General features: G+C 37.2%; 53 protein-coding genes, 2 tRNA genes and 1 pseudogene (1 of these 56 running past the window's edge). 20 read left to right on the top strand and 36 right to left on the bottom strand.

Annotation, left to right across the window (positions count from 1 at the left end):
* The 7 genes from BMX11_RS15470 to BMX11_RS15440 form a co-directional block, all read right to left on the bottom strand.
* Positions 1 to 431, bottom strand: partial view of a FecR family protein gene (locus BMX11_RS15470; RefSeq protein ID WP_090885851.1) — the 5' portion only. 694 nt of this gene lie to the left of the window's left edge; the window shows 431 of its 1,125 coding nt (coding positions 1-431); its start codon is at positions 429 to 431; its stop codon lies beyond the left edge, outside the window.
* A 92-nt stretch (positions 432 to 523) separates the two neighbouring features.
* Positions 524 to 1,093 (bottom strand): RNA polymerase sigma-70 factor, encoded by a 570-nt coding sequence (locus BMX11_RS15465; protein ID WP_090885849.1) that lies wholly within the window; start codon positions 1,091 to 1,093, stop codon positions 524 to 526.
* Positions 1,094 to 1,732: 639 nt separating this feature from the next.
* Positions 1,733 to 1,816 (bottom strand) — tRNA-Leu (locus BMX11_RS15460).
* 46 nt (positions 1,817 to 1,862) lie between these two features.
* The gene (locus BMX11_RS15455; RefSeq protein WP_090885847.1) at positions 1,863 to 2,627 is read right to left on the bottom strand and encodes an MBL fold metallo-hydrolase; all 765 of its coding nucleotides are present in this window, start codon (positions 2,625 to 2,627) and stop codon (positions 1,863 to 1,865) included.
* Between the two features lie 43 nt (positions 2,628 to 2,670).
* Positions 2,671 to 2,943, bottom strand: coding sequence for a hypothetical protein (locus BMX11_RS15450; RefSeq protein WP_090885845.1), 273 nt, complete (start codon positions 2,941 to 2,943; stop codon positions 2,671 to 2,673).
* Positions 2,944 to 3,141: 198 nt separating this feature from the next.
* Positions 3,142 to 3,792, bottom strand: a complete 651-nt coding sequence (locus BMX11_RS15445) for an outer membrane lipoprotein periplasmic chaperone LolA1 (protein ID WP_090885843.1) — start codon at positions 3,790 to 3,792, stop codon at positions 3,142 to 3,144.
* A gap of 62 nt (positions 3,793 to 3,854) precedes the next feature.
* Positions 3,855 to 6,437: an FtsK/SpoIIIE family DNA translocase gene (locus tag BMX11_RS15440; RefSeq protein WP_090885841.1), complete on the bottom strand. Its 2,583-nt coding sequence runs from the start codon at positions 6,435 to 6,437 to the stop codon at positions 3,855 to 3,857.
* Between the two features lie 281 nt (positions 6,438 to 6,718).
* On the opposite strand from BMX11_RS15440, the gene BMX11_RS15435 reads away from it, so the two are divergent.
* Positions 6,719 to 7,375 carry an ankyrin repeat domain-containing protein gene (locus BMX11_RS15435; protein ID WP_090885839.1) on the top strand — a complete coding sequence of 219 codons (657 nt, stop codon included), beginning with the start codon at positions 6,719 to 6,721 and terminating at the stop codon, positions 7,373 to 7,375.
* Positions 7,376 to 7,523: 148 nt separating this feature from the next.
* Here the strand turns inward: BMX11_RS15435 and BMX11_RS15430 are convergent, their stop codons facing one another.
* The 3 genes from BMX11_RS15430 to pyrF form a co-directional block, all read right to left on the bottom strand.
* Positions 7,524 to 7,742 carry a PspC domain-containing protein gene (locus BMX11_RS15430; protein WP_090885837.1) on the bottom strand — a complete coding sequence of 73 codons (219 nt, stop codon included), beginning with the start codon at positions 7,740 to 7,742 and terminating at the stop codon, positions 7,524 to 7,526.
* Between the two features lie 162 nt (positions 7,743 to 7,904).
* Positions 7,905 to 9,194, bottom strand: coding sequence for a DUF2851 family protein (locus tag BMX11_RS15425; RefSeq protein ID WP_245738681.1), 1,290 nt, complete (start codon positions 9,192 to 9,194; stop codon positions 7,905 to 7,907).
* Positions 9,195 to 9,398: 204 nt separating this feature from the next.
* The gene (pyrF, locus tag BMX11_RS15420) at positions 9,399 to 10,229 is read right to left on the bottom strand and encodes an orotidine-5'-phosphate decarboxylase (protein ID WP_090885835.1); all 831 of its coding nucleotides are present in this window, start codon (positions 10,227 to 10,229) and stop codon (positions 9,399 to 9,401) included.
* A gap of 421 nt (positions 10,230 to 10,650) precedes the next feature.
* Here pyrF and rho point away from each other — a divergent pair, with 421 nt between their 5' ends.
* Positions 10,651 to 12,348, top strand: coding sequence for a transcription termination factor Rho (gene rho / locus BMX11_RS15415; RefSeq protein ID WP_090885833.1), 1,698 nt, complete (start codon positions 10,651 to 10,653; stop codon positions 12,346 to 12,348).
* A 91-nt stretch (positions 12,349 to 12,439) separates the two neighbouring features.
* The gene (pssA, locus tag BMX11_RS15410) at positions 12,440 to 13,129 is read left to right on the top strand and encodes a CDP-diacylglycerol--serine O-phosphatidyltransferase (protein ID WP_090885831.1); all 690 of its coding nucleotides are present in this window, start codon (positions 12,440 to 12,442) and stop codon (positions 13,127 to 13,129) included.
* Here the strand turns inward: pssA and BMX11_RS15405 are convergent.
* Both BMX11_RS15405 and folK read right to left on the bottom strand, forming a co-directional pair.
* The gene (locus tag BMX11_RS15405; RefSeq protein WP_090885829.1) at positions 13,124 to 13,486 is read right to left on the bottom strand and encodes an Hpt domain-containing protein; all 363 of its coding nucleotides are present in this window, start codon (positions 13,484 to 13,486) and stop codon (positions 13,124 to 13,126) included. The two genes, pssA and BMX11_RS15405, sit on opposite strands and share 6 nt — an antisense overlap.
* A 16-nt stretch (positions 13,487 to 13,502) precedes the next feature.
* Complete coding sequence (folK, locus tag BMX11_RS15400) at positions 13,503 to 13,997, bottom strand: 2-amino-4-hydroxy-6-hydroxymethyldihydropteridine diphosphokinase (protein WP_090885827.1); 495 nt, start codon at positions 13,995 to 13,997, stop codon at positions 13,503 to 13,505.
* Positions 13,998 to 14,048: 51 nt separating this feature from the next.
* On the opposite strand from folK, the gene sppA reads away from it, so the two are divergent.
* Entirely contained in the window at positions 14,049 to 15,815 is a 1,767-nt protein-coding gene (gene sppA, locus BMX11_RS15395) for a signal peptide peptidase SppA (RefSeq protein ID WP_090885825.1), read from the top strand.
* 240 nt (positions 15,816 to 16,055) lie between these two features.
* On the opposite strand, the gene BMX11_RS15390 is transcribed toward sppA, so the two are convergent.
* On the bottom strand, positions 16,056 to 16,685 hold the full coding sequence (locus tag BMX11_RS15390) for a hypothetical protein (protein ID WP_090885823.1): 630 nt from the start codon (positions 16,683 to 16,685) through the stop codon (positions 16,056 to 16,058).
* 89 nt (positions 16,686 to 16,774) lie between these two features.
* On the opposite strand from BMX11_RS15390, the gene BMX11_RS15385 reads away from it, so the two are divergent.
* From BMX11_RS15385 to murA, 6 genes are all read left to right on the top strand, one after another.
* A complete protein-coding gene (locus tag BMX11_RS15385) occupies positions 16,775 to 18,451 on the top strand; it encodes a DNA polymerase/3'-5' exonuclease PolX (protein WP_090885821.1) in 1,677 nt (558 codons plus the stop codon).
* A 45-nt stretch (positions 18,452 to 18,496) separates the two neighbouring features.
* On the top strand, positions 18,497 to 19,099 hold the full coding sequence (locus BMX11_RS15380) for a DUF4254 domain-containing protein (RefSeq protein WP_090885819.1): 603 nt from the start codon (positions 18,497 to 18,499) through the stop codon (positions 19,097 to 19,099).
* 110 nt (positions 19,100 to 19,209) lie between these two features.
* Positions 19,210 to 20,241 carry a glycosyltransferase family 9 protein gene (locus tag BMX11_RS15375; protein WP_090885817.1) on the top strand — a complete coding sequence of 344 codons (1,032 nt, stop codon included), beginning with the start codon at positions 19,210 to 19,212 and terminating at the stop codon, positions 20,239 to 20,241.
* On the top strand, positions 20,234 to 20,731 hold the full coding sequence (locus BMX11_RS15370; RefSeq protein ID WP_090885815.1) for a SixA phosphatase family protein: 498 nt from the start codon (positions 20,234 to 20,236) through the stop codon (positions 20,729 to 20,731). The genes BMX11_RS15375 and BMX11_RS15370 overlap by 8 nt, the downstream gene beginning before the upstream one ends.
* A gap of 293 nt (positions 20,732 to 21,024) precedes the next feature.
* Positions 21,025 to 21,711, top strand: a complete 687-nt coding sequence (locus BMX11_RS15365) for a DUF4290 domain-containing protein (protein ID WP_090885813.1) — start codon at positions 21,025 to 21,027, stop codon at positions 21,709 to 21,711.
* Positions 21,712 to 21,825: 114 nt separating this feature from the next.
* Positions 21,826 to 23,151: a UDP-N-acetylglucosamine 1-carboxyvinyltransferase gene (murA, locus tag BMX11_RS15360; protein WP_090885811.1), complete on the top strand. Its 1,326-nt coding sequence runs from the start codon at positions 21,826 to 21,828 to the stop codon at positions 23,149 to 23,151.
* Positions 23,152 to 23,467: 316 nt separating this feature from the next.
* On the opposite strand, the gene BMX11_RS15355 is transcribed toward murA, so the two are convergent.
* The 7 genes from BMX11_RS15355 to BMX11_RS15325 form a co-directional block, all read right to left on the bottom strand.
* The gene (locus BMX11_RS15355) at positions 23,468 to 24,829 is read right to left on the bottom strand and encodes a pyridoxal-phosphate dependent enzyme (RefSeq protein ID WP_090885809.1); all 1,362 of its coding nucleotides are present in this window, start codon (positions 24,827 to 24,829) and stop codon (positions 23,468 to 23,470) included.
* A 156-nt stretch (positions 24,830 to 24,985) separates the two neighbouring features.
* The gene (dprA, locus tag BMX11_RS15350; protein WP_090885807.1) at positions 24,986 to 26,080 is read right to left on the bottom strand and encodes a DNA-processing protein DprA; all 1,095 of its coding nucleotides are present in this window, start codon (positions 26,078 to 26,080) and stop codon (positions 24,986 to 24,988) included.
* 58 nt (positions 26,081 to 26,138) lie between these two features.
* Entirely contained in the window at positions 26,139 to 26,405 is a 267-nt protein-coding gene (locus BMX11_RS15345; RefSeq protein ID WP_090885805.1) for a hypothetical protein, read from the bottom strand.
* A 138-nt stretch (positions 26,406 to 26,543) separates the two neighbouring features.
* Positions 26,544 to 28,091 carry a S41 family peptidase gene (locus tag BMX11_RS15340; protein ID WP_090885803.1) on the bottom strand — a complete coding sequence of 516 codons (1,548 nt, stop codon included), beginning with the start codon at positions 28,089 to 28,091 and terminating at the stop codon, positions 26,544 to 26,546.
* A gap of 3 nt (positions 28,092 to 28,094) precedes the next feature.
* The gene (locus tag BMX11_RS15335; RefSeq protein WP_090885801.1) at positions 28,095 to 28,703 is read right to left on the bottom strand and encodes an HAD family hydrolase; all 609 of its coding nucleotides are present in this window, start codon (positions 28,701 to 28,703) and stop codon (positions 28,095 to 28,097) included.
* 1 nt (position 28,704) lies between these two features.
* Positions 28,705 to 29,184, bottom strand: coding sequence for an ATP-grasp domain-containing protein (locus tag BMX11_RS15330; RefSeq protein WP_090885799.1), 480 nt, complete (start codon positions 29,182 to 29,184; stop codon positions 28,705 to 28,707).
* Between the two features lie 90 nt (positions 29,185 to 29,274).
* Positions 29,275 to 29,925, bottom strand: coding sequence for an ABC transporter ATP-binding protein (locus tag BMX11_RS15325; protein ID WP_090885797.1), 651 nt, complete (start codon positions 29,923 to 29,925; stop codon positions 29,275 to 29,277).
* A gap of 1,064 nt (positions 29,926 to 30,989) precedes the next feature.
* On the opposite strand from BMX11_RS15325, the gene BMX11_RS15320 reads away from it, so the two are divergent.
* From BMX11_RS15320 to sucC, 7 genes are all read left to right on the top strand, one after another.
* Positions 30,990 to 31,625: a hypothetical protein gene (locus BMX11_RS15320; protein WP_090885931.1), complete on the top strand. Its 636-nt coding sequence runs from the start codon at positions 30,990 to 30,992 to the stop codon at positions 31,623 to 31,625.
* Between the two features lies 1 nt (position 31,626).
* Complete coding sequence (locus tag BMX11_RS15315; RefSeq protein WP_090885795.1) at positions 31,627 to 31,923, top strand: winged helix-turn-helix domain-containing protein; 297 nt, start codon at positions 31,627 to 31,629, stop codon at positions 31,921 to 31,923.
* Between the two features lie 44 nt (positions 31,924 to 31,967).
* Positions 31,968 to 32,270 carry a hypothetical protein gene (locus tag BMX11_RS15310; RefSeq protein ID WP_090885793.1) on the top strand — a complete coding sequence of 101 codons (303 nt, stop codon included), beginning with the start codon at positions 31,968 to 31,970 and terminating at the stop codon, positions 32,268 to 32,270.
* 11 nt (positions 32,271 to 32,281) lie between these two features.
* Positions 32,282 to 33,847 (top strand): DUF4153 domain-containing protein, encoded by a 1,566-nt coding sequence (locus BMX11_RS15305; RefSeq protein ID WP_090885791.1) that lies wholly within the window; start codon positions 32,282 to 32,284, stop codon positions 33,845 to 33,847.
* Between the two features lie 121 nt (positions 33,848 to 33,968).
* On the top strand, positions 33,969 to 34,745 hold the full coding sequence (locus tag BMX11_RS15300; RefSeq protein WP_175474577.1) for a ferritin-like domain-containing protein: 777 nt from the start codon (positions 33,969 to 33,971) through the stop codon (positions 34,743 to 34,745).
* Between the two features lie 129 nt (positions 34,746 to 34,874).
* Positions 34,875 to 35,183: a hypothetical protein gene (locus BMX11_RS15295; protein ID WP_090885789.1), complete on the top strand. Its 309-nt coding sequence runs from the start codon at positions 34,875 to 34,877 to the stop codon at positions 35,181 to 35,183.
* 186 nt (positions 35,184 to 35,369) lie between these two features.
* Positions 35,370 to 36,569 carry an ADP-forming succinate--CoA ligase subunit beta gene (gene sucC / locus BMX11_RS15290; RefSeq protein WP_090885787.1) on the top strand — a complete coding sequence of 400 codons (1,200 nt, stop codon included), beginning with the start codon at positions 35,370 to 35,372 and terminating at the stop codon, positions 36,567 to 36,569.
* A 431-nt stretch (positions 36,570 to 37,000) separates the two neighbouring features.
* On the opposite strand, the gene BMX11_RS15285 is transcribed toward sucC, so the two are convergent.
* Both BMX11_RS15285 and BMX11_RS15280 read right to left on the bottom strand, forming a co-directional pair.
* Positions 37,001 to 37,207: a helix-turn-helix domain-containing protein gene (locus BMX11_RS15285; RefSeq protein WP_090885785.1), complete on the bottom strand. Its 207-nt coding sequence runs from the start codon at positions 37,205 to 37,207 to the stop codon at positions 37,001 to 37,003.
* A 248-nt stretch (positions 37,208 to 37,455) separates the two neighbouring features.
* The gene (locus tag BMX11_RS15280; RefSeq protein ID WP_090885783.1) at positions 37,456 to 38,043 is read right to left on the bottom strand and encodes a hypothetical protein; all 588 of its coding nucleotides are present in this window, start codon (positions 38,041 to 38,043) and stop codon (positions 37,456 to 37,458) included.
* A 389-nt stretch (positions 38,044 to 38,432) separates the two neighbouring features.
* Here BMX11_RS15280 and BMX11_RS15275 point away from each other — a divergent pair, with 389 nt between their 5' ends.
* On the top strand, positions 38,433 to 39,293 hold the full coding sequence (locus BMX11_RS15275; RefSeq protein ID WP_010601359.1) for a sigma-70 family RNA polymerase sigma factor: 861 nt from the start codon (positions 38,433 to 38,435) through the stop codon (positions 39,291 to 39,293).
* 403 nt (positions 39,294 to 39,696) lie between these two features.
* Positions 39,697 to 40,356 (top strand): ATP-binding cassette domain-containing protein, encoded by a 660-nt coding sequence (locus BMX11_RS15265; protein WP_090885779.1) that lies wholly within the window; start codon positions 39,697 to 39,699, stop codon positions 40,354 to 40,356.
* A gap of 193 nt (positions 40,357 to 40,549) precedes the next feature.
* On the opposite strand, the gene BMX11_RS15260 is transcribed toward BMX11_RS15265, so the two are convergent.
* From BMX11_RS15260 to BMX11_RS15230, 7 genes are all read right to left on the bottom strand, one after another.
* On the bottom strand, positions 40,550 to 41,413 hold the full coding sequence (locus BMX11_RS15260; RefSeq protein WP_175474576.1) for an AMP nucleosidase: 864 nt from the start codon (positions 41,411 to 41,413) through the stop codon (positions 40,550 to 40,552).
* Positions 41,414 to 41,506: 93 nt separating this feature from the next.
* Positions 41,507 to 42,745, bottom strand: coding sequence for an ATP-dependent Clp protease ATP-binding subunit ClpX (clpX, locus tag BMX11_RS15255; protein WP_090885777.1), 1,239 nt, complete (start codon positions 42,743 to 42,745; stop codon positions 41,507 to 41,509).
* Positions 42,729 to 43,436, bottom strand: a complete 708-nt coding sequence (gene clpP / locus BMX11_RS15250; protein ID WP_090885775.1) for an ATP-dependent Clp endopeptidase proteolytic subunit ClpP — start codon at positions 43,434 to 43,436, stop codon at positions 42,729 to 42,731. Before clpP ends, clpX begins: the two co-directional genes overlap by 17 nt.
* Before the next feature lie 339 nt (positions 43,437 to 43,775).
* The gene (tig, locus tag BMX11_RS15245) at positions 43,776 to 45,125 is read right to left on the bottom strand and encodes a trigger factor (RefSeq protein WP_090885773.1); all 1,350 of its coding nucleotides are present in this window, start codon (positions 45,123 to 45,125) and stop codon (positions 43,776 to 43,778) included.
* 137 nt (positions 45,126 to 45,262) lie between these two features.
* A tRNA-Leu gene (locus tag BMX11_RS15240) sits at positions 45,263 to 45,344 on the bottom strand.
* A gap of 203 nt (positions 45,345 to 45,547) precedes the next feature.
* Complete coding sequence (locus BMX11_RS15235) at positions 45,548 to 45,850, bottom strand: lipoprotein (protein WP_090885771.1); 303 nt, start codon at positions 45,848 to 45,850, stop codon at positions 45,548 to 45,550.
* A gap of 56 nt (positions 45,851 to 45,906) precedes the next feature.
* Positions 45,907 to 46,704, bottom strand: a complete 798-nt coding sequence (locus BMX11_RS15230) for a helical backbone metal receptor (protein WP_090885769.1) — start codon at positions 46,702 to 46,704, stop codon at positions 45,907 to 45,909.
* A gap of 339 nt (positions 46,705 to 47,043) precedes the next feature.
* Here BMX11_RS15230 and BMX11_RS15225 point away from each other — a divergent pair, with 339 nt between their 5' ends.
* Positions 47,044 to 49,248: a bifunctional alpha,alpha-trehalose-phosphate synthase (UDP-forming)/trehalose-phosphatase gene (locus BMX11_RS15225; RefSeq protein ID WP_090885767.1), complete on the top strand. Its 2,205-nt coding sequence runs from the start codon at positions 47,044 to 47,046 to the stop codon at positions 49,246 to 49,248.
* Between the two features lie 42 nt (positions 49,249 to 49,290).
* On the opposite strand, the gene BMX11_RS15220 is transcribed toward BMX11_RS15225, so the two are convergent.
* The 7 genes and pseudogenes from BMX11_RS15220 to BMX11_RS15185 all read right to left on the bottom strand — a co-directional run.
* Positions 49,291 to 51,075 carry a glycoside hydrolase family 15 protein gene (locus BMX11_RS15220; protein WP_175474575.1) on the bottom strand — a complete coding sequence of 595 codons (1,785 nt, stop codon included), beginning with the start codon at positions 51,073 to 51,075 and terminating at the stop codon, positions 49,291 to 49,293.
* A 337-nt stretch (positions 51,076 to 51,412) separates the two neighbouring features.
* On the bottom strand, positions 51,413 to 52,681 hold the full coding sequence (locus BMX11_RS15215) for a glucose-1-phosphate adenylyltransferase (RefSeq protein WP_090885763.1): 1,269 nt from the start codon (positions 52,679 to 52,681) through the stop codon (positions 51,413 to 51,415).
* Positions 52,682 to 52,689: 8 nt separating this feature from the next.
* On the bottom strand, positions 52,690 to 54,102 hold the full coding sequence (locus BMX11_RS15210) for a glycogen synthase (protein WP_090885761.1): 1,413 nt from the start codon (positions 54,100 to 54,102) through the stop codon (positions 52,690 to 52,692).
* A gap of 375 nt (positions 54,103 to 54,477) precedes the next feature.
* Positions 54,478 to 55,272 carry a uroporphyrinogen-III C-methyltransferase gene (gene cobA, locus BMX11_RS15200; protein WP_090885757.1) on the bottom strand — a complete coding sequence of 265 codons (795 nt, stop codon included), beginning with the start codon at positions 55,270 to 55,272 and terminating at the stop codon, positions 54,478 to 54,480.
* Positions 55,273 to 55,668: 396 nt separating this feature from the next.
* Entirely contained in the window at positions 55,669 to 56,136 is a 468-nt protein-coding gene (locus BMX11_RS15195) for a hypothetical protein (RefSeq protein WP_090885754.1), read from the bottom strand.
* An 81-nt stretch (positions 56,137 to 56,217) separates the two neighbouring features.
* Complete coding sequence (locus tag BMX11_RS15190; protein WP_090885752.1) at positions 56,218 to 57,228, bottom strand: bestrophin family protein; 1,011 nt, start codon at positions 57,226 to 57,228, stop codon at positions 56,218 to 56,220.
* Positions 57,229 to 57,389: 161 nt separating this feature from the next.
* A pseudogene (locus BMX11_RS15185) lies at positions 57,390 to 57,671 on the bottom strand (hypothetical protein); the annotation flags it as partial.

Raw genomic sequence — 57,671 nt, 5'->3', positions numbered from 1 at the left:
TTGTTAATTTCAACTCCAGTCAGTTTTGCCAGATTTCCATTAGCGGCTGAGGTAAGATCAATTTTTTTCCCATCAGCCAATGTTAACGTAGCCTTATTCCCACCTGCTTCAACGTCACTTAGCTTCGCATCATATTTATGATCTGCACGTTTATTCTCATCCAGATAAAAGAAAAGCCCGGCCGATATGACTAAAAAGATTGATGCCGCTACGCTTATATTTCTCCATAAACGACGGGTGGTTGCATTGTCAACATAAACAAGCAACGATGCAAGGCTTTTGTTTTTATCTTCCAGTAGTTCTTCATGAGAAAAACCATGTTCAGATTCTGTAAAACTAAGGTACCACGTTTCCACCAAAGCCTTTTGTTCATCAGTTGCTTTGCCCGAGTGGTATACTTCGAGTAGTTTTTCTGCATTCATGTTTGCCATAATCAATGGTGATATACCCTAATTAAGCTATAGACACTCGAGAAGAATCAAAGTAGTAGGTAAATCGAAAAAAAATTCAGGGATACCAAAAATTAAATAAAAAATGCATGAAAATGCGGACCAAGCTTTGAACGAAGGATCTTCAGAGAATTATAGATCTGTTTTTTTACTGTAAGCGGACTGATAGATAGCTCATCAGCAATCTCCTGATGGCTTTTATGAAGGTTTCGGCTCATTTCAAAAACTAATCTCATTTGCGGGGGCAATGCTGAAATTTCCCTTTCAATGATTAAAGTCAATTCCTTTTCCCTTACTAAATTATCTGCTATTGGTTGTTGATTTTGCTCCAAAAAGTTTTGCAGGCTATCCATATAATCAGATCTGATTTTTTTGCTTCGATAAACATTTATAATTCTGTTCCGAACAGATGTATATAAATAACCGGATAAGTGCCCTGAAAATTCCTGCATGCGGTTGTTCCAAAGGTATAAAAAGAGTTCCTGCAGTAGATCATTAACATCATCCCTATCTGACAAACGTCTGGATGCATGGGCATAGAGAATGGGATAATACCTGTGATGGATTTCAGTAAATGCTGCCGAGTCGCCCGAGCGCATAGCCATTAATAGCCCCTGGTCAGTATATCCACTATAATCCTTCATATTGATACCGCAATTTAAGGATAAATATTTGATTAGCTAAATACATGGAATTATGACACCCAATTCTTGACAAACAAAACTTTTAATAGCCCTGCTACGGTTTCCAAAAAAATGGTTTTCGATGGTTGGTGACCCCGGCAATAAATATCTTAGGGCCTGGGAACCAATAGCCTTTGTTATTGAGATTCTATACTTGTCAGTTCAATGCCTTCTATCTCAAATAAAAAGAAGTATGAATTATGAACATTTTCACAAGTCTTATTACCTTAATAAACTTTGACAAAGATCGTTCCTAGAATTTTGGGTTACTGTTACAAACTAACTTGGTCTTAATCAATACTATTGGATAACCTATATTGAGTTAAGAATGGGATTTCAAAAATTTCAATATATCGTACAACTATATAAAAAGGGAAAACCTAGATTGTGATATTTAATTTGAGCGAGATCAAAAAGAAGAATTTAGCGTAATTTTTCAGGGTTAGCTATATTGGAGATGATCGATAACCTAATAAGGAATCATTTTAATAATGTACTAAATCTTTCACCGAGAACAGTAAAAGTGTATGTAAAACTGTATGTAAAAAAATAAAAAAACCTGTAATCAATTGAATTACAGGCTATTAAGTCAAATACAAGTACCTGGAAGCAGATTCGAACTGCCACGCCGTTGCCAGCGCCACCCCCTCAAGATGGTGCGTCTACCAATTTCGCCACCCAGGTATGTTGCTGCAAATATAGTGTAATTTTGGATTTTCAAAAACCTATTTTAAACTTCTATAGTAAGTCCGTCAAAAGCCAGATGAATATGTTCAGGTAACTCACTCTCTACCAGGTCATGAAGCCCTAAATTATGGCTGACATGTGTTAAATAAGTTGTTTCTGCCCCAACTTTGTCTGCAAAATCCTTCGCCTCGCCTAAGGTAAAATGAGAAATGTGCGGCTCATGCTGTAAGGCGTTAATTACCAAAATCTTAGTGCCTTTAATTAATTCGAAAGATGCCTCTGAAACCGTCTTGGCATCAGTAATATAAGTAAAATCACCAATGCGGTATCCGGTAATCGGTAAGGCATGATGCATCACCTCAAACGGCGTGATGGTGGTTTCACCTAATTTAAAATCTACCCCATTATTAACGGTATGCAAGTTTACCTGTGGCAAGCCATGATAACGTGTATCGGCGAAAATATAATAGAATTCTCGTTTTAAAGCCGCTTGCACCCTTTCTGTGGCATATACATCAATAACCTTATGCAATAGGTAATTAAACGGGCGGATATCATCTAAACCCGCAATGTGATCCTTGTGCTCATGTGTAAATATCACAGCATCTAAATCTTTTACCCCAGCCCGAAGTAATTGATATCGAAAATCAGGTCCACTATCCACAACAAAGGTCTTATCGCCAGTTTCAACCAGAATAGAAGTTCTCAAACGATTATCTTTTGGATTAGAAGAGGTACAAACTACGCAACCACAAGCAATAACAGGAACACCTTGAGAGGTACCAGTACCTAAAAAAGTTACCTTCATCTAATTATTTCCTTTCCGTAAAGATATAAATGGTAGTGCCTCATTAAAATAATTCAGTCTGCTTTAAAGATTGATAAAATTGTCTCTGTTTATCGTCAAACAGGTTTTCATCAGCATTAGTTTGTTTAACCAGCGCTATTAATGCTGCGATTTTTCCCTCTAAATTAGAGAATTTATTCACAACAATAACTTTATTATGCTCCAATAAGCAAGATCCGGTTTTAAAGTTCCCTTTCTCATATCGAACCTTAAATCCCATAACCAAGAGTAATTGCTCTAGCTTTTCTAATGTATGATTGGTAATTGGTAAAGACATTAAAACAAACTTAGAGAAATCTAGTCAGCATTCATAAATACGTTTCAAATATTTACAAACACCAAAGATTTAATAGTGCCAAGAGCGATAAATTAAACTCATTGTCTTTGCAATGTTCTCGGCAATACATCCTTCCAAGAAAAAAGGTTCAGCTGTTTCCAACCGAACCTTTAAATCTCTTCGCAAAGCGAATAAAAATTATCTTAAATCTACCACTTCAACACCAGGATATTTCTTGGCATCAAAAGCAAAAGTAGTTTCCGGAACATTTACATTCGGAGAGAAAGTTCTTACATTGTAAGTGTATTTATTACCGTTTTTATCAAATAAAACCACATTTGCAATTTGCTTTGCAGCTTTATCAATGCTTAATCTAACTTTAAAAATAGCTTTTTTAGTATCAACCGGAGTTAAATCAATCATTTGATAAGTTTTTCCACCTACCTTTTCATCTCCAGTGTAAACATATTTAAACCCTTTTTCATAAACTGTAAATATTTTAGCTGGATTAATTGCATCCCCACTATTATCTACATTACTCACCTGAACCTCTTTATCCTTTTTTAAATAAGTCCATTGGCTCTTTCCATCACTAAAAAGTTCCTGATTAGTCATGGCTACTTTATATTTATTGGAGTTAGCTTTAACATATAAAGTACCTTGCTGTGTTTCTTTAACTTTAGCTCTGGGATTTTCAAGCGTAAAAGTAAAGTCGGTTTTAACAATGTTATAAGATTTATACTTTTTACTTACCTCTGCTAAAATTGCCTTGGCCTTCGCATCTGTCTGAGCATAAGTTGAAGTTGTAAAAGCAACTACAACCATTAATGCTGAAATTATTTTCTTCATCTTTTCTTTTTTTATTATTCCTTTTTGAAACGTTAGAGTAGATTTTGTACAATTAGTTTAATCTAATCTTTGTCATTCATACCATTCAAGAACTGTTCCAAAGAGTACTCGTCTGGATATAAAACTTCACGAGCCTTACTTCCTTCAAACGGACCAACAATACCCGCAGCTTCCAATTGGTCAATAATACGTCCGGCTCTATTGTAACCCAGTTTCAATTTACGCTGAATTAATGAAGTAGAGCCCTGCTGATGCATTACAATTAGTCGTGCAGCCTCTTCAAAGAACTTATCTCTTTCATTGGGATCGAAGTCCATTTTAGTTCCTTCACCATTCTCATCTACATATTCTGGTAATTGATAGGCTTCAGAATAACCTCGTTGATTACCGATGTAATCAGAAATCCGATCTACCTCAGGTGTATCAACAAAAGCACACTGTAGCCTGATTAAGTCGCTTCCGGTAGCCAAAAGCATATCTCCACGACCAATCAACTGATCGGCACCTCCGCTATCTAAAATCGTTCTCGAATCTATTTTAGACAAAACCCTGAAAGCTAACCTAGCAGGGAAGTTGGCTTTAATGGTACCGGTAATAATATTTACAGACGGACGCTGAGTAGCCAATACCAGGTGAATACCAATCGCCCTGGCTAATTGGGCCAAACGGGCAATCGGAGTTTCTACTTCCTTACCCGCAGTCATCATCAAATCGGCAAACTCATCCACCACCAATACAATAAATGGTAAAAACCTGTGCCCATTATTCGGGTTAAGTTTCCGCTTGATAAATTTATCGTTGTACTCTCTTAAATTTCTTACCTGTGCATCCTTTAACAAATCATAACGCTGGTCCATCTCAATACACAGCGAGTTTAAGGTGTTAATTACTTTTTTCGTATCGGTAATAATCGCATCTGCCTCGCCTGGTAGTTTGGCCAGGAAATGCCTTTCAATCTTGTTGAACAAGGTTAACTCTACCTTTTTAGGATCGACTAATACAAATTTCAGCTCCGCTGGATGTTTGCTGTATAGAAGAGAAACCAGAATCGCATTAATACCTACCGATTTACCTTGTCCCGTAGCTCCTGCTACTAATAAGTGTGGCATTTTAGCCAAATCGGCGATATAAACCTCATTGCTAATGGTTTTACCGAGTGCAATAGGTAAATCCATGGTCGTTTGGCTCCATTTCTCGGTTCCCAATACACTTCTCATGGCCACCATTTCTGGATGCTGGTTTGGAACCTCAATACCAATGGTTCCCTTTCCTGGCATAGGTGCAATGATACGGATACCAAGCGCAGCTAATGAAAGTGCAATATCATCCTCAAGATTCTTAATTTTTGAAATCCTAACTCCTGGTGCAGGGATAATCTCATACAGCGTTACCGTCGGACCAATTGTAGCCTTAATCTTATCAATTTCAATATTATAATGATTAAGTGTTTCTACAATTTTATTCTTATTGGCTTCCAGTTCTTCTGCATTAACAGAAATTTTGCTCGAACCGTAATTCTCCAATAAATCCAAATGTGGCTTTTTATAACCCGATAAATCCAAAGTTGGATCATATTTCCCAAATTGTTCTATTAAATCATCAGATTTGATTTCCTCTTCTGATTTGGCAACAGTAAAGGCAGGCTCAACTTTTTCTTCTTCAGCAACTTGTTCTACCACTAGCGGAGGCGTAGCCACAGGTGTTACCGGTGCAACAGGTGTTATGGGTAAATTCGTAGCCAATGGCGATAAAACAACTGGAGCCACAACTTCTTCCTCCTCCTCCTTTTCTTCAAACCTATTCGGTCTGAGTGTAACATTCTGAGCCCTGCGTTCATTATTAACATTAGGCTTGTTTGGCAAACTAAACTCTACAGGCTCAGATCTGTTTTCCCTAACAACTTCAATATTCTCGGGAATATCAGGTTCAATATGTTCTTCACGTTTTCTTTCAGGAAGCTTAAAATCAATATTGTAAGCTATAATTAGAATGGTTAATCCGGCAAACGCAATTAAGCCTGCCACCCCAGCAGAACCAATCTGAGCATTCAACAAACGATTACTCCAGTACCCAAATTCTCCTTCAATGTAATGCGGAGATTCACTCCAAAAGGCATGTACAAAACCAAGCGTTAACGAAATGAATAATAAAAAGAAGAAGCTATAAGCTAAGGTTTTAGAAATAGAAAGAATTTTAACCTTGAATAATAAGCGATAACCAATAATGAAAAAGGCTAATACAAATAAAAATGAGGCAATCCCAAACCATTCATAAATAAATTGATGAGACAATAAGGCTCCAAACTTCCCTAACCAGTTTTGAACAACTGGAATCGTAACACCAGAGTTCTTTAATTCTTCGGCAGTTTTAAATAGATTGCTCCATCCACCATTGGCATCAATTACATAACTTTGATCATCCTGCCAGGTAAATAAATAGGAAGTAAAAGCAATTAAAAAATATAGAGAAAGAATAACAAAAAACAGCCCTATTATCTTTACTGCACGTCCATCTTGTAAATCAAAACGCGGTAAATATTCCCTCTTTTCCTGCTGCTGGCGATTCGATGCTGACCTGCCTGAGGCATTGTCGGCATTTTTATCCCTGAATGTATTGGCTTTAAATTGATTACCCTTTATCGGCATTTTCTATCATCGTATTTTATAAGACAAATATAAAATATATATTCTATCTCTTGTGTTTTTATCCTGAGGCCTTAAAATAAATAAAATATTCTACATGCATTAAACCTTCTGTTAAAAAGCCCGTCTATATATTATCAACACATCAGTTGAAGCGTTTTGTTTAAATGAAACGGATTTTGTTTTAGGTTTAGTCCCGTTTGGCCTGGAGAGGTAAAACGGGATTTTTTATTATATGGTATTTTTTATTAATTTAAAACGATTTTTAGAATTAAACATTCCATATGGATATTGCGCAGCTAGAAGAACAAATTGAATCAGGAAATTTACAGGGGGTGAAGGAAATATTAATCCAGCATCCTCAACTGGCCGAAAAAAATACCTCTCATGGTATTTCAGCCCTGCTACTGGCCTGTTATTACAAGAAACAAGACATTGCCAATGTGATTGCAGAATTTGTTTCTGATTTAACGCTCTTTGAGGCCTGTGCTGTTGGTAAATTTGATACCGCAACCTTATTAATTTTTCAAAATCCTGAACGTGTTAATGATTATTCTGACGATGGTTTTACCCCATTAGGACTAGCCTGTTATTTTGGTCATGAAGAACTCGCCCGTTTTCTGGTACTTAAAGGTGCCGATGTTAACCTCGCCTCAAAAAATGGGTTTAATGTTTTCCCTATCCACTCAGCAGTTGCCGCGAATAATTACAATATAACCAAAATGTTGTTAGATAGCGGCGCCTATCCCAATGTATGCCAAAAAGCCGGTCTCGCACCACTCCATACCGCTGCGCAGCTGGGAAATATTGAGTTGATTATTTTACTTTTAGAGCATGGTGCCGAAGTCTCCTTACGGATGGAAGGTGGTAAACTGCCGGCTGATTTAGCCGCAGAAAAAGGTTTTCTTGAAATTGCAGAGATTTTAAGAGACGACGATTAGCAGGGAGGCTCAAAGTCAAACAAAACTTCTTTAAACAATCAGGTCGATAATTTCATATAAATGTATTATGACTCATGCTCAATTCTCACATCTCACATCTCACATCTCATATCTCATATCTAAGACCTAATTTCTCATATGTCAATCTTTACTCCCACACCCTAAGTCTCATCCGCTTCATATAATTCCGGATATCCAATACTACCGCAGCCAGGAAATAAAAAAGTATCGGGAAACCAACGGCCAAAAAGGAAGAATAGATAAAAAACAACCTCACCTTGGAAGTACTCATATTCAGCTTATTGGCCAGATAAGTAGAAACGCCAAAACTTTGTTGTTCAAAATAGGTTACAATTCGCTGGAACATTTTTATGCCTTATTATTTATTAAAAACATCAGACCTTTTATCTTAACTCTTTAAGAACGAAAAAGGTTTTAATATTAGTATCAACTTCGAGTATCGGTATTCAACACTTTCCACTTTATACTTTTAACTTTCAACTTTGTACGCTATAATTTGAACTTAAATTTATTTTTCGTTCTTCAGTATTTTAATCCCGATACCACAAGATAAGCATTTTTTCTGATCACAGTATTGTTTTTTAAGTTGCAAAATTCCTTGCGATGTAAAAGCGTGTGCCATTTTAATCCCTGCGGCCACAAATCTTTCAGTAACCGCATTGTTTTCGGCTGGCAAATGCTCCAATAACTGAATTGCCCGGTTAATATAAAACTGACTGGCAGTGTGTTTCCCATACGCAAATAAGAATAAGGCGACGGTATTTAAAAGAATGTTATCTATAGAAACCTTTCCAATTTGAACACTAACATCCTCAACCTCTTTCTTAAAATGATAATGATGCTTCCAATAATCGTTTACAGGTAGATTTTCAAATAAACGCCTTAATTCCGAAACATCCTTTACATCCATAACCTTTGAAAAAAGGTGGTTCGACTGTACAATCAATGCTGCGAATTGCGCTAACCTCAGGGTAGGAAAATTTTGAGGCCGCATGCGCATAAACTTCCAGAGGCTAACCTCTATAGGTTTAATGTTGTATTTCTGCTTTAAATATTCAAACTCTTTCTTCAGCTTTGCCGGATACTCTTCTTTAAACCCATCATTTAAAAAACCAGCGGCACCAAAAACCAAAGCTTCTATTTGTTCCGGGTGATCCTTATGCCTGGCAAAGTAATGCTGTGGAATAGCCTTTGCTAATAATTCAAACGGTGATCCATTTACCTTAAAACCAAAGTTCCGCGCCAAAAAGTGATAAAAAGTCTCATCCCAGTTCCCTTTCAGTTGAGCGAGGCGCTCAAATACCTGAGTGGTTTTTAATTCAAACCTTTCTATTACAACCCTCGCGAGAAAAGAATCAACAATCAGTGGATCAACATCTTTAACCTGAATCTTACATGGAAAATCATTCAAATTTAAGATCAAACCATAATATTTATCCAGAAGTGTTTGTGGTATTCTATTTTTTAAAACTAATACCGGAAGAATAGAACCATCATTTCGAACAACATCCTCATCGTGTTCTAACACCACGTGAAGTATTACATTATCATAACTACCATCATTTTGATGATGATGTTTTATCCAATCAGAAGACTTGAGATGGATTTCTACCTGACCCGCCCAAATGGTACTACCGATTTGTATTTTGGCATTGCTAAAGTCAGGCCCTGCATCTTTATTGAGCAAACCAGTGCTGATCACCTTGATTTTTTCACCCATGGTAGTAGCCAATCCACTATAATTAAAGGATCTAAACTGCCACACGTAGTGAAGAAAATCTTCAGGGATATCCATCATGGAAGATAATGAAATATTACCTGGAGCGATTAATTTAAACGTTTAGTTTTAGCCATAGCATCAGATTATTGGAATGTGTGGGCTTAACGCTTACAGGTCAAATATAATCCACCCAAAAGTTCATAAGCATTCATCACCATAAATCTATTGGCGACAATGAACTACTACAAAATCATCAGAAAATGGGAATGCTTAATCAGGGATTTATATCAATCCTGCTTCTCCTAAAATCTGCTCCATTTCCTGTTGCAGTTTAAGGGCTTCAGCTCTTGCTTTTTCTGCAAAATCTTCTCCCTGGCTGGCATAAATGATTCCTCTGGAAGAATTAATCAACAAACCACAGGTTGAGTTTAATCCATACTTACATACTTCTTTTAGGTCTCCCCCTTGAGCACCTACCCCAGGCACCAATAAAAAGTGATCTGGTGCCAGTTTACGCACATCAGCAAATGCGGCACCACGAGTTGCACCTACCACATACATCATCTGCTCAGCTGTGGCCCAGGTTTGAGAAGTTTGAAGCACTTTCTCAAAAAGCCTGTCCTGCCCAACTTCTTGAAGTTGAAAGTCTGCATGACCCGAATTAGAGGTGAGCGCTAAAAGAATCACCCATTTATCTTTAAAAGTTAAAAAAGGTGTTACCGAATCGCTCCCCATGTATGGAGCAACGGTAACCGAATCAAAACTCATTTCTGAAGATGCCGCATTGAAAAACGTTTCCGCATACATTGCAGAGGTATTGCCAATATCTCCCCTTTTTGCATCCGCTATAGAAAAAATATCCTGTGGTATATATTTCCAGGTTTCGATTAAAGTTTCCCAGCCTTTTTTTCCGTAACACTCATAAAATGCAGTATTGGGTTTATAAGCAACACATAAATCTTTGGTAGCATCTATTATTTGTTTATTGAATTCCAAAATGGGATTTTCATACTTTAACAGGTGCTGAGGAATTTTATCCAGAGAAGAATCGAGACCAACACAAAGAAATGAACGTTTTTTTTGTATCTCCTCAAAAAGTTGTTGCTTAGTCATATTGTGGCTTATTTGCTGCAAATATGAAGATTTTTAAACTTTTTGCACCACAATAATAGCTCAATAACAAATATTTTTTTAAACATTTTAATTTTTCTCTTGCAGATTACGTTTCAAATACATACAATTGCAACATAATTTCTCAACCGTTTATCTGAATATCCCAGAAAATTTTACCAAGACTTGTTTTTGTAATCATTTTTAAAGAGCCAATACTGCTTTTTTATTCAGCATTTAAACACTTTATGAAACCATTTTGAGTTTATTAAAGTTAAAACTCATAAAAGTTTTATAGCCTAAAGAATTTATACACAACAAAACCGCCGGGCTTAGGCAAAACACATTTATAAGCTTGTGCAGCTTTATAACCGAAAAAGCGTTATAAGCAAATAAAAAATTTCTTGAAACATATATATTTAGAATGTTTAGCAAAACAGAATTAAATGATAAACTCACATCAGAACTGCGTGAGCTTGCAAAATCTTACGGCATAGAAGGTGCCGATTCCCTAAAAAAAATTGACTTAGTTGAAGTGCTTTTACATCAGCAAGAAATAATCAGTGCTGCTAAATCTGATTTAGATGCTCCTGAAGAGAAAAAAACTAAGGCACCTGCTTCAGCTAAAGCAAAATCTGCAAAGGCAGCTAAAGCTCCTGTGGCAGCACCAGTGGTTGAGGCAGTTGCAGCTGTGGCTGAACCTGAAAAGCCCGCTAAAAAAAGAGCAAGAATCCAAAAAGACGATGTGGCACCTGTTTCTAAGCCAAAAACAGAATCCGTAACGCTTTTCGACGAGCCTGTGGCTGAATTTCAGCCAGAAAGAACTGTTGAAGTAGAAAGTGTAAAACCAATTTCTGCGCTTATTGAAGAAAATGCAGAAGTGGTTCCAGCTCCAAAACCAAAACACGAGCAAAAAGAGAAACCTCAGCGTGACGATAACCGTTCGCAAAAACAACCTAATGCCGGTAGCCATCATAAAAATGAAAACAGCTACTCTAATTTAGATTTTGATAACGTAATTACCAATGAGGGGGTATTGGAAATCATGCCTGACGGATATGGTTTCTTACGCTCAGCAGATTATAACTACCTGACTTCTCCTGATGATATTTATGTATCACAATCACAAATTAAACTTTTTGGTTTAAAAACTGGTGATACGGTTAAAGGAAGTATCCGCCCTCCAAAAGAAGGTGAAAAATATTTCCCTCTGGTAAGGGTAGAAACCATTAACGGCCGTATTCCTGCAGAGGTTCGTGATCGTGTACCTTTCGACTACCTTACTCCTCTCTTCCCTACCGAAAGATTAAATTTATTTACAGATACTGGTAATTACAGCACCCGTATTATGGATTTATTTACCCCTATCGGTAAAGGTCAGCGTGGTTTAATTGTAGCACAACCTAAAACAGGTAAAACGAATTTACTTAAAGAAGTTGCAAATGCTATCGCTAAAAACCACCCAGAAGTTTATTTAATTATTCTCTTAATAGATGAACGTCCGGAAGAGGTTACTGATATGGCACGTAGCGTTAGGGCTGAGGTTATTGCCTCTACTTTCGATGAGCCTGCAGAGCGTCATGTAAAAATTGCCAATATCGTGCTGGAAAAATCTAAACGTTTGGTAGAAAGCGGGCACGATGTAGTCATTCTTTTAGATTCTATTACCCGTTTAGCCAGAGCTTATAATACAACTGCTCCGGCATCAGGAAAAATCTTATCGGGTGGTGTTGATGCGAATGCACTACACAAACCAAAACGTTTCTTCGGAGCGGCACGTAATATTGAAAACGGTGGTTCATTAACTATTTTGGCAACTGCATTAACAGATACAGGTTCTAAAATGGATGAGGTAATCTTCGAAGAATTCAAAGGTACAGGTAACATGGAGCTTCAGTTGGATCGTAAATTATCTAACAAACGTATTTTCCCTGCTATCGATATCACAGCATCAAGTACACGTAGAGATGATCTATTGCACGACAGAGATACCTTGCAAAGGGTTTGGATCTTACGTAACCACTTGGCTGACATGAACAGCCAGGAGGCGATGGAATTTGTTCAGGCTCAAATTAAAGGAACTAAGAGCAACGAAGAATTCCTGATTTCGATGAACAGCTAGTAAAGGCGAATGACATAAAGGTGTAAGGATTAAGTTTTCCATCCAGGTTACTTAAATCTTACACCTTAATTATTTACCTTTATCCTATCTCATGAAAAAGTACATTCCCAATGCGATTACCTGCGCTAACCTCTTTTCTGGTTGTATAGGGATCGTTTTTGCATTTAAAGGCGATCTTGAAACCGCCGCTTACTTCGTAATCCTATCCGGTATATTCGACTTTTTTGATGGCATGGTTGCCCGATTTCTAAATGTGAAATCAGCAATCGGAAAGGATCTAGACTCCCTTGCCGATATGGTAAGTTTTGGTTTTTTACCGGGCGTAGTGATGTTTCAACTATTGAAACTAAGCGATTATACCTCGGATTACCTTCCTTACTTCGGATTCTTAATTACCATATTTTCTGCATTGCGATTAGCCAAATTTAACAATGATGAGCGGCAAACTGAAGACTTCATTGGCCTGAATACCCCAATGAATACGCTGTTCATCTGCTCATTGTCTTTTATAGGGCGCGACTATCCTGGTGTAATAGGATCTTCTTTCCTACTTTTAGGCATTACAGCGCTAACTGCTTTCCTTTTGGTCAGTGAAATTAAAATATTCTCTTTAAAATTTGGCGAATTAAGCTGGACCCGAAACAAGATTAAATTCATCTTCCTGATGATCTCAGCCTTGCTTATTGCGTTTTTAAATTTCGCAGCTATTCCATTTGTGCTGGTACTTTACATTGGCATGTCCTTCTTACATTTTAGAAGTAGCTCATCCAAACTGTTATAAATTAATTCTGGCTTCTGCTATTTGCAGATAGAGCTGATTTAAAGTTGATTTTAATTTTTGCACATCGGTGATGATTTGAGCTGGTGCCATTTTTTGTCTTGCGCTCCGTTCAATGTCATGAACCAGATCTCTGATGTCATTGCGCCCAAAATATCCAAATGTTGGCTTAATTTTATGCGCACAGTCGGCTACCCGTTCCCAGTCTTGATTAGTTAAGGCTAAATCCAACTCTTCGAGGTACAAGGGGGTTTGTGTAGAAAATGTATCAAAAAATTCAATTATAAACGTTCGGTTGTTACCAAGCATTTCAATAAGGTATGATAAATCGATGGGATGATTATCATAAATATTCTCCATATAACAAATCTAATCATTACAACCGCTTTACAGGCAATTTATCAGAAGTATTTTCTGCCAATGTTGAAATATTTTTATTCCACACAGGATGAACCACATCGCCTGCAATTTCTGCTAAAGGGGTTAACACAAAATTCCTGTCCTGCATATGTGGATGAGGAACCTGAAGTTTCCCTTCAATATTAATTACCTGATCTCCAAAGAGAATCAGATCAATATCAATTAGTCTTTCACCCCATTTCTCTTTTCTAATTCTACCCAACTCTGCCTCTATTGCCAGCGCAGCCGCTAAAACATCCATTGGAGCTAAATCAGTTTCCACTCCTACCGCCTGATTTAAGAATGCTGGCTGATCGGTTTTGCCCCAGGCTGCAGTTTCGTATAGCGCAGAAACCGAAACAATCTTCCCTACCCTTTCTTCCAGCAGTTGTATGGCTAAGTGTAAATTCGCCTTAATATCTCCTAAATTTCCCCCCAGTAACAAATAAGCAATTGTGCGCTCTAAAGCCATATAAGCGATGTGTATTTTTATATCTTTACAACACAAAATTAAAACATTTAAATGAGAGATTTCTTTAAGTATCTATTTGCCTCCATGCTTGGTTTTTTCCTTTCCATGGTGCTTATCGGAGTAATTTGCTTTTTTATCATTGTAGGTTTAATCGCCTCGGTGGATACGGATAAAAACGTAGTGGTAAACAACAACTCTGTTTTATTCCTTAACCTCGATCAGGCAATAACCGAACGCACACCCAAAAACCCTTTTGGCAATCTACCTATTGTAGGTGGAGAAGAAAAAGATGGTATAGGCTTAAACGACCTCCTAAAATCTCTGCAAAAAGCTAAAACAGATGATAATATTAAATGTATTTACCTGAACGTGAGCAGTCCAAACGCTGGTTTTGCCACCATGCGTGAAATCAGAAATGCATTAATTGATTTCAAAAAATCCCATAAAAAAATAATTGCCTACAGTGAAGTTTACACTCAGGGTGCCTATTATTTAGCCTCTGTTGCTGATGAAATCTACTTAAACCCAGAAGGCGCATTAGAATTCAAGGGCTTCAGTTCTGAACTTACCTTTTTCAAAGGAACATTAGAAAAACTAGGAATAGAAGCACAGGTTATTCGTGTTGGAAACTATAAAAGTGCGGTAGAGCCCTTCATTTTAGATAAAATGAGCGATTACAACCGTAAGCAGGTAACCGCTTATGTTGGTGGCTTGTATAATACTTTTTTAACGGATATTGCACAAAGTAGAGACATCCTGAAAGATTCTCTTTATACCATTGCCGACAATTATAAAATCCGCGAACCTCAAGATGCCCTAAACTATAAAATGGTCGACGGGTTAAAGTACAAGGATGAAATTTTAGACAAATTACGTAAACTCTCTGGCCGTAAAAAAGACGAAGTTATCCGTGCTGTTTCCATAAACGATTACCTTAAAAACAATACAGATAGTGGTTCCAGCAAAAATAAGGTTGCTGTGATTTACGCCAATGGAGATATTACCGGTGGAGAAGGATCTGACAATCAAATCGGCTCAGAACGCATTTCTAGAGCCATCCGTAAAGCACGCTTGGATGACGACATAAAAGCCATCGTATTGCGCGTAAATTCTCCCGGAGGTAGTGCCCTTGCATCCGATGTAATCTGGAGAGAAATTGTACTCAGTAAAAAAGTTAAGCCGGTAATGGCCTCATTTGGTGATGTTGCGGCTTCTGGCGGATATTATATCGCTTGTGCAGCCGACAGTATCTTTGTTCAGCCCAATACCATAACTGGTTCTATTGGTGTTTTCGGAATTATTCCAAACTTCCAAAACCTGATGACCAATAAATTGGGAATTACATTCGACGGCGTAAAAACAGGTAAATATGCTGATATTATGGCCACTAACCGCCCCATGACTGAAGGGGAAAAATTTATTATTCAAAATGAATTGAACAGAATTTACAGTGGCTTTGTGAGCCGCGTAGCCGAAGGCAGAAAGAAGAGTAAGGCTTATATTGATAGCGTAGGAGGTGGCCACGTTTGGATTGGTACCGATGCCGTACAAATTGGGCTTGCAGATCGAATTGGAAGTTTTAACGATGCCATTAAAGCCGCGGCAAAAAAAGCAAATTTAAAAGATTATAAAATCGTCGAATATCCAGATGTAATTGATCCATTAAAATCATTACTTCAGGAAAGTACCGATCGGGTAAAAACTTATTACACTAAACAAGAATTAGGTGAAAATTACTACCTCTATCAACAAATGAAAAAAGTAGTGGCCAGTTCGGGGATACAAGCAAGAATGCCTTTTGAAGCGGTCATCAAGTAGAAAAAAATAAATCGAATCCCAGTATGTTATACGCGTGCTGGGATTTTTTGTTTAGCAGAAATTAAAAGACCGAAGCGGAAAGTGAAAGAGTGGAAAGTTCAAAGTTAAAAGTTTAAAGTCCCCCTTAACTATCTTAATTCCTTAATATTCGATTAAAAGCTGAAAGAGTTACAAAACCTTGGTACTTGATTCTCGCTACCTGATACTCGCTACTTGATTCTTATTACCTGATACTCAAAACTAAAACACCTGTTTCCATTCCGGGTGCAAAGTTATATAACTATTATTAACTGCTACGTTTTTAGGATGTACAGTAACCGAAATCCCCCTACCCTTTAAAAACTCAAAACCAATACCATCAGACTGTGCATCATATACGAACACAGTATCCTGGTTTTCATTCAAATAAGTAGCCACTTGCTCCATTCCGGGGAATCGCAGTTCCGTATCATTCATGGTTCTTTGAGTAGTGAAGCCATCCTGCGTTTTGAAGGCATTCGAAGTAATTCTAATTTGTTTCACCTCCTTAACCCGCATGCTCGTATCTCGATAAGCTGAATAAATAGCCAACTCATTTTTCTCTTTACCCTCCGAACCAATGTTGTACCAAATTCCCCAAGCCTTTCCCATAGCCGCATCACCTGCATCAGGTTTACCCAGCTTTTTAATTACAGCAACCATATCATCCCCAAGAGATATTTCACCAACAGACCGACCTGGAACAATTAAAAATCGCTCATCAATAATTTTTCCGGGTCCCGATTCAATGCTTGCTATAGAATCTACCTTGTTCTGGATTCTCGGCGACGACTTACAGGAAATCAACCCGATACCTAATCCAAAAAGAATGATGTTTACCAACTTATTCATAAACAGAGAACAACACTTATCAGAAATTGTGTTGCAAATTCATACCATCCAAAAGTTTTGAAGCATTATTTTCCTTAATTTTACCGCTTATGGAGAATAAAACCATCGCCCGTACCCTACGCCTCTTGTCACAGTTAATGGAACTGCATGAAGAGAATCCCTTTAAGATAAAATCTATCGCTAATGCTTATTTCAAAATCGACAAGTTACCTTTCGCACTGAAAGATAAACCTGTAGCCGACTTAGATAAGATTGATGGCATCGGAAAAAGCCTGGCATCTAAAGTAGCCGAATTGCTCCAAACCGGAGAATTAAAGGAGCTGCAAGACATGATTGCAAAAACTCCTGAAGGAGTAGTAGAGATGCTGGGTATAAAGGGCATTGGTCCAAAAAAAATAGCCATTATCTGGCACGTGCTGGGCATAGAGAATATTGGAGAACTTTATTACGCCTGCAATGAAAACCGATTAATCGAAGCCAAAGGATTTGGTTTAAAAACACAGGAAGAGATCAAGAAGGCGATTGAGTTCAAAATAGCAGCCAACGGCAGATTTTTATACGCACAAATTGAAGGCTTTGCAAGCACCTTATTAACGCAACTTTCTACATGGCTGGTATCGGTAGATCATGATGCACTTTTGGGTTTTGCAGGCCAATACAGAAGGAACTGTGAAATTATTGATCAATTAGAGTTGATTATTGGTGCCGAAAATCTAGAAGCAGTTATACTGAATATGGATAGGTTTGCACCGCTAACGTTAATTCAGGGAGACGACGCTTTTCATGCGGTAACCGAGGCAGGCTTGAAAGTTAAAATCTCTATCGTAGAAAAAACTACATTCTATTTAGAGTGGTTTAAACAAACCGGGAATGAAGCGCACGTAGAAAAAGTTTTAGAATTAGCTGGAAGTGGTCCTTTCGCAAGTGAAGAAGAAATCTACAAACAAGCCGGTTTGGCGTTTATTGAACCAGAATTGCGAGAAGATTTTGACGAAATTGAGTTGGCAAAAAACAATCAACTTCCAGTTTTGATAAGATATGAAGATTTAAAAGGTAGTTTACACAATCACTCTACCTGGTCTGACGGAGTACATAGCCTGGAAGAAATGGCGGTATATTGTAAAGAGCACCTTAATTTAGAATACCTGGGCATTTGCGACCACTCTAAAACCGCTGTTTACGCCAAAGGGTTAAATGAGCAACGGGTTTATGCACAACATCAGGAAATAGATGAGTTAAATAAGAAACTTGCACCTTTCAAAATATTTAAAGGAATAGAAAGTGATATTCTAAGTGATGGATCACTAGATTACCCAGATGATATTCTTAAAACTTTCGATTTTGTGGTGGCATCCATCCATAGTAACCTGCGTATGGATGAAGAAAAAGCAACTGCAAGATTACTAAAGGCCATTGAAAATCCATATACGACAATTTTAGGTCACCCAACAGGCCGGTTATTATTAAGCCGTGCCGGATACCCCATAGATTATAAAAAAATTATAGATGCCTGTGCAGCCAATAAGGTTGTGATCGAGATAAACGCCAATCCGCTGCGTTTAGATCTAGACTGGCGCTGGCATCGTTATGCCCTAGAAAAAGGCGTGCTGCTTTCTGTTAATCCAGATGCACATAGAACAGAAGGTTTCCACGATATGCATTATGGTATTTTAGTAGCCAGAAAAGGTGGACTAAGTGCAGAAAAATGCCTCAATTCTTTCTCTTTACCTGAAATAACCCAATATTTCGAAAGTAAAAAGCCCTAGTTTTTAGCATAATAAATAATTTAATCTTTTCAATACCTTTGCCCCATGATAAGTGAAATAGCCAACCGCATATTTAATCAAGCCATTACCGATTACCATCAGTTTGATGACATTGATCATCCCATTGCCAATCCTTACGATGCCGAAAGCCTGGAGCATCTCTTCTATCTTAAAAATTGGATAGACACTGCGCAGTGGCATATGGAAGATGTGGTTCGTAATCCGCAGATTGATCCGGTTGAAGGATTAAGCTGGAAGAGAAGGATAGATGCGCAAAATCAGGTACGTACCGATATGGTAGAGTTTATTGATGGTTATTTCCTCAACTTATATCAAGGCATAAACGCTAAGCCAGATGCAAAAATCAATACTGAAAGCCCTGCATGGGCAATAGACAGGCTATCTATACTGGCGTTAAAAATATATCATATGCGTGAAGAAGCTGAAAGACCTACTGCTTCAGCAACACATCGCGAGCTATGCCAAACTAAACTGGATGTTCTTTTGTCGCAACGCGAAGATTTATCCAATAGCATTGACGAATTACTAGCCGATATTGAGGCTGGAAAGAAATATATGAAAGTGTACAAGCAAATGAAAATGTATAACGACCCGAGTTTGAACCCGGTACTGTACAAGAAGGCTTAGATTATTATCTCCTGCGCGTCTCCATAATAAATATCACTAAGGCACGAAGCAAATTTTAAATTTTCATTGTGTCTTGGTGATTTTGGCTTTTGAACTAATTGCTTAAAAAAATGACATCATCAAAAGAGAAAATCATCGTTTTGCGTTTTTCTGCCATGGGAGATGTGGCGATGGTAGCCTCTGTTTTAAGGGAATTTACCGCCCAACATCCGGAAACAGAAATTGTAATGGTAAGCAGAACTGCCTTTAAACCTTTTTTCACTTCCATCCACAACCTTAAATTTCATGCAATAGAACCCAAAACCACACATAAAGGTTTAGTGGGCTTATATCGTTTGTATAAGGAATTAAAACAGTACAAAGCCTCATCCATTGCCGACCTTCATGATAATATCAGAAGCCGTGCCGTTTCGAGTTTTTTTAGAATTTCAGGGATAAAAATAAAACGGATAAACAAAGGTAGAGCAGAAAAAAAAGCCTTAACCCGCACCGAACAAAAGGTATTTAAACCGCTACGTCAAACCGTTGAGCGCTATGCCGATGTTTTCAGGGAATTAGGATATACTTTAAAGCTAAGTCATCAATTACAAAGAAATCCGCAAACATTGCCAGAAAAAGTTGCCAATCTATTTAACACAACAACAAAAAAGATTGGCATCTCTCCTTTCGCACAGCATATTTATAAAGTTTATCCCTATGATAAAATGGAGCAGGTAATTGCCTCCTTATCGGAAAAAGGAAACCAGTTGTTTGTTTTTGGAGGAGGTGAGGTTGAAAAAAATATTGCCGAAAACTGGGCAGGAAAATACCATAATACACATAATTTAATTGGAAATTTTAACCTTACCGAGGAACTCGCCATTATTTCAAATTTAGATCTCATGCTCAGCATGGATTCATCAGGAATGCACATGGCTTCTTTAATGGGTGTACCAGTTATTTCCGTATGGGGGCCAACACATCCTTATGCTGGCTTTCTAGGCTATGGTCAAGCTGAAAAAGATTGCGTGCAAATTCACCATCCAAACAGGCCGAATTCAATATACGGAAACAAACCTTGCCTTTGTGGTGTTGAAAGTTGTATGGATCTGATCCAACCACAAACTATTGTAAACAAAATAGAAGAAAAACTCAATGGCTAAGCAACTACTTTTAGTCCGTCATGGCAAATCTGACTGGGGCAATGCAGAATTAAAAGATTTTAATCGCCCCTTAAATAAACGTGGTAAAGAAAATGCGCCAGAAATGGCCGAACGCTTACTGAAAAAAGGATTTAAATTCGAATTAATAGTAAGCAGCCCTGCCAAAAGGGCTAAATCCACAGCTAAATATTTTGCAGAAGCTTATAATTTTGAGCACATTATTTATGATGAAACGATTTATGAAGCCAACACTACAGCTTTGCTTAAAGTGGTTAACGGCTTAAGTGATGGTGCTGATACAGTAATCATGTTTGGCCACAATCCCGGCTTTACCGACCTGGCAAATGAACTCAGCGATGCTGATATCTACAATATTCCAACCGCAGGAATGGTCTTGATTTCCTTTCCCTTTGATTCCTGGAAAATGGTAAGTAAAGGAACAGGAGATCTAATATTTTTTGATTACCCTAAAAATAGCGACGAGATTTGAATATGTACATGCGCGGAGTAAGCACCCAGCTCTTATCGCATATATTTCCTTATACGGTAAAATAATTCGATCATCAGATGTTAGCAGGGAAATTAATATCCAAAAAGCAAATATAAGTACCGGGAACGTTTGCAAAAATTAAGCGACAAACAACCAATCCACAATATTTTTAGTATCTTTGAGTTTATTAAACGAAATCTGGCAATAGACATTTCGGTGAATTCATAACCTAAACTCTTCTGGTTATTTCATAATTCGTATCGCCAGAAAATTTATCCATTAATTTATTTGACATGAGTTTTGATTATAACACTACGCGTAGCCATTTGATTTTATCAGAATATGGTCGCAATGTTCAAAATATGGTAAAGTATATCTGTGCATTACCTACCATTGAAGAACGCAATAAATATGCCCAGGCAGTTATCGATTTGATGGGTTTTTTACAACCCCACTTACGTGATGTAGCCGATTTTAAACATAAACTTTGGGATCACCTACACATCATTTCTGGCTATCAGATTGATGTAGATAGCCCCTATCCAAAGCCTCTTCCTGAAAATGCATTCGTAAAACCTGCACATATTGGTTATCCACAGCAACGAATTACCTACAAGCATTATGGTAAGGCTGTTGAAAATTTAATTGAAAAAGCAATGCGGGAAGAAAACCCCGAGCATAAAAAAGCCATGGTTCAAAGCATTGCTAACTTTATGAAAATGGCTTACGTAACCTGGAACAAAGACAATGTTTCTGATGAAACCATTTTAAAGGATTTACATGATTTATCTGGTGGACTATTACGCCTGGATGAAAATGTGAATTTGGCAAAGGTTGAGTTTAGACAACAAAACCCTCGTCAAAATAATAACAACAATAACCGCGGCCGGAATAACAACAATAACAACGGGAAAAACCGCCAGAATAACAACAACAATAACAATCGTCAAAGAAACAACAACAACAAATCTAAATACTAAGAACCCTTATTTTCCGGTTCTTTTCCCAAAATGATATCTAAAATCTCTTAAGTTAGGTCTTGATAAAAAAGGAAAAGGAGTAGAAAATAATCTTATTAGCAGAAAAACAGATATATGAACGCATTTGAAATAACAGGCGGAATCAAATTAAAAGGCGAAATTACCCCTCAAGGCGCCAAAAATGAAGCTTTACAGATTCTTTCGGCAGTATTATTGACAGAAGAAAAAGTAACCATTAGCAATATACCCGACATTAAGGACGTAAACAAACTGATAGAATTGTTGGGCGACCTGGGGGTTACAGTAGAGCGCTTAGACAAAGATACTTACAGCTTTGAGGCTAAAAATATCAATCTTGATTTCTTCCAATCGGATGTTTTCAAGGCTAAAGGTGGTGGTTTAAGAGGTTCTATCATGATTGTAGGCCCATTATTGGCACGTTTTGGTAAAGCAGCTATTCCTAAACCGGGTGGTGATAAAATTGGTCGTAGAAGACTGGATACCCACTTTATCGGATTTGAAAAATTGGGTGCCAAGTTTGTTTATGACAGTAAAAAAGCATTCTTCAATGTAGATGCCACCAACTTACAAGGTGCCTATATCCTATTAGATGAAGCATCTGTAACTGGAACTGCAAACATTGTAATGGCTGCTGTCCTGGCAAAAGGTACTACTACCATTTATAATGCAGCATGCGAACCCTACTTACAACAGCTTTGTAAAATGCTGAACCGTATGGGCGCTAAAATTTCAGGTATCGGTTCTAATCTGTTAACCATTGAAGGAGTTACTAAACTAGGAGGTACTGAGCACCGTATGCTTCCAGATATGATCGAAATTGGGTCGTTTATCGGGTTGGCGGCAATGACCGAATCTGAGATCACTATCAAAAATGTTTGTTACGACGAATTAGGCGTTATTCCCGAAGTTTTTAGAAAATTAGGCATCAAACTTGAACGTAGGGGCGACGACATTTTCGTTCCTTCACAAAAGCACTATGAGATTGATACCTTTATTGATGGATCAATTTTAACCATTGCTGATGCTCCATGGCCAGGTTTTACGCCAGACTTACTAAGCATTGTTTTAGTAGTGGCTACACAAGCGAAAGGAAATGTATTGATTCACCAAAAAATGTTCGAAAGCCGTTTATTCTTTGTTGATAAATTAATTGATATGGGTGCACAAATCATCCTTTGCGACCCACACCGTGCAACTGTTAACGGAATCGACAAAAAATATAAATTGCGTGGAATAAGCATGACTTCTCCGGATATCAGAGCAGGTGTTTCCCTATTGATTGCCGCATTATCTGCTGAAGGTAAATCAACCATCTACAACATCGAACAGATTGAGCGTGGATATCAAGACATTGACACCCGTTTACGTGCATTGGGCGCGCAGATTAAGCGTGTTAATGCCGATGCACCAAGCCATTAAAATGTTGAAGGTACAGTATTGAAAACTGAACCAAATAAAAAGCTCCCTGAAAACTTTTCAGGGAACTTTCTTTTTATAAATAGCGTTGACCTGTAATATCTCAAATCATGCTCTGCTGATTTTACCTCAGCAACTTTGTGATAAGACCCTGAAATAAATTCAGGGGGACGGATGGTGTGATGAATCCTGTAGAGGATTTTTTTCGTAATCGTCTTGCTGAACTTGTTTCAGCATCTTTAAGATAAAGTCAATAAAACAAATCCCAACCTAACCTGTCACAGTAAAAGCTAAGGAGCATGGTTACTGTCATACATGCTTACCCCGATATCGCATTAATAATATCGTACTGTGTAATAATCTCAATTTTTCCAGATTCGGCCTCTACCAGTACAGCAGAGTTTTCTTTGTTAATCAATGATGAAATCTTATCAATAGAAGTATTTAAATCAACAAATGGAAAAGTAGCTGTCATAATTTCTGCAATTGGTGCCGATTTTAACCCTGGGTTTTCCAACAAAGCAGATAAAATATCGCTTTCTGCAATTTTACCTACAATCATCCCCTGTTGCGTAACCGGAATCTGAGAAATATTCATTGATTTAATGGTATTAATGGCTTCCAGAACTGATTTTTGAGCATCAAGGGTTACAATCTCTGTGCTTTCCTTTTTAGCCAGAATCGATTTGGCGGTTAATTTCTCATCTTGTAAAAATCCACGTTCACGTAACCAATCTTCATTATACATTTTACCCATATACCGGCTGCCATGGTCATGAAAAATAATAACCACTACATCTTCTGGTTTCAACTTCTCTTTCAATTGTATCAATCCCGCCACTGCCGCACCTGCCGAATTACCTACGAAAATCCCTTCTTTTCTGGCGATATCCCGGGTCATTAAGGCCGCGTCTTTATCTGTTACTTTTTCAAAAAGATCTACTACATCGAAATTAACATTTGCAGGAAGAAAATCCTCACCAATACCTTCTGTGATATAAGGATAAATTTCATCCTTATCAAAAATACCCGTCTCTTTATATTTTTTAAATACAGAGCCATAGGTATCAATCCCCCAAATTTTAATATCTGGATTCTTTTCTTTTAAATACTTGCCTGTACCTGATATGGTTCCACCAGTACCAACGCCCACCACTAAATGGGTAATTTTACCTTCTGTTTGTTCCCATATTTCTGGTCCTGTTTGCTCGTAGTGTGCCTGCGAATTAGACAAATTATCATACTGATTTGGTTTCCAGGAATTAGGTACTTCACGCTCTAAACGAGAAGAAACAGAGTAATAAGAACGGGGATCTTCAGGTTCAACGTTTGTTGGACAAACAATAACTTCGGCACCAAAGGCACGTAAAGCGTCAACCTTTTCTTTAGACTGCTTATCAGTTGTGGTAAAAATACATTTGTAACCTTTAATAATGGCAGCCATAGCCAGGCCCATTCCGGTATTTCCGGAAGTTCCCTCGATAATGGTTCCGCCAGGTTTCAATTTTCCGCTCTGCTCTGCATCTTCAATCATCTTCACCGCCATACGGTCTTTGATAGAATTTCCAGGGTTTGTTGTTTCAATTTTCGCCAAAACAGTAGCAGGAATCCCTTTAGTAATCGTATTCAATTTTACCAATGGTGTATTACCAATGGTTTCTAAAATATTATTGTACCACATATTGCAAATCTAATAAAAGGCATTAAGTATTTTACAAAGCATTACTTAATTAAAACATTATTTTAAATAAACTAAATTTTCAAAATTTAATATCATAATCTATAATTATGATAGGCATTATAGATTGTTTATTCGGCATTTTGCCTTCAGAAAATCTTATACCAGCTTATAAACCTTTCCGGGTAATGAAATAATTATCCCCTGCATTTCTAAAGTAAGTAATACTATGGGCAATTTTCCCGCAGAAATTTTAAATTGATAAGTCAGTTCATCAATACTCAAGGCCCCATTGGTTAAAGCAGTTACTACACTTTTTTCTTGTGCTGATAAATGGATAGGCAGGGCGGTTTGTATAGCAGGCTTTTCCTGAACAGGAATGATATCCCAGCCTAAATAGTAAATCAGATCTTTTGCACTATTGATCAATGCGGCGCGATTGGTTTTGATCAGAAAATTACAGCCTTCAGAAAATAGATCGTTTGTTCTGCCAGGAAAGGCAAAAACATCCTTATTATAAGAATTTGCGATCTCTGCCGTGATAAGGGCACCACCTTTTCTGGAAGCTTCCACCACAATAGTAGCATCTGAAATTCCGGCAATAATTCGGTTTCTTTGAGGAAAATTTTGCCGATCCGGATTCGTTAAAGTGGGATATTCTGTAAGCAAACCACCATTTAGCACCATTTGCTGAGAAATTTCTTTATGAACCTGTGGATACAACCGATCTAATCCATGTCCCAGAATCCCAATGTTAGGAATATTGTGAGCTAAACATTCCTGATGCGCACAAACATCAATCCCATAGGCTAAACCACTCACCACCACAATATCGTAAGCAGTCAGTACCTCAGCTAATGCCCGGCACAGATTTCGTCCATATTCTGAGGCATTTCTTGTACCAACAATACTAACTATTCGCGGATGGTTTAAATCAGCGACACCTTTATAATACAGTAATATTGGTGCGTCATAACAGTTTTTCAGGCGTTTCGGATAATCCTCATCTGAAAAAAATAATGGCTGAATACCATGTTTTTTAATAAAAAGCAGTTCCCGTTCTGCTTTTATTAATGCATCAGTAGCAAGTATAGATGTTATAGTCTTCTCTCCTATACCCGGTATCTGCAAGAGCTGTTTTTTATTTGCTAAGAAGACAGCTTCAGCACTACCACAATAGGCTAATAAATGTTTAGCCGTTACGGGGCCAATATTTTTAATAAATGTTAATGCAATTTTATGAAGCGTACTCATTCAGATTTTAATAAGGTAAATAAAACGCGGGATGATTTATTTCCTTAAACAAGCAGCCTTAAAAATCGATATCTATTAAGCTTTTTATCGGAATGTGAACATTATTTTTCAATTGAACGTACTTCTCCGTTACCGACCAAACTGTTGTATCTACTCTTTTTGGTCCGATGGTGGTATTAAATGTAATTACTGCTTTGGACTTAAATTCATTTCCCAAACGCTGCGCTTCATCCAGTTTAGATCTCAATTCGTCTGTATGATCTTCTTTAGCGCTGATGATGTTTAAATATCCTATGTGCTCTTTTTCAACTATTTCTATCGGCATAATTCTCTTAACGATTTATATAACAAGCTTATCAAAATTTCACAAAAAATGCAACCTTTTACTGCTTCATTTTTGTAATAATTAAGATAAAAAAAAACCGATAGTTATTACGCTATCGGTTCAAAAATATTGCTTGGTTTATTTTAATTTCAATTTTCTCGTCTCTACCATGCCTTTAAAGTCATGATCAAGTTGTTGGTTTTTACTATCAATATCTGCCCTTGTAATTCCTGATGTACTGCTCAATCTATTTTCATTTACAAGAGCACTAAACTTGCCATTTTCAGAATAATACAATGCTTGTTTAAGCATGCCCTCTTCAGTATCTCCAAATTCTTTACTTAAATCATCATCAACTGTCCTGTCTACTGTCATGCCATCAAAGTAATCGCCTTGGTTCAACTGATTTTTAGTTTGAAATTGCGGCACATAAAGATCATACTTATCTATTTTCACAGAGAAAAACCCTACAGGCTTACCATAGGTAGTCCTACCAATTAACTTTACGTCTACAACAGGTTTCAAATTATTAATTAATAGCTCGCTTGCCGATGCTGTACCTCCTGTAACTAAGAAATAAACTCTGGTTACACCATTTAATGTTCCCTTTTTAGCAAAAACTTCCTGATTACCTGCCGCCATGGTAGGCTTATAGGGATAATCAAAAAATGAATATAAACGGGTGATACCATCTGTTCCTTTGGCATAAAATTTTTGGTTTTGCAAAATAGTTGCTTGTCCATCCTGCATCTTCTGAGTCCAGTAAGTGGTATACATTACCTTCTGATTTTGTGAAGGAGGTGCTATTAAGTTTGTAAAAAGTTCAGAGGTTGCCACAGATCCTCCACCATTGTAGCGTAAATCGACAACAAGCTCTGTAACACCACCAGTTGCAAACTGTTTAAAAGCATCTTCAAGCCCCGCGCCAGAATTGGTGGTAAAGCTATTGAAAACAATGTAACCTACTTTTTTTGCACCAATGGTATAAATTTTAGTAAACAGAATCGGATTGATGCTATAAGTAGCGCGGTTAACAACAATATCTGCTGTAGTTTGATCGGGTTTAGTAACACTCAGGGTAATGGAAGGATGATCGCCAAATAATGCGTTATTTAAATTAGCAATATCCGACTGGCTTGATCTCAAAACGCCAACTCCATTTACTTTAGTTACTAAATATCCACGTTTTAATCCCTTTACATCGGCCGGTGAAGTAGGATAAACATACCTCACTTTTAATAAGTTTGCGCCATCAAAAGCCAATGAGAAACCAAAATCGGCACCTGTTCCGCCTAACTGTCCGGCAACAGATCCATCATCAATAAAAGAATATTTTGAAGTGCTGGAATTTGCCACATACTCATATGGTTTTCCCGTTTGTTGGTTAATCGGAATTTGAGTTAAGGCATACAACAAGCTTTGGTTACTGGTATATTTCCTCGGATTAAAGTTATCGTAACTTGGCAGACTTGGATTCCAAAGGTAGATTTGTTTCGCATATAAAAATATCGAATCCTTTGTTAACAAATTCCTGTCTGACGTTGGTGTTTGAAGATTATTTGTTTCTGGAACACCAGGGTCATTATTAGCCTGCTCGCTTTTATCCTTTTTACAAGCACTTAACAGGGTAAATCCTGCAATAAACAAGTACAATAGATACCGCTGTACAAATACCTTTCTCATCATTTTCTATTTGTAAATTTCTAGTGACTCAATATACGGCAAATTAATTAATTTGGATTGATGTGCATCAAAATTATTTGCACCTACAACCAACACTTCATTGGCGTTTAAGTTACTATCATTTAATATGTTCTGAAAGACTTCAGACTTTGGCTGATTCAGCTCATCAACAAAGAAAACGGTTAAATACTGCTCCAGTCCATTCCATTCTGTTTGCTTAATCTTATTTAACTGTTGCTCCGGATTTCCGGCAGTTACAATTACAATTTTCTTTCGGTTAACCACTAATTCCTGAAGAAAATCCAATATATTTTGATAAAGTAAAAGCTTTAACGGTAGACGGGCTGTTTGATGCAAAAGATCAAAATTATGCTGATACTTTTCATCTAAGTCAAATTGCGAGGCCGTTTTTGCAAACAAATCCTCCGTTCCACTTGCCTCATAATGATTCCGCATAAAATCTAATATGTTAGCCGCATTTTTTTGCTCAGTATACTCTATAAATTGGGCAAAAAGATAATAAACTTGTAATAAATAATCTTTTGAAGGGAAAAGTACGTCGTCCAATTCAAAAATAACCAATTGTTTATCTTTAGCGAAAGTGAAATTATCCATTTTAGATTGTAAATAGTTTTAATTCATTACTGTTTTCATTATAGCCATATATGCCATTAAGTGGCTGGTGGGTAGGTTTACCAGGGATTTCAGCTGTAGAATAAATACATGTTCCATCAATAAAAATTGCAAAATTTGCGAAAGCCTGATTGTCCTGATCAATAAAATCCGCTATAACAGCTGCATCAGGCAGTAACACCTGGATGTTATACTCATCGAATAGCACTGCCGATTTTGCCAGGGGTTCTAACTCAAATTCTTTTAAAGGAATAATACAATCGATGGATTCGGTGATACAAAAATTCAAGAAAATATGCGCTATACTCTCTTTGTTTAGCGTTCCAAAAGATGCGAAACCGTATTTTTCAGTTAAAACAGAAGGAACGTCACCATAATCGCCAAGTAAAACGAAATGATTTGGAAATGCTTTTAATAATTTTAATGCTTTGGCGCTATTACCGCCGGTAATAAGTATTTTCATTTATTAAATGAATGAATAGTAGAATGAGTTAATGAATGATTGATTGAATTTGAAATGAACCAATGACCATTGAACAATTGAATAAATGAACTAAACAATAAGCCCATCTTTCATGCTCACCACCCTATCGCTGGTTTTGGCCAGATGCTCATTGTGTGTCACAATTACAAAAGTTTGATGAAAATTATCTCTCAAACTCACAAATAACTGATGAAGTGCTGAAGCATTTTCAGAATCCAGATTACCCGAAGGTTCATCGGCAAGAATTATAGAGGGATTATTAATCAGGGCTCTTGCGATAGCTATACGCTGCTGTTCGCCTCCCGAAAGCTGATTGGGTTTATGTAGTGCACGATCCTTTAAACCAAATAAGTCCAAAAGCTCCAAAGCCCTGCTTTCAGCCTGTTTCTTACTGGTTTTAGCGATAAATGCAGGTATACAAATATTTTCCAGCGCATTAAACTCTGGTAAGAGATGATGAAACTGAAATACAAAACCGATATTCTGGTTACGAAAATTACTTAACAAATCGCCGCTCAATTTACTGATTACCGTACTCTTTAATTCAACTGCTCCGGCATCAGGCTTATCTAAAGTACCTAAAATGTGGAGTAAGGTACTTTTTCCAGCCCCAGACGGGCCAATTATGCTTACAATCTCCCCTTTTTCAACTTCAAAATTTACTCCCTTTAAAATTTCAAGCTTACCGTATGATTTTCTTATTCCTGTGGCTTTTAGCATATCGTCAAATTTAATAAAAAAGGGCAAAGCACACAATTAATAACAATACTGGAAGCAGAGAACAGCAGAATGAGCTGGCATAGAAAATCGTAAATAGAAAATAGATTGGAAACAATCCAATGAACATTTGAATGAACCAATGTTCTCTGTGCAAATGTCCTGCTCTCAGATCCCCTTGTTCGTGGCAAAAGTACCAGTTTCGGTTCAAAAACAACCACCCCCGTCTGCTCACGTTTCCCACACACCCCCTCCTTGAAAAGTAGGGGAGCTGGATTTTCGATACTTTGCCCTACTGAGATTCGCGCCCTTTGCGATTAAATATTAAACACCGAATGAACCACTGGCTAATGAACCAAGATTAGCTCAGCGTCCTCTGTGTAAATCCCCTGGTTCGTGGCGCACGTACCAGTTTCGGTTCAAAAACAACCACCCCATCTGCGCACGTTTCACACACACCCCCTCCTTGAAAAGTAGGGGAGCTGGATTTTCGATACTTTGCCATACTGAACTTCGCACCCTTTGCGGTAAAATATTAACCACCGAAACACCAAATGAACCAATGAACCACTGGCTAATGAACCAAGATTAGCTCAGCGACCTCTGTGTAAATCCCCTGGTTTGTGGCACATGTACCAGTTTCTGTTCAAAAACAACCACCCCATCTGCGCGCGTTTTCCGCACACCCCTCCTTGAAAAGTAGGGAAGCTGGATTTTCGATACTTTACCTTACTGAACTTCGCGCCTTTTGCGGTTAAATATTAAACACCAAATGAACCACTGGTTAATGAACCAAGATTAGCTCAGCGTACTCTGTGTAAATCCCCTGGTTCGTGGCGCACGTACCAGTTTCGGTTCAAAAACAACCACCCTATCTGCGCACGTTTCCCGCACACCCCCTCCTTGAAAAGTAGGGGAGCTGGATTTTCGATACTTTACCCATACTGAACTTCGCGCCCTTTGCGGTTAAATATTAACCACTGAAAAGAACGAAAAATCAGAAATAAAAAATAAAATTTGCAATTATCATTTTGTTATTTAACTTTGAAAAACAAAGTACTTTTAAAATGAGCAACACAGAAGAACAGCTAAATGCATTGAAAGACATCAGGCAAATGATGGACCGCTCATCGCGGTTTATTTCACTCAGTGGTTTATCAGGCGTTTTTGCAGGTGTAATCGCTTTAATTGGTGCTTACTTTGCTCACGATGAAATCAATAAGTTCTATAATAAAACGGGCTATGCTTATGGCATTGAAGGAGAGGTAGACCTGGAATATAATCTAGTTAAACTTGGATTAATTGTGCTTTTCGTTGCTTTGGCTGGAGGAGTATTGTTTACCTACCGAAAAAGCCAAAGAAATAATCTTCCAATCTGGGATAAAACTTCCAGATCGCTGGTAATTAACTTATCTATCCCATTAGTTGCCGGAGGCCTCTTTATTATTGCTTTATTACTTAATTATCCAAATACCTATATTATAATTGCACCTACCTGCTTAATATTTTATGGCTTGGCATTAATTAATGCAAGCAAATATACCTTTAGCGATATACGTTACTTAGGCTTTTGTGAAGTAGCACTAGGTTTGATTTGTATGTTTTACGTAGGATACGGACTGGTTTTTTGGGCATTCGGCTTTGGTTTATTACACATAGTATACGGGCTTTTAATGTATTTTAAATACGAGAAAGGCAAATAAGATGAAGAACCCAATAGCTGATTTAAATAAGGTTTTTGATAGTAGAATCAGGCTTGGCGTGATGTCGATGCTTGTGGTGAATGATGAAATTAGCTTTAACGATCTGAAGCAAATGCTTGAACTTACAGATGGAAATCTGGCCTCACACTTAAATACGTTAGAGCAATCAGAGTTTATCAAGGTTCATAAAGGATTCATCGGCAGAAAAACCAGTACCACCTACTCTATTACTGATTTGGGTAAGCAGGCTTTTAAAGCGCATTTAGATGCCCTTGAAAAAATGATTAAGAAACTATAATATTTTTTTTGACTATTTACTTTGAAATACAAAGCACTTTTAAAATGAAAATAACTGAAAAATTAAACTTGATTAATGCAGGCAAAAAATCTGCCCTTTACTCTGCCATCGGAGGATCGGTTATACTGCTAATTTTTATGCTCACTAAGGCAAACGTAATGATTGGAGTGGGTCTTTATTACATTGGAGTGGCTTTCATTATTAACTCCATCCTATTATTAGGCATACTACTGGAACTAATCTTAAACCTCAGGTACTGGGCGAAGTATATAACTACAATTATTTATCTGGTACTCAACATCCCCCTCTGCATCGGATTTTGCACCATCGCGCTTCAATTCATCTAAACCAAAAAACAATGAAAAATAAATCCAACCTCTTATTGCTATTCATCTTTATTGGAGGCTTATTGTTTAGCCTGCTCTTCTGGAATGAGCGATTGGCCTTAAACCTATTCATTTACAGTATTTTTATTCTGGCTGTTAACTTTTGGAACCCTGAGATTCCTAAAAGCCCAAAATTCATTACTTATGCTGTTGCCCACCTATTTGCAGCAATACTTGTGGTGATTAACAATAGCGACTTAACCCTGGTTGCCTATTATTTCAGCTTACTTATCTTTATAGGATTCGGCCATTTTCAACAATTGAGGACGGTATTTCTCGCCATCATCACAGCTGGGATTCAGATAATAACAGTTCCAATAGGTTTAGTACAGCGTTTAAGTCAGGTGAGTATTGGCGGTTTTAATTTAAAGCCCGCACTTAAACTGATTAAATACATTATTTTCCCGGTATTTATCGTAGCGGTTTTCACCGGTATCTATTCTGGAGCCAATCAGATTTTTAGTCATTATACCAATAATTTCTTTACGGGCATTGAGGTCTTTTTTACCCAAATTTCAAATTTCCTTTTTAAAGACCTTAGCCTACCCCGCTTTATGCATTTTTGTCTGGGCTTCATCTTATCCGCCGGGCTTACCATTACCTTTTTTAGCAAGGCCCTGGAAGATATGGAAGGAAAATGCAGAGAACAGCTTTTGAGATTACGCAGAAATATCAAATCAAAAACACTCTGGTATGAAATTGTTCACACCTTCGGAGCGAATCTTATCACCAAGAATCTAGCCTTAAAAACAGAGTATATTATTGCTGTAATATCCTTTACTGCCTTAAATCTTTTGATTCTGTTTCTCAATTTGATTGATATCACCACACTTTGGTTTAATTATATCCCAACCGGAAGCTTCTCTGCAGACTTACACCAGGGTACCAATGCTTTAATATTTAGCATAATGATTGCCATGGCGGTGATTGTCTACTTTTTTAGAGCAAACCTCAACTTCTATAGCAAAAGTCATCTACTCAGAATTCTGGCCTACACCTGGATGATCCAAAATTTCATCCTCATTATTTCTGTTTTTATTAAGGATGGCTATTACATAGATGTTTATGGCTTAACGCATAAACGAATTGGGGTATTAGTGTTTGCCATATTATGTATCATCGGTTTAATAACGGTATATATAAAAGTAGCCAAACAAAAAACATTCTTCTACCTTCTTAAAGTTAATGGCAGTATCTGGTTTATATTACTTCTTACCTTCAGCACCATAAACTGGGATGTTTTTATTGTAAAGTACAATTTCGCTCATAAAGATAGTATCACCTTTGATCCGGATTATCAGCTTTCCTTATCTGATAAAACACTCCCAACTCTGGATAAAAATAGAAAAAGCCTAACCCTATCTATCATCAATAATCTACCTGAATATGAAATCCCAAAACCTTCCAGTAACGATGAATTGCAGGGAAGACTTGATACCAGAATTGAATACTTTAAAGAAAGATATAATGAAGGAAACTGGGTATCGTGGAACTTGCCAGATTGGAATGCAGCGCAATATTTTGGACTAAGCAAGTAGCCTTATGAATAAGACCCAAAGTATAATCCTGCTCCTATTTTCAATGTTGTCATTGGCTTGGTTTGTATTGGAGCAGATTGTTCAAAAAATATTTGATGTTAAAGATTAAAACAATAACGATATGAAAATTCATTCATCTAACTATTGGAAAGAATATTTCGGTGCAAACCTTAAGAATTTGAGAATTAACTGGGACTTAGCACCTCTGCTCGATCGTTCTGAAAAGGCTAACATCCTTAAATCATTACAGGCCTGGCAACTCGGGGAGACTTCAGAGGGTGAACATTCGCTTCATGCCTCCAGAAAATATGCCAATGCAATTAATGACCCGGACTATCCCGATGCTGTAAAGCTTTTTATAAAGGAAGAGCAAAAACACGGAAATAATTTAGGGCGGTATTTAGATCTGATTAACGAAGACAGAATTAAAAAAGATTGGGGAGATACGATGTTTAGAAAAATAAGATATTACAATACCAACATGGAACTATGGACAGTTGCCGTGATTACCGTTGAAAGTGCTGCCCAAATCTTTTATCAGGCACTAAAGGATGCGACAAACTGCAAATTACCGAAACAAATATGCACGGATATTCTAATTGACGAAGCTGCACATATTACCTTCCAAAGAGAGCGATTGTATATCATCTTTAGTCAGAAAAATGCCTTTTCTAAATTCATCTGCTATCATGCCTACTCTTGTTTTTTCATCTGTACCAGTTTGGTTGTGTGGTTTGCACACAAGAAGCTCTTCAAAGCCGGAAAGCTTAATTTTAGCAGATACTTCCATAAAATGAAATCTAAATTGACAAAGGTAGCTGGCAGAGAAACATTATACCAGATTCAGGAAGATACAATCCATCCTATTACAGAACCCATACCAGTAAAACATTTTTAATTAACCGCTCGCCTTTGCAAACTTTTGTTGGATTTTTAGTTTTCCCGGTGCTGTGTATCGGGAAAGCAAAGGCTTAAAAAAACACGAATTATCTTAAATAATTATTAAAATATCATAAATTTAATGAACATGAAAAATCAAGCGACATTTAATCCTGCTAAACAGCGGATTATCATCATTTTAAGTGTAATTGCATTCATCTTAATCCTTCCATTTATAGCCATGCAATTTACAGCAGAAGTTAAGTGGGACTTAACAGATTTTTTAGCGGCCGGCGCTTTACTATTGAGTACAGGTTTGGCAATTGAATTGGTTTTTAGAACGGTTAATGCAGGGAATTTGAGAACCATACTATTTATTGTCATTTTACTTGCCCTCTTTCTGCTATGGGCAGAATTGGCTGTGGGCATATTCGGATCGCCAATTGCAGGAAGTTAAACTATTTTAGGCAATCAAAAGTATTGAGCCCAATGATGTAATATTAAAATGAGAACACAGCGCTATCCCTTCTTTGCACCTGTTAAAACTTTCCATTAACACAAAACGTTCATTTTCTGAAAAAATCGGTTTTTTCTATTTGTTTAAAGGCTTTGAAATTGTAGCTTTGGGCAAATTTTGTAGCAAATGAATATTCACGAATACCAGGGTAAACAAATATTAAAAAGTTTCGGTGTAAACGTTCAAGAAGGAATTGTTGCCGATACGCCTGAGCAAGCTGTTGAGGCTGCTAAGAAACTGAAAACCGATTATAACTCTGACTGGGTTGTTATTAAGGCGCAGATCCACGCAGGTGGTCGCGGTAAAGGCGGAGGTGTTAAGTTGGCTAAGAACCTAGAAGAGGTTCAACAACGCGCTACCGACATTATCGGTATGCAATTAGTTACCCCTCAAACCGGTCCTGAAGGTAAAAAAGTGAACAAGGTTTTAGTAGCACAGGATGTTTATTATCCAGGTGCTTCAGAAACTAAAGAATTCTACATTTCAGTTTTATTAGATCGTGCTAAAGGCCGTAACATCATCATGTACAGTACCGAAGGTGGTATGGACATTGAAGAAGTTGCTGAGCATACTCCTCACCTGATCTTTAAAGAAGAAATTGATCCTAAAGTTGGCTTACAAGGTTTCCAGGCTCGTAAAATTGCCTTTAACTTAGGTGTTAGCGGTAACGCGTTTAAAGAAATGGTAAAATTCGTTTCTGCCTTATATAAAGCTTACGAAGCTACTGATTCTTCAATGTTCGAAATCAATCCTGTTTTAAAAACTTCTGATGATAAAGTAATTGCTGTTGATGCTAAAGTAAATTTAGATGAAAATGGCTTATTCCGTCACCCGGATTACGCAGCAATGCGTGATGTTACAGAAGAAGATCCAATGGAAGTTGAAGCAAGTGCTTCTAACCTTAACTTCGTTAACTTAGATGGTAACGTAGGTTGTATGGTTAACGGTGCTGGTTTAGCGATGGCTACGATGGATATTATTAAGTTAGCCGGTGGTGAGCCTGCAAACTTCTTAGACGTAGGCGGAACTGCAAATGCTCAAACGGTTAAAGCAGCTTTCAATATTATCTTGAAAGATCCAAACGTTAAAGCAATCTTAATTAACATTTTTGGTGGTATCGTTCGTTGCGACCGTGTTGCTCAGGGTGTTATTGATGCCTATAACGAAATTGGAAACATTCCTGTTCCGATCATCTGCCGTTTACAAGGTACAAATGCTGAAGAAGCTAAAAAATTAATTGACGATTCAGGACTTAAAGTTTATTCAGCTATCGCTTTAAAAGAAGCTGCTGATTTAGTAACTAAAGTTTTAGAAGAGCAAGCATAATTTTTAAACAATACAATAGAAATCCTTTCAATGTAAGTTGAAAGGATTTTTTTTTTACAGGATGGCTTTAATTTCTCCTTTTCAGCATTAAGGAGTGATGGCCTTTTGCATTTTTAACTTGCAACTATTTCACTTTCAGCTTTAGTCTTTCCGTTTTAAATCTAACATTAAGGAATTAAGATAAGTTAAGGGGCTTTGAACTTTTCACTCTTTCACTTTCAGCTTTGGTCTTTCCGCTTTCAATCTAACATTAAGAAGATAAATTAAGGGGCCTTTCAACTTTTTACTTTCAACTTTTCACTCTTTCACTTTCCGCTTTTTCCGTTTTAAATCTAACATTAAGGAATTAAGATAAGCTAAGGGGCTTTGAACTTTCAACTTTTTACTTTCAACTTTTCACTCTTTCACTTTCCTTCAAAAGCTTTTCAAGATCAGCTCCCTCTATATTCTAAAATATCTCCGGGCTGACAATCTAACACTTTACATATTGATTCTAAAGTTTCCAAACGGATGGCTTTGGCTTTACCTGTTTTGAGGATAGATAAATTAGACATGGTAATCCCTACCCTTTCACTGAGTTCGGTTAACGACATCTTCCTTCGGGCCAGCATTACATCTAAGTTGATTATTATGGGCATTTGTTAATTGTAAAGTTAGTTTTTACTTCTTTAAAAAATTAAATGGTCAGGCTAGCATCCTGCTTCATCAATACCGCATATCTTATAATTTTAAATAAAACAACAATCATGAAGCTTGGGCAAAAGATAGCCAATGAAGAGTTTAATGAAAATTAAAACTCAAATTGATGGATGGATTTATTTCCTGCCTTTTCGAACTTTTTGACATGAGGCGAAGAAATAAGGCTACTGATAATCCGAATAGTTTGCTAAATCGTAAGATCATTTTCTGCCTTTAATTGCTTAGCATAGGTATGAAGTTGCAACATGGCATTCAACAGGATAAACAAAGAAAGTAGATTGAAAATCGAATAATCAGCGTGATTATTATCGAGCCTAAATGCATGGTTAGTTAATTCTTTTAAGTAATTGCCTGTTGGTATCTCAATCCCAAAGCATATTGCCAAATAAAGTAAACCAACCAAACCAACACATTGATAAAATTTATCTCCAGAAAGATTTAACAATAGCTCGGATCTGAATTTTAGGGCAAGCATGAGGATTATTCCCAATAGTAAAAAGAAAACGATTCCGGCTCCATGGTCGGAAAAGTGCCCGTTATAAAATAAAAACGATTGAAAGAGGGTGGGTTTAATTTGCAGTGTTCCTGCCGTATAATCACTTGTGTAATCACCAATTGGTATAACTTTATGATTCAAAATAGCTGAGGTATCAATTACTTTAATGGCTAAAGCGCCGCTATAGTAAGCCTTAAATGCGCCCACAGCATGAAATAAAAGTGAGGTAGCCGCCACCATAATTAGTCCATATGCCGAATTTCTAATAATCTTATCCATGAATAAAAAAATTTAAGTTTAATCTAAAATTTGATTTTGATTTGGTTTTTTTCACCAGCTGTTTGTCTTTTGCTTAATTGACAGATAATTAAATTGGTGGATGAGAAACGTCATAATTATTTAATAATTTAAGAAACAAACCTATTATAATATTATTACAAATCAAAATATATTTATTGAAAAACAATAAATTATAGCCGTTTATCAACTATACAATCTATTCGTAATTAAAACATGACAAAAACTTTATTGGAATGATTTTTGTTACAATAAAAACATTAAAAAACATGTGTAAACAGCAACATTTTCAGCATTTTATCCTTTCGGATTGCTATACAAATTCGTAACTTTGCACACTCCAATAATTATAGAGCACACAAAACGTATAAATGAGACAACTCAAGATAACGCAATCCATTACCAACCGGGAAAGTCAGTCTTTAGACAAATATCTTCACGAAATTGGTAAAGTAGATTTAATCACAGCAGAAGAGGAAGTAATTTTAGCAAGGAAGATTCGTGAGGGCGATCAAGCGGCATTAGAGCGATTGACTAAAACTAACTTACGTTTCGTTGTATCAGTTGCTAAGCAATATCAAAACCAAGGTTTAACATTAGGCGATTTAATTAATGAAGGTAACTTAGGTCTGATCAAAGCTGCAAAGCGTTTCGATGAGACAAAGGGTTTCAAATTCATTTCTTATGCCGTTTGGTGGATTCGTCAATCTATTCTTCAAGCTATTGCAGAGCAAAGCCGTATTGTTCGTTTACCATTAAACCAGGTTGGTTCATTAAGTAAAATCAGTAAAGCTTTCTCTAAGTTAGAGCAAGAATATGAAAGAGAGCCTTCTCCAGAAGAATTAGCAGATATTTTAGAAACGACAGTTGATAAGATTTCTGATACTTTAAGTAACTCTGGTCGTCACGTATCCATGGATGCGCCTTTCGTTCAGGGTGAAGAAAACACATTATTAGATGTACTTGAAAATCATGAACCGAACACGGATAGTTCATTAATTAACGAGTCATTATCTGAAGAAATCAAACGTTCTTTATCTACTTTAACAGAAAGAGAAAGAGAAATCATTGTTTTATTCTTCGGTTTAGGTTCTAACCACCCCCTTTCATTAGAAGAAATTGGGGAAAAATTTAACCTAACTCGCGAACGTGTGAGGCAAATTAAGGACAAAGCGCTACAACGCCTTCGTCATACCTCAAGAAGTAAAATTTTAAAATCTTACTTAGGTTAATTTTAAAATTCTTAAAAAATAAAAAAGGATCGGCAAAAATGTCGATCCTTTTTTTGTTTGGGGTAGCTGTGTTTGATGTCAATTAATTATATTTAGTTCATGCTAATTAACCTCCTCAAAAAAATTATTAAAGTTTACAAACCCATCTTTGCCTGGAATTTACTGGTAAGCCTACTTATAGCTGTATTATTTTATTTAAAGGGTTTTAATCAATCCGATACTTATGTGTTAGCTTTTTTCATCAAACTGTTTACCTGGGCATTTTCTATAGGAATCTATTTCATGTTTTATGAATCTACTGCCTACTTTTTCCAAAACATGGGGGTTAGCATTAGAAAGATTATGACGTATTTAATCTCATGCGATGTATTGATATTCATTTCCATCCTCACTATCCTATTTTATGTCGACAATTTTCATAGATAGTACCACTCACTATTACAAAGAGAAGGAAGTACTAAGCGGCGTATACCTGGCTTGTAATGTGGGAGAAGTAGTTGGGTTACTGGGCAGAAACGGGTGTGGAAAATCTACCCTCTTAAAAGCAATATTTGGGAGTATTACACCCCACTTCAAGTATTTGAATATTAACGGCAAAAAGTATGATAAAGGTTACCTGTCTAAAAATTTATCCTACTTACCACAAGATCGCTTTATTCCCGATCAGATCAATCTTGGTGAAGCCATAGACCTTTTCTGTCATAACTACCAAAACAGACTAAAAGAAATACCATTAATTACAAAACACTTAGAGAATAAGTTCTACAACCTATCTGGAGGTGAATGCCGGTTTATAGAGTGTTTATTAATGATTTACAGTAACGCTCAATTTGTTTTGCTGGATGAGCCTTTTTCACAGCTATCACCTATATGGGTGGAGGAACTTAAAATACATATACAAACCCTAAAAGGAGAAAAGGGATTTATCATTACCGATCACCTGTATAGATCAATTTTAGATATTTCTGACCGTATTGTATTAATCCACAATCGCCGAAATTACACGATAAATAGTGAAGATGACTTGATTCTCCATGGCTACTTACCTGGATTTACAGTCTAGCTATTTCTAAAATAGAATAGAGAAAAAATAATATAGTTTAAAACTTCTAATGGAGGCTCAGAACCTCATTTCCAAACAATATCTGTAATAGCTAACTATAGATAGGTTTATTGGGGATGTTACCACCAAGACACGAAGACACCAAGAAGCCTCGATGGCCTTAGTGTACTTTGCGTCTTAACGTTCGGTCTTATTAGAATAACAAATGTTTAACGGTAAGCCCGTTATTGATCAATTGTTTTAGAGAATCAATACCGATTCTTAAGTGGGTTTCCACATACTTTTCAGTAACACTACTATCGCTTTCAGCAGTTTTAACACCTTCAGGGATCATCGGTTGATCTGATACCAATAATAATGCACCAGTAGGAATTTTGTTGGCAAAACCAGTAGTAAAAATGGTTGCAGTTTCCATATCAACAGCCATGGCTCTTAAGCTTTTCAGGTATTTTTTAAATTCCTTATCATGCTCCCAAACCCTGCGGTTAGTCGTATAACAGGTACCTGTCCAATAATCTCTTCCGTGATCACGAATGGTAGTTGAAATAGCCTTTTGCAGTGCGAAAGATGGCAATGCAGGCACCTCTGCCGGAAGGTAATCATTTGATGTTCCTTCGCCTCTGATTGCAGCTATGGGCAGAATTAAATCACCCAATTGATTCTTTTTCTTTAAACCGCCACACTTCCCTAAGAACAATACGGCCTTAGGCTTAATGGCTGTTAACAAATCCATCATGGTTGCAGCAAGCGGACTCCCCATTCCAAAATTGATAATGGTGATGCCATTGGCTGATACGCTTTGCATAGGCTTATCTAAACCCATTATCGGGGCGTTATCGTTCCATTCAGAAAACATGGTCACATATTTACTGAAATTGGTTAGGAGAATATAATCACCAAACTGATCTAACGTTCTTCCCGTGTAGCGCGGCAACCAGTTTTTCACGATTTCATCCTTTGATTTCAATCCTGATTTAACAGGACTTTCTACTTCCTTAACTCTTTTTGCTTTTTCTACGATGTTTTCATCTTTTTTTACGTCTTTTTCTTCGTTCATATTATTTTCTCTTTTGAGCTAGCGTTGAGCGCTAAGCGTTAAAAACATTATATTAAAAAAAATCCCCCCGCTTTCGCGAGAGGATTTGATTTTTTATGCTACTTGCAACTTTTTAAAGTCGGCCTTTTCAAATTTTTCAATCGCGTAGTCGAGTGTGATATTCAACTCCTTGACATCCCCTTGCGTTGGTATTTCAAACATGGCATCCAGCATGATCGCTTCACAGATAGATCTTAATCCACGAGCACCCAATTTATATTCCATTGCCTTATCTACCACGAAATCCAAAACATCATCTTCAAAGATCAATTCTACATCTTCATAAGCAAATAATTTAACATATTGCTTAATTAATGAGTTTTTAGGTGCGGTAAGAATATTCCTTAAGGTTTCTTTATCCAAAGGATTTAAGTGAGACAGTACCGGTATACGACCGATTAGCTCCGGGATTAATCCAAAGGATTTTAAGTCTTGAGGAGTAATATACTTATAAAGATTTTTAAGATCGAGAACTGTCTCATCTTTTTTAACTTTATAGCCTACTGCCTGTGTACGTAATCTATTGGCAATTTTGCGTTCAATACCATCAAAAGCTCCTCCGCAGATAAACAAAATATTGTTTGTATTTACGGGGATCATTTTTTGATCAGGGTGCTTACGTCCTCCCTGAGGTGGAACGTTTACAACTGTACCTTCTAAGATTTTCAGTAAAGCCTGTTGTACACCTTCACCTGATACATCGCGGGTGATAGATGGATTATCGCTTTTACGCGCCACTTTATCTACCTCATCAATATATACAATTCCACGTTCTGCAGCTGCAACATCATAATCTGCTGCTTGTAATAAGCGGGTAAGAATACTTTCTACATCCTCCCCAACATAACCCGCTTCTGTTAACACTGTAGCATCGCAGATGCAAAAAGGAACATGCAAAATTTTCGCAATGGTTTTTGCTAAAAGCGTTTTACCTGTTCCTGTTTCACCAACCAACATGATATTTGATTTTTCAATCTCTATCTCGTCTTTATCAATTTTTTGATTCAAACGTTTATAGTGGTTATAAACAGCAACCGACAATACCTTCTTAGCATCATCCTGTCCGATTACATATTGATCTAAGTGATTTTTAATCTCTAAAGGTTTCAATAATGTAATGGCTGCCTGAATATTTTTGGTATTCTTAGTACCTAATTCTTGTGCAAGCAGTTGATTAGCCTGTGTTACACATTTATCACAGATAAACGCATCCATACCCTCGATAAGCATCAAAGTTTCATGCTTGCCAGAATGGCAGAATGAGCAGCGTGATTCTTTATTTTGTTTCGCCATCTTTTTTCACGTTTCTCGACAACACCTCATCAACCATACCGAAACCCTTTGCTTCATCAGCAGTCATCCAGTAATCGCGGTCTGAAGCTTTCTCTACCCAGTCATAAGTTTGGCCAGAGTGCTCTGAGATGATATCGTATAATTCTTTTTTCAATTTAAGCATTTCTCTTAAGTTGATCTCCATATCTGATGCTACACCTTGTGCACCTCCTGATGGTTGGTGGATCATTACTCTTGAGTGTGGCAGTGCGGCACGTTTACCTTTAGCCCCTGCAACTAATAATACAGCACCCATTGAGGCTGCCATACCTGTACAAATTGTAGCTACATCTGGTTGAATATACTGCATTGTATCGTAAATACCTAATCCTGCGTATACTGAACCACCTGGAGAGTTAATGTAGATCTGAATGTCTCTATCTGCATCAGTTGATTGTAAGAACAACAATTGTGCTTGGATAATGTTGGCATTCTGGTCATAAATTGCATCTCCTAAAAATATAATACGATCCATCATTAATCTAGAAAAAACGTCCATCTGAGCTACATTCAGCTGGCGTTCTTCAATGATATATGGAGTCATATTTTGAGGATTCATGTTGGCTTGAGCGATAAATTTATCTACGTGCAAACCACCAATTCCTTGATGTTTAACGGCAAATTTTCTAAATTCTTGTGAGTCGATAGTCATAATCTTGTCTTGCGTTTAGGGTTCGGATAAAATATTATGAGAAACATTAACCAAACCGGATTATAATTTTAATAAATATTTTCTGGATTCGGTTAATTTCCGTGCCAATATATCTATTTCTTTGGTATTGTAAAACAAATCTGTATTACAAATGACATTAGTCAATTAGACTAACTTTCCACATACTCTGCTAACCACTAGATTTATATGCTATTAGCACAATTAACGTGTTTTTACTCAGCCAAACTAATTATTATTATCCATATATATTAAGAGCAGCCCTAGGGCTGCTCTTAATTATTATCTTTCCATAAAACTGACATTTGGTCAGTTAAAGAATTACCTCTTGTCTAAAGCGATAAACTTATCGTAATCAATTTCTTTTTGCTCTAAAGTAGCAACAGATTTAATTTGTTCGAAAGTTTTTAGTGCTTTAACTTCTTCGAAAACCTGATTAGCATTTTCCTTTTGCTGTAAGAATTGAACAGCATATTGCGCTAACTGATCTTCTGGAAGCGGGCTTGGGCTATACATTCTGAATTGCATATCGATTTTAGCCTTAGCAGCCTGAACTACATCTTCATATTTAATTTCGATGCTGTTATCTTTAATGATTTTGTTTTCGATTAAAGTCCATTTAAGGTTTTTAGCGAAATCATCATAACCTTCTGCTAATTCTTCGTCTGTTAACTTTTCGTTTGTAGCTTTTAACCAACGACGTAAGAACTCATCTGGCAATTCAAAATTGTGTTTAGCCAAGAACTGCTCATAAATATCGTTTGATAATTTACGATCTGCATCTTGTGTAAACATGCTTTCCACTTCTTCAGTAATTTTAGCTCTGAATCCAGCTTCGTCAGTTACTACGCCTTCACCAAATAATTTATCGAAGAACTCCTGGTTTAAATCGGCCTCTTCTAAACGGTTAATATTTTTAACAGTTAACTTGAAGTTAGCTTTCAATTCTTTAGCATCATCTTCAGAAATATTTAACACTTTAGCAATTACCGCAGCATCTTCTAATGCTTTTTGAATATCGATAGTTACTTCAGCGTCTTTCTTTAATCCTACTAATGTTTTAAGAATTTTCTTATCCGCTACCTGATCTAAACGTAAAGTTGCAGTATTAGCAATTCCGCCTTCATACACAGAACCATCAGCAGCTAATTGAGTAAAGTCTGCATAAAGCACATCACCTTCTTCAGAAACCTCTGGGTTGGTCATTTTACCGTAACTGCGACGGATATTTTTAATACGGCTTTCTAAAGTTTCTTTATCCGCTTTAACTACGTATTGAGTGAATTTATCTTTAGATGAAATAGCTACATCAAAAGCAGGTGATAAACCTAACTCATAATCAAACTCGAATTCATCTGTGTTATCCCACTTAAATTCTTTTTCATCATCTGTTTTAGGTAGAGGTTGACCTAATACTTCTAATTTCTCGTCAGCGATGTATTTACTTAATGTATCGTTTAACAGGTTGTTGATCTCATCAACCAAAATACTTTTACCATACATTCTTTTAATGTGAGCCGCAGGAACCATTCCTTTACGGAAACCTGGTAACTGTGCTTTTTTCGCTTGCTCTTTAATGGCTTTATCAACTCTTTCAGTATAATCTGCAGGAGCGATTTTGATTTTTACAACAGCATTTAAATTGCCGGTTTTTTCCTGTGTAATATTCATTTTTATAAGATATGAGTATTTGGTTATGAGAAATGAGGCAGGCTCAACTTCACCAAAATTATTTTATTTCTTAATCTATTCCGTTCTTAAAAAGAAAACCGTCCCGATTTTACATCGGAACGGCCTTGATCTTATTGTGCGGAAGAAGGGACTCGAACCCCCACGCCGTGAAGCGCCAGATCCTAAGTCTGGTGCGGCTACCAATTACGCCACTTCCGCAGTAGGATTTATTAAGGACTGCAAAAATAGAAATTAGATTTGAAATTCAAAAGTATGACAAGATATTTTTTCACTAAAAATGCTAAGTATCTAATTTTAAAGGAGAAAGATTTTATAAAAAATTTAGCGGCTTAAATTCTAAATGGCACAAAGTGCCTTTTCTATTAAAATACTCCTCTCCTTTTTTTAATTTTTCTCTTCTTTTATTTTTCCTTCACCTCAGTTACTTCTATAAATTCTGGTCCACCTTCTACCGGATACCCCTCCACTTTATTTCCCTTAATGGTAACTTGTTTATCCAGGTAAGTATCTAAATTCAGGCTTGCACTCTTTAAAGCATAGGTTTTAGCATCTGCTTTTAAGAGATGGGTACCATATTGAAAAGTTGTCATTCCAATTTTCTCTATTTTCCCTGTAAGCCTAATAGTGGTACCCGAGTTATTCTTCATGGTGCTGCAAGCCGAAAGTACGGCCACAAAAAACGATAGATATAATATTTTTTTCATACTTAAGTATAACGAGATGATTGGACTTTACGCTACAAAATAGAAACAACAAAAACTTAATAAAGTTGCTTTTGGAATTCAAAAAAGTATTGTACGGCTTTTACCAGCCTGCTGCCATACCAACTGAACATTTCGCCATCAACTAACTGTATTTTAGTGTCTGGTAACTCCTGCTGTATTTCAGCAATATGTTTTTCTGAAAAAGGATAAGGCTCTGAAGAGAGCAACAGCATTTCACAATTGGCAGTTTTCAGTTCCGCTAAGCTAACTTCGGGATACCTGCTTTCCATAATAACATTACTCATGCCATTAATCATTAATACCTCATCAATAAACGTATTCTTCCCAGCAGCCATAAAAGGTTTACGCCAAATGAGGTAAGCAACCTTTTTATCAACCTGATGTTGAGCGGCTAATGTTTTAAGATCGCTAAAGCCTGCTGATATTAAGTGGTTAAGGTAGGCAGCTTCAGGTTCTCTATTCACCAACTCGCCTATCTGTCCAATGGTTTTCATGGCATCATCGAGGGTATAAATATCGCTCATCCAAACAGGGAAGCACTCCGCTAGTTCTTCAATGTCTGCTTGCGTATTTTCTTCCTTGTTACCAATAATCAAATCGGGCTCTAAAGCCTTAATTAGATCTATATTGAGCTTTTTAGTCCCCCCTACCTTCGTCCTTTCTGCAAATTTTTCAATGGGATGGATGCAAAACTTAGTTAGTCCAACGATCTCCCGGTCAAGCCCCAAATCAAAGAGCAGTTCGGTTTGAGAAGGAACAACCGAAATGATTTTTTTAGGCGGATAATTAATTACCACATCCCTACCCATCTGATCGACAAAAGTTTTTTGCATAATACAAAGTTAAGCGAAACAATAATAAGGAGATGAATCTATTTATCGCCACTTAGTGGAGTTACAATAAGGTATACTTAACTGCATTGATCATGTTACTTTTCCGATCTAAAGGCAAACTGTTAAGATTGAGTTCAATTATTGGTGGCACCATTAGCCGCGGCATCAAAGAAATCTTTCTGATACTATATGTAAATGTTGTTTCAGTCACCCAATATTAGAACCACATTCTCCGTATTATTTAACTACGTTTAATCATTTGAATGTTTTTAAATCTAAAAAGTTCAAACAAAATAAGTTTAAAAGGCTTTTATTGATGTGGATACATCATATACAAGCATGAAAACAGTTATAATATCGAACAGACTACCCGTTAAAATTATTGAAGAAAACAATGAATATACCTTTATTCCAAGTGAGGGTGGCCTGGCCACCGGATTAGGTGATGTTTATAAAAATGGAAATTCCATTTGGGTAGGTTGGCCTGGAATAGAAGTTCCTGAAGATCGCCAGCAAGAAGTAGTAGAGAAGCTTGCAGCGCTCAATCTCTACCCTGTTTTTTTAACACAGGATGAAATCAATTTATACTATGAGGGCTTTTCTAACGAAGTACTATGGCCCGTTTTTCACTACCTCGTTACTTATGCACATTACGAGCAAAGCTATTGGGATTGCTATAGATCAGTGAATGATAAATTTGCACAAACAACCCTGAAACTGCTCAATAAAAATGATAGAATTTGGATACAGGATTACCAATTATTATTACTTCCCTGCATATTAAGAACACAACAACCTTTTGCAACGATAGGCTTCTTTCAACATATACCCTTCCCATCGTACGAAATATTCAGGCTGATTCCCTGGCGCAAGGAACTTTTAAACGGACTAATTGGAGCCGATTTGATCGGTTTTCATACGTATGACGATGTTCGTCATTTTATCAGTACGGCTACACGACTTTTACCTGTTAATTCTACAGCCAACGTGCTGAGCAAGGGCGACAGGCAAATTGTAGTGGAAGCCTTCCCTATGGGAATTGATTTTGATAAATTTTCAGGGTTAACAACAACTCAGGAAGTTAAAAAGGAAATCGACTATTTCAAATCTGGTAAAAATGAGGTGAAATTTATTTTATCTATTGACAGATTAGATTACAGCAAAGGCATTTTAGAAAGATTGAGAGCCCTGGAACTTTTACTGCAACATCATCCGGAATATATTGGTAAAATTGAGTTATATATGATTGTGGTTCCCTCCAGAGACAGCGTTCCACAGTATAGAGATTTAAAAGAGCAAATCGATCAACTGGTTGGCAACATTAACGCCAAATACAGATCAATCAACTGGATACCCATTAATTACTTCTACAGGTCTTTCCCTATTGAAGTATTATCTGCACTTTATGCAACAGCCGACATTTGCTTGGTTACCCCTATGCGCGATGGCATGAACCTGGTAAGCAAAGAATATATCGCCAGTAGAAATCAAAACGATGGTGTGCTTATTTTGAGTGAAATGGCCGGCGCTTCAAAAGAGCTTACCGATGCACTTATCGTTAACCCGAATAACCTGGGCGACATTATGGAGGCCATTCTAGTGGCCTTAAAAATGCCGCTAGATGAACAACAGCGCCGCATGAAAGCCATGCGCAGCATTGTAGAAAAATTTAATGTAAAACATTGGGTACAAAATTTTATCCTCAGATTAAACGAAGTGAAAGACACACAGAAATCCTTACTTACTAAACACGCTGTAAACAATATCAATGAAATTATTGCCTCAAAATATGCTCATTCGAGCAATAGGGTGCTATTTTTAGACTACGACGGTACTTTGGTTGGATTCTCCGGAAATATTGATGATGCTTCTCCTGATGAGGAACTTTATAATATCATTAACAGGCTTACAGCAGACCCGGCTAATACTGTAGTTATCATTAGCGGCAGAAGAAATGAAACGCTTGAAAAGTGGTTTGGCCACCTAAAAGTAGATCTTATTGCAGAGCATGGTGCATGGCAGAAAACGCATGGCGACAAGTGGAACTGCCTTCCACTACTAACAGACCAATGGAAGCAAGAAATCAAAGCATTGCTGGAAACTTATACAGACAGGACTCCAGGCTCTTTTATTGAAGAAAAAAGCTATTCACTTGTTTGGCACTACCGCAAAGCGGAAGAAGGCTTAGGCGAGCTAAGGGCGAATGAGATTGTGAGTCACCTCAAAATTTTAGCCGCCGATAAAGGACTTCAGTTAATGCCTGGAAATAAGGTAATCGAATTTAAAAACATGGAGGTAAACAAAGGCAAAGCTGCACTGAACTGGCTTTATGATAAACATCCAGACTTTATAATTGCCTTAGGAGATGACCATACAGATGAAGATATTTTTAGAGCCCTGCCAGATACAGCCATTACTGTAAAGGTGGGCAATAATATCTCGGAGGCTAAATACTATCTTAACGATTATAAGGAGGTAAGAAAATTACTCGGTAGCCTGGTGCAGGAGGAAACTGAAGTTAAAAACACTAAAATTCTCCAATAAGTTTAAAGGAGTTAGGCTGAAAAACAACCTAACTCCTTTTTTTTATAGAAACACTGGTCTATCCAGTTTAATAGCTATTCTGTAAGCAGCATTCATTAGCCCAACGTGGCTATATGCCTGCGGAAAGTTGCCCCACTGACTCCCCGTTTTAGCATCAACATCCTCGCTAAACAGCAATAAATGGTTACTATATTTGATGATATTTTCAAACTCCTTAATCGCATCATCAGTTCTTCCTACACAAGCCAGGGCTTCTACATACCAGAATGCACAAATCAAGAACGTAGTTTTGGGTTTACCAAAATCATCTGCATGCAGGTAACGATAAAACAAACCATCTTCTGTTTTTAATTCGGCTTCCAAGCCCTTTAAGTGATCTTTTGCACGATCTGACGCAGGATCAAGATAGTTCATCACAATCAGTTGAAGAGTACTGGCATCCAGATGCTTACTTCCTACTGCGTTGGTATAAACCTTACGTTCAGGATCATAACAGGCTTCTATGTGGGCTGCAGCTTTATCAATTAATATTTGAGCACGCTTTTCGAAATCTTCGTTACCGATGGTTTTCGCCATTTTTAACGCTGCCTGTGCACCTGCCCATTGAAATAAATTACTGTAGCAATGTACGTTCGCAATATTTCTAAACTCCCAGATACCCGCATCTTTTTCATCGATTGTTCTTTCAATCTTCGATAAAACCCCTTCAATCCATTTTACCGAATCGCTTCGCTCTGAGAATACAAAACGATGATCAGTATACAGTGGGAGCATTGAAATTAAAACCTGTCCGTAAATATCGTTTTGGATATGTTCATAAGCCTGATTTCCAATCCTGATGGGCTGTTCCCCGAGATATCCATCAAGATGCTCCAATATAATTTCTGTGATATCCCGTTCTCCGGCAATACCATATAAAGGTTGATAACGCGTATCTTCAGCAAAAGAGATATCGGAGATGTAGTTAAAATACTTTTCCATCTCTTCAAAATGCCCGATGTGATTTAAAGAGGTAAGTACATAAAAAGAATCTCGTAGCCAACAGTAGCGATAATCCCAGTTACGTGTGCTTCCCGGCGATTCGGGAAGGCTGGTGGTGCTCGCTGCGATAATAGCTCCCGTATCTTCATACTGATGAATCTTGAGTACCAAAGCCGAACGAATTACAAAGGGTTGGTAAAACCCCGCGATAGAGGAGTGTTTAATCCATAACCGCCAGTAGGCAATCGTTTCCCTTAAAAAATTTTCAGCAGTACTTACAACCGGTGCTTCTAAATTATAGCCATAAGTGAGTATTAAGTATTTCGTATCATTAAGTACAAAAGGTTTTTCATCCATAATGTAATTAACAGATGCATTGGTACTCAACCTGATATTCTCATCACAACCAATATAATCTATATGGTTACTGCCCCGCACAGATCGCATTTGCCCTTGGCCGTAATCGCATACCGGAGCGCACTTTACCTTAATACGGGGATTCCCCTCTAAGGGTTCAATTTTTCTAATGAGCATTAAAGGTTTGAAATAGCGTTCGTAGAGATGAAAACGTGGAGCAAAATCTGTTATGCGGTATTTTCCATCTTCAGCAGTAATTTCGGTTCTTAAAACATTGGTATTCTCTACATAATACTGATGTGAAGAAAACGGTCCCTGTGGGAGGATCGAAAATTCTCCACCTTTCTTTTTATCCAGTAAACTTCCAAAAACAAAAGGGCTATCAAACCGTGGCCAACAGAGCCAGGAGATATCTGTATTTTTGTTTACATGTGCTAAAAAAGAGCAATTTCCTATTATTCCGGTTTCATAAAGGTGTTTCTCGGCCATAATTATAAATGTGTTTATATTTTAACAAGCCTAAACTAAAAATGTTGGAGTGGAAGGGAGAAAAGAGTGTTTTTAAATTATTGCCCACAGAAATATAAAACATAGAGAAAAGCACTTTTTGTCTTTGTTTCTTACAAAAATAACTGCATCAGCATATTCAGTGTTAATATGGCCAACAAAACAGGCAGGTTCAATTACTGGCCACTGGAATACCAAATACAATGAAACAAACACCTTGGCATACGAGTTGGAAAACTGCCTTCGCTGTATTTAAACACAAAAAAGCCAGCCTAGCGAAAGCTAAACTGGCTGATAGTTAATAATAAAAAAACTTATTTTAAATCACGGTGCCACTTGGCAGTGTAACACCTTTTTTGATTACCACAATCCCATCCTTTACGGCATAAAGTTCAAAATCTCCATCCTCCAGGTGCGGCCCACCATTAATTTTTACGTCATTTCCGATGCGACAATTCTTATCAATAATTGCATTGTTAATTTGACATCTATCTCCAATACCAATCAAAGAATTCCCGGCCTCCTCTTCACATCTTATTTCTTCTAATGTTTGATAACGATCGCTACCCATGATATAGGCATTGGTGATTACTGTATCCTGACCAATTCTAGATCTAATACCCAGTACGGCATGTTCTACCCTACTCGCCTGGATGATACAGCCTTCTGCAATAATCGTTTTCTCTAAAGTTGTGCCTGATATCTTAGATGGCGGAAGCATACGTGCCCTTGTAAAGATGGTATGGTTGCTATCAAACATATTAAATTTAGGAATCTCATCTGTAAGGCCAAGATTAGCCTCAAAAAATGATGAAATATTACCAATATCGGTCCAGTATCCTTCATATTGAAAGCTCAATACGCGACTCGAGGCTATTGCTCTAGGCAATATTTCCTTTCCAAAATCTTTTTCATCAGGATTATCATTCAAGATATTAATTAGATATTGCCTGTTAAAAACGTAGATTCCCATTGAAGCTAAGAAATTGCGGCCTTCAGCCTGCATTTCAGGTCCGGTGTCTGAAACCCAATCTTCCAGTCCTGTTTTCGGCTTTTCAATGAAAGAGGTGATCATGTTTTCATCATCAGCCTTAAGAATACCAAAATCAGTTGCATCTTTTCCAGTTACAGGAATAGTTGCAATGGTAATTTCAGCCTCAGCTTCAATATGCTTTTCAATCATATCTTTAAAGTCCATCTGGTAAAGCTGGTCACCAGAAAGAATTAAAATATAATCAAATTCATGCGAAACAATGTGGTGCATACACTGCCTAACGGCATCTGCTGTACCCTGAAACCAACCTGAGTTTTGTACAGTTTGTTCAGCCGCCAGAATATCAACAAAAGCCTTACTAAAATGGCTAAAGTGATATGTATTTTTAATGTGTTTGTTTAGGGATGCCGAATTGAACTGTGTTAACACAAACATACGGTGAATACCGGAATTTAAACAGTTGGAAATTGGGATGTCAACCAACCGGTATTTTCCTGCAATAGGAACTGCAGGCTTTGAGCGTGTTTGCGTTAGTGGCGATAATCTAGAGCCCTGGCCACCGCCAAGGATAACGCCTAAAACTTTGTCAGTCATGTTTAAGCTTATTTTAATTTTTGGTATAATTCTATATAATTTAACGCTGCCCTATCCCAAGAGTGGTCAATCTTCATCATTGTCTTGCGCACCGCTTTAAATTTCTTTTTATCATTGTAAAACTCGATTGCCCTGTTTATGGCATGGGTTACATCCCATATACTGGTTTGATCATGGCAAATCCCAAAGCCATTGTCGCCAATATCTATTACCGTATCTCTTAGCCCACCTACCCTGCGAACGATAGGCACAGTTCCATATCTGAGTGCATAAAGTTGATTTAAGCCGCAAGGCTCCACTCTAGAAGGCATTAAAAGAAAATCGGCACTGGCATATATTTCATGAGATACCTGTTCATTGTATCCAATATAGGCATTGTATTGTGCACTAAATATATCTTTTAACTGGTTTAATCTTCCTTCTACCCATGGATCTCCGGAACCTAAAACCAAGATATTGATTTCTTCGCTATGCTGTTGTAAAGCAGTATAAAAAATATCGGGCAATATATCAGCTCCTTTTTCATCTACCAGTCTGCCAATAAAAGTGAACAGCGGTTTTGAAGCATCTAATCCAAAAACACTGCAAAGTGCCTTTTTGTTTGCCTCCTTTCCTTGTTCAAATGTCTTAATACTGTAATTAGTGCCCAACATCGGATCTGTTTCCGGGTTCCAAACTTCAGCATCAATTCCATTCAAAATCCCAATACACTTACCATGTTCCTGCCTCAGCAAACTTTCCAATCCTCGGGCATTGCTCATCATTTCCGATAAATAACTCGGTGATACCGTAGTTACACTCCAGGCACACTTTATCGCTGAGGCCAAAGGATTAATATCCCTCTCCCAACCTAAAAGTCCAGCTTTCCATAAATCAAAAGCCGGCAGGTAATAAAGTTTATCCCAGCCAAACTGACCTTGATATTGTGCATTATGAATGGTTAAAACTGTAGGAACGCTGCTAATGGGCTGATATTTAATACAATTGGTCATCATAAAAGGTACAAGCCCCGTATGGTGGTCATGGCAATGAATTACATCCGGTCGATGTTCCCATTGTACAATCCAATCTAAAGTGGCAATTTGAAAAGCAATAAATCGCTCTGTATCATCATGATAACCATATACATTTGGCCTATCTGTTAGGCCTTGTATATGAACAATATATAAATCAAAACCTAGCTTATTGGTTTTTTCTTTTAATATCCGATACTGAAAATGGTTGTTCCCATAATTTGCCCAGGCATCATAAGTTACCTCGAATTCACTTTCGCGTACAAACTTTGTATCATAGGCAGGCACAACCACTTTAGCAAAATGGCTTAATTTATTCTGGTATTTTGGTAAGGCCCCTACTACATCAGCTAAACCACCAACTTTAGCAACAGGGTAACACTCGGCACTTATATGTATTATTTCCATTAAATATTTGGTGTAGATAACCCCCTTAAGTTACTAATTGTTTTGTTCTTTGCAAATAAAGGATAATTTATTTTTGGTGTTATTTAATGCACCAAAAGAAGTGCTTTCAGTGTATTTGAATCGATTTAGTTTGGCTATTTTTATTAGAAAGTTAATACCAAAGCAGTTAGGGTACTGCAGTCCTGCTGTACACTGTAGCGCCAGGAAGATCATTTTAAAAGATAAAAATACGGAATCTGGCGGCTGCCGTTTCCATCAGGCTTATATACCAAAGGTCTCTTCTAAGCAGAACCAACCTCTAAACAAAAAAACCGCCTGGCTTTCGCCGGCGGTTTACAACAAAACAAATATATGATTTCAGTTTAGGAAATTCACTTAGTATTCATTGGCGATGGTTTCATAAAAATCGCGAATGGGTTGAAATTGAGGATGCAACGAAACTACGTCTCCAAAGACTAAAAGTGCAGGTGCATGAATGCGTTTATCTTCTACCACTTCAGCAATAGTTTCAACAGTGCCAACCGCAATTTTTTCATTTGGCGACGAACCATTTTGGATTACGGCAACCGGAAGAAGGCCTTTATTTTCTGCCTGGAAGATAGCTGCAATTTCACGTACCTTTTCAATTCCGTTTAAAACAACAATGGTAGCTTTCGTTTTAGCAGCAATGTATAAATCCTCCGAAATCTCCCCTTTACTGTTGGTACCTGTAACAGCCCAAAAACTCTCGCTCAGATCTTTATAAATCATTGGTATTTTTTGCAAGCTTGGTGCTCCTGTGGCGCTAGAAATACCAGGGATAATTTCTGTAGGGATACTGTACGATTCTGCCGCATCGATTTCCTCATAGCCTTTGGCAAAGAAAAAAGGATCTCCGCTTTTTAAACGTACTACGTGACCGTAATTTAAAGCATAATCAACAATTAATTTATTAACAGCTTCTTGCGAAAACGACTCATCATCACTGCGTTTACCTACATATACTTTCGGAATGCCATCTGGAGCAAGACATAGTAAAGCCTCATTTACATTCGCATCGTATAAAACAACATCTGCAGTTTTTAATGCTTTCACCCCTTTTAAACTAAATAAATCTGGATCTCCAGGACCTGCGCCTATTAAGGTAATCTTAGGTTCAATGTTGGCTTTTTCTACTTTATTTAATATCATAACAAAAATATATGCTCCTTTTCACATTCGTTAATAATACAAATATATAAAGTCTATAGAAATTGTAGTAATTTATTTTAAAATAAATTTTATTTGCTATAAAACACTGATAGTCCAATAGTTAACAGCGCAAACAAAACACCAATGAGGATGTTTGGGAATAATAAATGGGAAATAGGGAATTGATATACGCTACAAAACCATACACATGAGGTGCCTTAGGTGATTTAATTAACATGGAAAATCTAAGATTGCCATATGGAAAACATAGCATTATCCTAACCCAGATTCTTTGTGTCTACGTACTGAAGCATAGCAAATGAAGCAAGCGAAATGGTAATAAAAAAAAGGGATAAACGTTCTGTATATCCCCCTAATTTTTACCTGTCTGATAATCTATTTGCAAGTAGTTTCTGCAAATACAAATTTTCCTGCTTCGTAATTAATTGGTTTTCCTTTCACAAAGTAAGACCGACCTAGTGTGGTTTCGATTTGACCAACCCCCATAATTAACTTACCATCCTTCTTCAGGAATGCTAAAGGATTGGTGTAAACGCGAACAGTATCTTCACCTGTTTTAAACTGATAATCTACCAGTAAGGTGTCGCCACTAAATTTACCAGTAATAACACCATCATTTTTCGGCTTACCATCGTAATTTATGGTCAGGTTGCCAGTAATTTTACCAGATTCCAGATTATTAACCTTCAAACTGGCACTGTCTTTTTCGAAACCCGCCTGGTAACAAGTAGTATTTAAGATAGAATCTTTTTCATTGGCCGTATCAGCCTTCTTTTCAGATTGATTGCAAGCTACAGCAAATGGAATGGATACGATAGCGAGATAAAGGAGATTTCTTTTCATAAATTATTTTTTTTAAGGTAAATCTTTCAATTTAATACGTATCAAGGATGAAAAAATATAAGATTTTCCATAATACAACAATTACATCAATATACTGTTTTCAGCAATAATTGGCTGGGGTAGATTTTCCTCATCCAGCATATCTCTCATATCAATTTCAATTGTTCTGGAGATGTTGGTAATTGGAACATCATTAGAACTCCCTTCGAAAGGGTTGGAGGAACTCTCTCCCACTGTATCTAGAGTATCAAAAACCCAGGTAAGCAGAATTGCAAAAGGAATATTCAACCAGATAGAGTATCCTTCAATCAATGTTCCGTTACCGAGTTTATTAAATTCATTTAACAAGCCATAGGGTACCAGTACCACAAAAAGATTGAGCATAATGGTGGCAATGGATGAGAAATTTCGCGGATAGGGAAAATTTTTAATTCTTTCCGCTCTACCCTGATGCTCATAGAAGGCTGTAATGGCCATTTGTAATTGCTGGAGGTGCAGTTCAGATAAAACGCCATCAGCCACGAGCTTATTAATGTGAGCAGATTGCAAAGCCATAATTTGCGTAGCCCTGTTTTTCTTTTTTAAAATATATTGTAATTCATCTTCAGGTAGATACTGCGAAAGTATATCTTCTAACTTATCTGTTCGTTCTGCAATATGATAAAGTCTGGCATACTCCACATTGGATGGCTCGGTCATATTCTCCCATGCACGCGGCTCTCTCAACTGAAATCGCAGTGCGGTAAGCCAGGCAAAATGACGGTAGAAGATTGGTGTTACTTCATCTTTTTTATCTGTTGAGGCCAGAAAATCTCTGATCATTACACCAAAAGCGCGGCTGGAATTGATTATCCCCCCATAAATCTGCCTGGCTTCCCATAACCGGGAATAACTTGCATTATTTTTAAATCCGATGATAAACGAAATCGCCGTACCCAGTAGTGCAATTGGAACCCAGGAAATGGAAAGGAAAGTGAGTTTAAAATAATGATACAGTACCGTTGGGATAATCGCCAGTATCGTTAACCGATAAATGTCTCTTCTTGTCCAGCGAATAAATTCGGATAGGGAATATCGTTTTCCAGCGTGCATGTTTACGTTTTATAGGGTGTATGGCTTAGATAGCGAATATATAAAAAAGCAGGTCAACCCTGAAAACAATAGCTCAGCAGCAATCGAGTAGGAAGATAGGGATTAGTTCCCTACCTGTCCTCTCACACCACTGTACGTACCGTTCGGTATACAGCGGTTTGCTAGAATAACTTCGTTTGGTGTGTCGTTTTCCAATAGTAATAATTAGCGAATCCATCTAATCCCAGACCAGTGAAGAACTTTTTGTCCAGAGTTGTAAGTAGTATTGGGCTGTTTGCAGTCCTGCAATATCCCTTGCGGGTATTGGCTAATTGGTAAGCCCTTGATTTCCCTATGCCCATTTCCATCAGGTTTCTTGCTCTACCCTTTATACTCTTCCATTGTTTCCACAGAACAATCCGCAACCGGGTTCTCATCATTTCATCCAGTTTTACCATATATCT

This window comes from Pedobacter rhizosphaerae (genome assembly GCF_900111155.1).
Classification (GTDB): domain Bacteria; phylum Bacteroidota; class Bacteroidia; order Sphingobacteriales; family Sphingobacteriaceae; genus Pedobacter; species Pedobacter rhizosphaerae.
This window is presented reverse-complemented; position numbering and strand designations above follow the sequence as displayed.

Bases quoted from the DNA above. Each gene is read 5' to 3' on its own strand.
- BMX11_RS15465 (WP_090885849.1), bottom strand. From the start codon at position 1,093: ATGAAGGATTATAGTGGATATACTGACCAGGGGCTATTAATGGCTATG.
- BMX11_RS15455 (WP_090885847.1), bottom strand. From the start codon at position 2,627: ATGAAGGTAACTTTTTTAGGTACTGGTACCTCTCAAGGTGTTCCTGTT.
- BMX11_RS15450 (WP_090885845.1), bottom strand. From the start codon at position 2,943: ATGTCTTTACCAATTACCAATCATACATTAGAAAAGCTAGAGCAATTA.
- BMX11_RS15445 (WP_090885843.1), bottom strand. From the start codon at position 3,792: ATGAAGAAAATAATTTCAGCATTAATGGTTGTAGTTGCTTTTACAACT.
- BMX11_RS15440 (WP_090885841.1), bottom strand. From the start codon at position 6,437: ATGCCGATAAAGGGTAATCAATTTAAAGCCAATACATTCAGGGATAAA.
- BMX11_RS15435 (WP_090885839.1), top strand. From the start codon at position 6,719: ATGGATATTGCGCAGCTAGAAGAACAAATTGAATCAGGAAATTTACAG.
- BMX11_RS15430 (WP_090885837.1), bottom strand. From the start codon at position 7,742: ATGTTCCAGCGAATTGTAACCTATTTTGAACAACAAAGTTTTGGCGTT.
- BMX11_RS15425 (WP_245738681.1), bottom strand. From the start codon at position 9,194: ATGATGGATATCCCTGAAGATTTTCTTCACTACGTGTGGCAGTTTAGA.
- pyrF (WP_090885835.1), bottom strand. From the start codon at position 10,229: ATGACTAAGCAACAACTTTTTGAGGAGATACAAAAAAAACGTTCATTT.
- rho (WP_090885833.1), top strand. From the start codon at position 10,651: ATGTTTAGCAAAACAGAATTAAATGATAAACTCACATCAGAACTGCGT.
- pssA (WP_090885831.1), top strand. From the start codon at position 12,440: ATGAAAAAGTACATTCCCAATGCGATTACCTGCGCTAACCTCTTTTCT.
- BMX11_RS15405 (WP_090885829.1), bottom strand. From the start codon at position 13,486: ATGGAGAATATTTATGATAATCATCCCATCGATTTATCATACCTTATT.
- folK (WP_090885827.1), bottom strand. From the start codon at position 13,997: ATGGCTTTAGAGCGCACAATTGCTTATTTGTTACTGGGGGGAAATTTA.
- sppA (WP_090885825.1), top strand. From the start codon at position 14,049: ATGAGAGATTTCTTTAAGTATCTATTTGCCTCCATGCTTGGTTTTTTC.
- BMX11_RS15390 (WP_090885823.1), bottom strand. From the start codon at position 16,685: ATGAATAAGTTGGTAAACATCATTCTTTTTGGATTAGGTATCGGGTTG.
- BMX11_RS15385 (WP_090885821.1), top strand. From the start codon at position 16,775: ATGGAGAATAAAACCATCGCCCGTACCCTACGCCTCTTGTCACAGTTA.
- BMX11_RS15380 (WP_090885819.1), top strand. From the start codon at position 18,497: ATGATAAGTGAAATAGCCAACCGCATATTTAATCAAGCCATTACCGAT.
- BMX11_RS15375 (WP_090885817.1), top strand. From the start codon at position 19,210: ATGACATCATCAAAAGAGAAAATCATCGTTTTGCGTTTTTCTGCCATG.
- BMX11_RS15370 (WP_090885815.1), top strand. From the start codon at position 20,234: ATGGCTAAGCAACTACTTTTAGTCCGTCATGGCAAATCTGACTGGGGC.
- BMX11_RS15365 (WP_090885813.1), top strand. From the start codon at position 21,025: ATGAGTTTTGATTATAACACTACGCGTAGCCATTTGATTTTATCAGAA.
- murA (WP_090885811.1), top strand. From the start codon at position 21,826: ATGAACGCATTTGAAATAACAGGCGGAATCAAATTAAAAGGCGAAATT.
- BMX11_RS15355 (WP_090885809.1), bottom strand. From the start codon at position 24,829: ATGTGGTACAATAATATTTTAGAAACCATTGGTAATACACCATTGGTA.
- dprA (WP_090885807.1), bottom strand. From the start codon at position 26,080: ATGAGTACGCTTCATAAAATTGCATTAACATTTATTAAAAATATTGGC.
- BMX11_RS15345 (WP_090885805.1), bottom strand. From the start codon at position 26,405: ATGCCGATAGAAATAGTTGAAAAAGAGCACATAGGATATTTAAACATC.
- BMX11_RS15340 (WP_090885803.1), bottom strand. From the start codon at position 28,091: ATGATGAGAAAGGTATTTGTACAGCGGTATCTATTGTACTTGTTTATT.
- BMX11_RS15335 (WP_090885801.1), bottom strand. From the start codon at position 28,703: ATGGATAATTTCACTTTCGCTAAAGATAAACAATTGGTTATTTTTGAA.
- BMX11_RS15330 (WP_090885799.1), bottom strand. From the start codon at position 29,184: ATGAAAATACTTATTACCGGCGGTAATAGCGCCAAAGCATTAAAATTA.
- BMX11_RS15325 (WP_090885797.1), bottom strand. From the start codon at position 29,925: ATGCTAAAAGCCACAGGAATAAGAAAATCATACGGTAAGCTTGAAATT.
- BMX11_RS15320 (WP_090885931.1), top strand. From the start codon at position 30,990: ATGAGCAACACAGAAGAACAGCTAAATGCATTGAAAGACATCAGGCAA.
- BMX11_RS15315 (WP_090885795.1), top strand. From the start codon at position 31,627: ATGAAGAACCCAATAGCTGATTTAAATAAGGTTTTTGATAGTAGAATC.
- BMX11_RS15310 (WP_090885793.1), top strand. From the start codon at position 31,968: ATGAAAATAACTGAAAAATTAAACTTGATTAATGCAGGCAAAAAATCT.
- BMX11_RS15305 (WP_090885791.1), top strand. From the start codon at position 32,282: ATGAAAAATAAATCCAACCTCTTATTGCTATTCATCTTTATTGGAGGC.
- BMX11_RS15300 (WP_175474577.1), top strand. From the start codon at position 33,969: ATGAAAATTCATTCATCTAACTATTGGAAAGAATATTTCGGTGCAAAC.
- BMX11_RS15295 (WP_090885789.1), top strand. From the start codon at position 34,875: ATGAAAAATCAAGCGACATTTAATCCTGCTAAACAGCGGATTATCATC.
- sucC (WP_090885787.1), top strand. From the start codon at position 35,370: ATGAATATTCACGAATACCAGGGTAAACAAATATTAAAAAGTTTCGGT.
- BMX11_RS15285 (WP_090885785.1), bottom strand. From the start codon at position 37,207: ATGCCCATAATAATCAACTTAGATGTAATGCTGGCCCGAAGGAAGATG.
- BMX11_RS15280 (WP_090885783.1), bottom strand. From the start codon at position 38,043: ATGGATAAGATTATTAGAAATTCGGCATATGGACTAATTATGGTGGCG.
- BMX11_RS15275 (WP_010601359.1), top strand. From the start codon at position 38,433: ATGAGACAACTCAAGATAACGCAATCCATTACCAACCGGGAAAGTCAG.
- BMX11_RS15265 (WP_090885779.1), top strand. From the start codon at position 39,697: ATGTCGACAATTTTCATAGATAGTACCACTCACTATTACAAAGAGAAG.
- BMX11_RS15260 (WP_175474576.1), bottom strand. From the start codon at position 41,413: ATGAACGAAGAAAAAGACGTAAAAAAAGATGAAAACATCGTAGAAAAA.
- clpX (WP_090885777.1), bottom strand. From the start codon at position 42,745: ATGGCGAAACAAAATAAAGAATCACGCTGCTCATTCTGCCATTCTGGC.
- clpP (WP_090885775.1), bottom strand. From the start codon at position 43,436: ATGACTATCGACTCACAAGAATTTAGAAAATTTGCCGTTAAACATCAA.
- tig (WP_090885773.1), bottom strand. From the start codon at position 45,125: ATGAATATTACACAGGAAAAAACCGGCAATTTAAATGCTGTTGTAAAA.
- BMX11_RS15235 (WP_090885771.1), bottom strand. From the start codon at position 45,850: ATGAAAAAAATATTATATCTATCGTTTTTTGTGGCCGTACTTTCGGCT.
- BMX11_RS15230 (WP_090885769.1), bottom strand. From the start codon at position 46,704: ATGCAAAAAACTTTTGTCGATCAGATGGGTAGGGATGTGGTAATTAAT.
- BMX11_RS15225 (WP_090885767.1), top strand. From the start codon at position 47,044: ATGAAAACAGTTATAATATCGAACAGACTACCCGTTAAAATTATTGAA.
- BMX11_RS15220 (WP_175474575.1), bottom strand. From the start codon at position 51,075: ATGGCCGAGAAACACCTTTATGAAACCGGAATAATAGGAAATTGCTCT.
- BMX11_RS15215 (WP_090885763.1), bottom strand. From the start codon at position 52,681: ATGACTGACAAAGTTTTAGGCGTTATCCTTGGCGGTGGCCAGGGCTCT.
- BMX11_RS15210 (WP_090885761.1), bottom strand. From the start codon at position 54,102: ATGGAAATAATACATATAAGTGCCGAGTGTTACCCTGTTGCTAAAGTT.
- cobA (WP_090885757.1), bottom strand. From the start codon at position 55,272: ATGATATTAAATAAAGTAGAAAAAGCCAACATTGAACCTAAGATTACC.
- BMX11_RS15195 (WP_090885754.1), bottom strand. From the start codon at position 56,136: ATGAAAAGAAATCTCCTTTATCTCGCTATCGTATCCATTCCATTTGCT.
- BMX11_RS15190 (WP_090885752.1), bottom strand. From the start codon at position 57,228: ATGCACGCTGGAAAACGATATTCCCTATCCGAATTTATTCGCTGGACA.